The sequence below is a fragment of the Candidatus Kinetoplastibacterium crithidii (ex Angomonas deanei ATCC 30255) genome, from assembly GCF_000319225.1.
GTDB lineage: Bacteria > Pseudomonadota > Gammaproteobacteria > Burkholderiales > Burkholderiaceae_B > Kinetoplastidibacterium > Kinetoplastidibacterium crithidii_B.
Window position 1 is genome coordinate 749,730 of sequence record NC_019815.1, and the last position, 57,671, is coordinate 807,400.

The 57,671-nt window shown below is 31.8% G+C and carries 47 protein-coding genes, 8 tRNA genes and 1 other RNA gene (2 of these 56 cut by a window edge); 31 read left to right on the forward strand and 25 right to left on the reverse strand.

All coding sequences use genetic code 11. The annotated features are described in order from the left end of the window. From mgtE to CKCE_RS03565, 3 genes are all read right to left on the reverse strand, one after another. Positions 1-602: the start of a magnesium transporter gene (mgtE, locus tag CKCE_RS03555; protein ID WP_015238949.1), read on the reverse strand. The gene continues 853 nt to the left of window position 1, outside the view; 602 of the gene's 1,455 nt are visible here — the first part of the coding sequence; the start codon lies at positions 600-602; its stop codon lies off the left edge, out of view. Further along, complete coding sequence (locus CKCE_RS03560; RefSeq protein WP_015238950.1) at positions 589-1,008, reverse strand: acyl-CoA thioesterase; 420 nt, start codon at positions 1,006-1,008, stop codon at positions 589-591. Before CKCE_RS03560 ends, mgtE begins: the two co-directional genes overlap by 14 nt. Positions 1,009-1,149: 141 nt before the next feature. Continuing rightward, the gene (locus tag CKCE_RS03565) at positions 1,150-2,031 is read right to left on the reverse strand and encodes an inositol monophosphatase family protein (RefSeq protein ID WP_015238951.1); all 882 of its coding nucleotides are present in this window, start codon (positions 2,029-2,031) and stop codon (positions 1,150-1,152) included. A gap of 115 nt (positions 2,032-2,146) precedes the next feature. On the opposite strand from CKCE_RS03565, the gene CKCE_RS03570 reads away from it, so the two are divergent. Both CKCE_RS03570 and CKCE_RS03575 read left to right on the forward strand, forming a co-directional pair. Beyond that, positions 2,147-3,910: an FAD-dependent oxidoreductase gene (locus CKCE_RS03570; RefSeq protein ID WP_225968704.1), complete on the forward strand. Its 1,764-nt coding sequence runs from the start codon at positions 2,147-2,149 to the stop codon at positions 3,908-3,910. Positions 3,911-3,967: 57 nt separating this feature from the next. After that, positions 3,968-4,043: transfer RNA gene (locus tag CKCE_RS03575), tRNA-Lys, on the forward strand. A gap of 184 nt (positions 4,044-4,227) precedes the next feature. Here CKCE_RS03575 and CKCE_RS03580 read toward each other — a convergent pair. The 13 genes from CKCE_RS03580 to CKCE_RS03640 form a co-directional block, all read right to left on the reverse strand. Further along, positions 4,228-4,304: transfer RNA gene (locus CKCE_RS03580), tRNA-Asp, on the reverse strand. A gap of 15 nt (positions 4,305-4,319) precedes the next feature. Then, a tRNA-Glu gene (locus CKCE_RS03585) sits at positions 4,320-4,395 on the reverse strand. An 8-nt stretch (positions 4,396-4,403) separates the two neighbouring features. After that, positions 4,404-4,479 (reverse strand) — tRNA-Ala (locus tag CKCE_RS03590). 124 nt (positions 4,480-4,603) lie between these two features. Continuing rightward, on the reverse strand, positions 4,604-5,398 hold the full coding sequence (locus CKCE_RS03595) for a CorC family transporter (RefSeq protein ID WP_148283276.1): 795 nt from the start codon (positions 5,396-5,398) through the stop codon (positions 4,604-4,606). Positions 5,399-5,575: 177 nt separating this feature from the next. Next, positions 5,576-6,064, reverse strand: a complete 489-nt coding sequence (gene ybeY, locus CKCE_RS03600) for an rRNA maturation RNase YbeY (protein WP_015238954.1) — start codon at positions 6,062-6,064, stop codon at positions 5,576-5,578. After that, positions 6,051-7,028 carry a PhoH family protein gene (locus CKCE_RS03605; RefSeq protein ID WP_015238955.1) on the reverse strand — a complete coding sequence of 326 codons (978 nt, stop codon included), beginning with the start codon at positions 7,026-7,028 and terminating at the stop codon, positions 6,051-6,053. The genes ybeY and CKCE_RS03605 overlap by 14 nt, the downstream gene beginning before the upstream one ends. Before the next feature lie 13 nt (positions 7,029-7,041). Continuing rightward, positions 7,042-8,409: a tRNA (N6-isopentenyl adenosine(37)-C2)-methylthiotransferase MiaB gene (gene miaB / locus CKCE_RS03610; RefSeq protein ID WP_015238956.1), complete on the reverse strand. Its 1,368-nt coding sequence runs from the start codon at positions 8,407-8,409 to the stop codon at positions 7,042-7,044. Positions 8,410-8,454: 45 nt separating this feature from the next. Beyond that, positions 8,455-9,387, reverse strand: coding sequence for a protein translocase subunit SecF (gene secF / locus CKCE_RS03615; protein WP_015238957.1), 933 nt, complete (start codon positions 9,385-9,387; stop codon positions 8,455-8,457). 29 nt (positions 9,388-9,416) lie between these two features. Beyond that, positions 9,417-11,291 carry a protein translocase subunit SecD gene (gene secD, locus CKCE_RS03620; RefSeq protein ID WP_015389056.1) on the reverse strand — a complete coding sequence of 625 codons (1,875 nt, stop codon included), beginning with the start codon at positions 11,289-11,291 and terminating at the stop codon, positions 9,417-9,419. 53 nt (positions 11,292-11,344) lie between these two features. Beyond that, positions 11,345-11,689 (reverse strand): preprotein translocase subunit YajC, encoded by a 345-nt coding sequence (yajC, locus tag CKCE_RS03625; RefSeq protein WP_015389057.1) that lies wholly within the window; start codon positions 11,687-11,689, stop codon positions 11,345-11,347. A 61-nt stretch (positions 11,690-11,750) separates the two neighbouring features. Next, on the reverse strand, positions 11,751-12,887 hold the full coding sequence (tgt, locus tag CKCE_RS03630; protein ID WP_015238960.1) for a tRNA guanosine(34) transglycosylase Tgt: 1,137 nt from the start codon (positions 12,885-12,887) through the stop codon (positions 11,751-11,753). After that, complete coding sequence (gene queA / locus CKCE_RS03635) at positions 12,887-13,948, reverse strand: tRNA preQ1(34) S-adenosylmethionine ribosyltransferase-isomerase QueA (RefSeq protein ID WP_015238961.1); 1,062 nt, start codon at positions 13,946-13,948, stop codon at positions 12,887-12,889. Before queA ends, tgt begins: the two co-directional genes overlap by 1 nt. 88 nt (positions 13,949-14,036) lie before the next feature. Further along, a complete protein-coding gene (locus tag CKCE_RS03640) occupies positions 14,037-14,777 on the reverse strand; it encodes a 16S rRNA (uracil(1498)-N(3))-methyltransferase (RefSeq protein ID WP_015238962.1) in 741 nt (246 codons plus the stop codon). Between the two features lie 186 nt (positions 14,778-14,963). Here CKCE_RS03640 and tkt point away from each other — a divergent pair, with 186 nt between their 5' ends. The 3 genes from tkt to CKCE_RS03655 all read left to right on the forward strand — a co-directional run bounded on the left by tkt (position 14,964) and on the right by CKCE_RS03655 (position 19,331). Further along, positions 14,964-17,021 carry a transketolase gene (gene tkt, locus CKCE_RS03645; protein WP_015238963.1) on the forward strand — a complete coding sequence of 686 codons (2,058 nt, stop codon included), beginning with the start codon at positions 14,964-14,966 and terminating at the stop codon, positions 17,019-17,021. Between the two features lie 2 nt (positions 17,022-17,023). Next, positions 17,024-18,034 carry a type I glyceraldehyde-3-phosphate dehydrogenase gene (gap, locus tag CKCE_RS03650; RefSeq protein ID WP_015238964.1) on the forward strand — a complete coding sequence of 337 codons (1,011 nt, stop codon included), beginning with the start codon at positions 17,024-17,026 and terminating at the stop codon, positions 18,032-18,034. A gap of 100 nt (positions 18,035-18,134) precedes the next feature. Continuing rightward, positions 18,135-19,331 (forward strand): phosphoglycerate kinase, encoded by a 1,197-nt coding sequence (locus tag CKCE_RS03655; protein ID WP_015238965.1) that lies wholly within the window; start codon positions 18,135-18,137, stop codon positions 19,329-19,331. Here the strand turns inward: CKCE_RS03655 and CKCE_RS03660 are convergent. Continuing rightward, complete coding sequence (locus CKCE_RS03660; RefSeq protein WP_015238966.1) at positions 19,328-20,806, reverse strand: inorganic phosphate transporter; 1,479 nt, start codon at positions 20,804-20,806, stop codon at positions 19,328-19,330. The genes CKCE_RS03655 and CKCE_RS03660 overlap by 4 nt on opposite strands. 319 nt (positions 20,807-21,125) lie before the next feature. Between CKCE_RS03660 and fba the strand changes: the two genes are divergently transcribed. The 7 genes from fba (at position 21,126) to xerD (ending at position 26,842) form a co-directional block, all read left to right on the forward strand. Next, positions 21,126-22,178, forward strand: a complete 1,053-nt coding sequence (gene fba, locus CKCE_RS03665) for a class II fructose-bisphosphate aldolase (protein WP_015238967.1) — start codon at positions 21,126-21,128, stop codon at positions 22,176-22,178. A 36-nt stretch (positions 22,179-22,214) separates the two neighbouring features. Beyond that, positions 22,215-23,093, forward strand: coding sequence for a phosphoribosylaminoimidazolesuccinocarboxamide synthase (locus tag CKCE_RS03670; protein ID WP_015238968.1), 879 nt, complete (start codon positions 22,215-22,217; stop codon positions 23,091-23,093). 33 nt (positions 23,094-23,126) lie between these two features. Continuing rightward, the gene (gene purE / locus CKCE_RS03675; protein ID WP_015238969.1) at positions 23,127-23,624 is read left to right on the forward strand and encodes a 5-(carboxyamino)imidazole ribonucleotide mutase; all 498 of its coding nucleotides are present in this window, start codon (positions 23,127-23,129) and stop codon (positions 23,622-23,624) included. A gap of 42 nt (positions 23,625-23,666) precedes the next feature. After that, the gene (locus CKCE_RS03680; RefSeq protein ID WP_015238970.1) at positions 23,667-24,860 is read left to right on the forward strand and encodes a 5-(carboxyamino)imidazole ribonucleotide synthase; all 1,194 of its coding nucleotides are present in this window, start codon (positions 23,667-23,669) and stop codon (positions 24,858-24,860) included. A gap of 82 nt (positions 24,861-24,942) precedes the next feature. After that, positions 24,943-25,635: an L-threonylcarbamoyladenylate synthase gene (locus tag CKCE_RS03685; RefSeq protein ID WP_015238971.1), complete on the forward strand. Its 693-nt coding sequence runs from the start codon at positions 24,943-24,945 to the stop codon at positions 25,633-25,635. Next, positions 25,616-25,894 (forward strand): Sua5 family C-terminal domain-containing protein, encoded by a 279-nt coding sequence (locus CKCE_RS04040; RefSeq protein WP_015238972.1) that lies wholly within the window; start codon positions 25,616-25,618, stop codon positions 25,892-25,894. The genes CKCE_RS03685 and CKCE_RS04040 overlap by 20 nt, the downstream gene beginning before the upstream one ends. Positions 25,895-25,918: 24 nt before the next feature. Further along, positions 25,919-26,842 (forward strand): site-specific tyrosine recombinase XerD, encoded by a 924-nt coding sequence (xerD, locus tag CKCE_RS03690; protein WP_015238973.1) that lies wholly within the window; start codon positions 25,919-25,921, stop codon positions 26,840-26,842. Between the two features lie 42 nt (positions 26,843-26,884). Here xerD and CKCE_RS03695 read toward each other — a convergent pair. Next, positions 26,885-26,959, reverse strand: a tRNA-Arg gene (locus tag CKCE_RS03695). Between the two features lie 99 nt (positions 26,960-27,058). On the opposite strand from CKCE_RS03695, the gene CKCE_RS03700 reads away from it, so the two are divergent. From CKCE_RS03700 to recR, 6 genes are all read left to right on the forward strand, one after another. Next, positions 27,059-29,680, forward strand: coding sequence for a PD-(D/E)XK nuclease family protein (locus CKCE_RS03700; protein ID WP_015238974.1), 2,622 nt, complete (start codon positions 27,059-27,061; stop codon positions 29,678-29,680). A 5-nt stretch (positions 29,681-29,685) separates the two neighbouring features. Further along, entirely contained in the window at positions 29,686-33,045 is a 3,360-nt protein-coding gene (locus CKCE_RS03705) for a UvrD-helicase domain-containing protein (RefSeq protein ID WP_015238975.1), read from the forward strand. Positions 33,046-33,130: 85 nt separating this feature from the next. After that, positions 33,131-33,216, forward strand: an RNA gene (gene ffs, locus CKCE_RS03965) — signal recognition particle sRNA small type. A gap of 41 nt (positions 33,217-33,257) precedes the next feature. After that, entirely contained in the window at positions 33,258-34,931 is a 1,674-nt protein-coding gene (dnaX, locus tag CKCE_RS03710) for a DNA polymerase III subunit gamma/tau (protein ID WP_015238976.1), read from the forward strand. Positions 34,932-34,977: 46 nt separating this feature from the next. Further along, positions 34,978-35,304, forward strand: coding sequence for a YbaB/EbfC family nucleoid-associated protein (locus CKCE_RS03715; RefSeq protein ID WP_192810998.1), 327 nt, complete (start codon positions 34,978-34,980; stop codon positions 35,302-35,304). 46 nt (positions 35,305-35,350) lie between these two features. After that, entirely contained in the window at positions 35,351-35,965 is a 615-nt protein-coding gene (recR, locus tag CKCE_RS03720) for a recombination mediator RecR (protein WP_015238978.1), read from the forward strand. A gap of 8 nt (positions 35,966-35,973) precedes the next feature. Here recR and tal read toward each other — a convergent pair whose 3' ends face one another. Beyond that, the gene (tal, locus tag CKCE_RS03725) at positions 35,974-36,927 is read right to left on the reverse strand and encodes a transaldolase (protein ID WP_015238979.1); all 954 of its coding nucleotides are present in this window, start codon (positions 36,925-36,927) and stop codon (positions 35,974-35,976) included. 144 nt (positions 36,928-37,071) lie between these two features. Between tal and carA the strand changes: the two genes are divergently transcribed. The 3 genes from carA (at position 37,072) to greA (ending at position 42,106) form a co-directional block, all read left to right on the forward strand. Beyond that, on the forward strand, positions 37,072-38,223 hold the full coding sequence (carA, locus tag CKCE_RS03730; protein WP_015238980.1) for a glutamine-hydrolyzing carbamoyl-phosphate synthase small subunit: 1,152 nt from the start codon (positions 37,072-37,074) through the stop codon (positions 38,221-38,223). 10 nt (positions 38,224-38,233) lie between these two features. After that, complete coding sequence (gene carB, locus CKCE_RS03735) at positions 38,234-41,473, forward strand: carbamoyl-phosphate synthase large subunit (protein WP_015238981.1); 3,240 nt, start codon at positions 38,234-38,236, stop codon at positions 41,471-41,473. 156 nt (positions 41,474-41,629) lie between these two features. Next, entirely contained in the window at positions 41,630-42,106 is a 477-nt protein-coding gene (greA, locus tag CKCE_RS03740; RefSeq protein ID WP_015238982.1) for a transcription elongation factor GreA, read from the forward strand. Positions 42,107-42,169: 63 nt separating this feature from the next. Here the strand turns inward: greA and CKCE_RS03745 are convergent, their stop codons facing one another. After that, a complete protein-coding gene (locus CKCE_RS03745; RefSeq protein ID WP_015389059.1) occupies positions 42,170-42,472 on the reverse strand; it encodes a YhbY family RNA-binding protein in 303 nt (100 codons plus the stop codon). 22 nt (positions 42,473-42,494) lie between these two features. Here CKCE_RS03745 and CKCE_RS03750 point away from each other — a divergent pair, with 22 nt between their 5' ends. The 6 genes from CKCE_RS03750 (at position 42,495) to CKCE_RS03775 (ending at position 49,762) form a co-directional block, all read left to right on the forward strand. Then, positions 42,495-43,130: an RlmE family RNA methyltransferase gene (locus CKCE_RS03750; RefSeq protein WP_015238983.1), complete on the forward strand. Its 636-nt coding sequence runs from the start codon at positions 42,495-42,497 to the stop codon at positions 43,128-43,130. 206 nt (positions 43,131-43,336) lie between these two features. Continuing rightward, positions 43,337-45,184 carry an ATP-dependent zinc metalloprotease FtsH gene (gene ftsH / locus CKCE_RS03755; protein ID WP_148283280.1) on the forward strand — a complete coding sequence of 616 codons (1,848 nt, stop codon included), beginning with the start codon at positions 43,337-43,339 and terminating at the stop codon, positions 45,182-45,184. A 36-nt stretch (positions 45,185-45,220) separates the two neighbouring features. Then, positions 45,221-46,063 (forward strand): dihydropteroate synthase, encoded by an 843-nt coding sequence (folP, locus tag CKCE_RS03760; RefSeq protein WP_015238985.1) that lies wholly within the window; start codon positions 45,221-45,223, stop codon positions 46,061-46,063. 3 nt (positions 46,064-46,066) lie between these two features. Continuing rightward, positions 46,067-47,407 (forward strand): phosphoglucosamine mutase, encoded by a 1,341-nt coding sequence (gene glmM / locus CKCE_RS03765; RefSeq protein ID WP_015238986.1) that lies wholly within the window; start codon positions 46,067-46,069, stop codon positions 47,405-47,407. Positions 47,408-47,532: 125 nt separating this feature from the next. After that, positions 47,533-49,611, forward strand: coding sequence for a polyphosphate kinase 1 (ppk1, locus tag CKCE_RS03770; protein ID WP_015238987.1), 2,079 nt, complete (start codon positions 47,533-47,535; stop codon positions 49,609-49,611). A gap of 74 nt (positions 49,612-49,685) precedes the next feature. Next, positions 49,686-49,762, forward strand: a tRNA-Pro gene (locus CKCE_RS03775). A 6-nt stretch (positions 49,763-49,768) separates the two neighbouring features. On the opposite strand, the gene rfbC is transcribed toward CKCE_RS03775, so the two are convergent. The 3 genes from rfbC to rfbB are packed head-to-tail and all read right to left on the reverse strand — an operon-like array spanning position 49,769 to position 52,206. Continuing rightward, a complete protein-coding gene (rfbC, locus tag CKCE_RS03780) occupies positions 49,769-50,308 on the reverse strand; it encodes a dTDP-4-dehydrorhamnose 3,5-epimerase (RefSeq protein WP_015238988.1) in 540 nt (179 codons plus the stop codon). Continuing rightward, positions 50,305-51,195, reverse strand: a complete 891-nt coding sequence (rfbD, locus tag CKCE_RS03785; protein WP_015238989.1) for a dTDP-4-dehydrorhamnose reductase — start codon at positions 51,193-51,195, stop codon at positions 50,305-50,307. Before rfbD ends, rfbC begins: the two co-directional genes overlap by 4 nt. A gap of 3 nt (positions 51,196-51,198) precedes the next feature. Continuing rightward, positions 51,199-52,206, reverse strand: a complete 1,008-nt coding sequence (gene rfbB, locus CKCE_RS03790) for a dTDP-glucose 4,6-dehydratase (protein WP_015238990.1) — start codon at positions 52,204-52,206, stop codon at positions 51,199-51,201. A 135-nt stretch (positions 52,207-52,341) separates the two neighbouring features. Between rfbB and CKCE_RS03795 the strand changes: the two genes are divergently transcribed. The 3 genes from CKCE_RS03795 to dapA all read left to right on the forward strand — a co-directional run bounded on the left by CKCE_RS03795 (position 52,342) and on the right by dapA (position 53,568). After that, positions 52,342-52,418, forward strand: a tRNA-Arg gene (locus CKCE_RS03795). Positions 52,419-52,563: 145 nt separating this feature from the next. Then, a tRNA-His gene (locus tag CKCE_RS03800) sits at positions 52,564-52,639 on the forward strand. Between the two features lie 32 nt (positions 52,640-52,671). After that, on the forward strand, positions 52,672-53,568 hold the full coding sequence (gene dapA, locus CKCE_RS03805; RefSeq protein WP_041572104.1) for a 4-hydroxy-tetrahydrodipicolinate synthase: 897 nt from the start codon (positions 52,672-52,674) through the stop codon (positions 53,566-53,568). A 125-nt stretch (positions 53,569-53,693) separates the two neighbouring features. Here dapA and mutS read toward each other — a convergent pair whose 3' ends face one another. Together mutS and CKCE_RS03815 are read right to left on the reverse strand one after the other, a co-directional pair. After that, positions 53,694-56,324, reverse strand: a complete 2,631-nt coding sequence (gene mutS / locus CKCE_RS03810) for a DNA mismatch repair protein MutS (protein ID WP_015238992.1) — start codon at positions 56,322-56,324, stop codon at positions 53,694-53,696. A gap of 37 nt (positions 56,325-56,361) precedes the next feature. After that, entirely contained in the window at positions 56,362-56,922 is a 561-nt protein-coding gene (locus tag CKCE_RS03815; protein ID WP_015238993.1) for an NADPH-dependent FMN reductase, read from the reverse strand. 142 nt (positions 56,923-57,064) lie between these two features. Here CKCE_RS03815 and CKCE_RS03820 point away from each other — a divergent pair, with 142 nt between their 5' ends. Beyond that, positions 57,065-57,671, forward strand: partial view of a mechanosensitive ion channel family protein gene (locus tag CKCE_RS03820; RefSeq protein WP_225968707.1) — the 5' portion only. Its footprint extends 173 nt past the window's final position; only the first 607 of its 780 coding nucleotides appear in the window; it begins with the start codon at positions 57,065-57,067; its stop codon lies off the right edge, out of view.

Here is a 57,671-nt window from a genome sequence, read left to right on the forward strand (position 1 = left end):
TCTTGTAGTCTGCGTAAATACCGTAAAACAACTTCTAGGGTTATATCTTCTCTAACCTTTATTAATTCGAAATCCATTAAAGCGCCGACGCTTTCTTCTGGATAACCCATAGCTTCTATGAGTTGAGAACGCTCATAATCATTCAATTTTTTTTGAACTTCAGCAATAGCTTCTGGTGGTAAATCAGGAGATATATAAGCTAATTCGTCAGTGTCAAGATTACTAATAGCAGCGACAAGACTACTTATAGACATGGTTTCTATAAGTGAACTTCTGGCCCAACTTTCTACTTCTATAAGAATATTTGCAATATAATCTTTCCTTACTATAGACCAGATAAGTTGTCTTTTATCTGTCGGTAATGATTCTAATATAAAGGCGATATCTGCTGGATGTAGACTATTGATAAAACTTTCTAAATTATTGATATAATCTTTTTCTACAGATAGAATTGTTTTGTCTGATTCTACTTCTGATATGAATGAATGTTTTTTTAAATATTCTTGAACCTTTAATAATGCTTTTTGTGCATCTTCCGTGTCAAGTCGACGTAATGAGGCATCATTAGGTGTTTTGTTGCTTAAATTATTAGTTTGTGTCATTTTTATTTTCTAATGATGGCAATATGCGACTTTTGCCATTGTTATCCGTAGCTACAAATGTTAACACGGCTTCAGCTGCTTTAATTAGATTATTTTGGAATGGTCTTTTTTCTGTATAAACAGTTACTGATACTGTTATAGATGTTCTGCCTGTTTTTATGATGCGTGCAAATATATTAACGAGGTCGCCAATTTTTATTGCACTAATGAATTGCATAGAATTTATAGCAACAGTGGCTACTCTTCCTGAAGCTACTTTAGTAGCTGGTACAGAAGCAGCTAGATCTATTTGTGACATAATCCATCCTCCGAATACATCACCATTAACATTGGCATCAGCAGGCATAGGCATAATTTTTAAAATTAATTCTTTATAGTTTATATGTTCTGGTTTTAATGTTTCCATCATTTCAATATATAGTGGTTTGTTTTCTTAAAGTTATATGATAATTTACAGTTTACTAGAGTTTATATGATATATTCGTTTTTTATTTTGAGATTATAAGATATCAAAAATTAAGGTGTTTCTTTTTTATTTTATCAATTGTTATAATATGATGTTATCACATAATATATCTTGTAATTCTGCGTTGATATATTTATATAATTTAGAATTACTAGCTAGAATCCATCCGTTACTTGGCCATGGTTTTTGTTGCAATATATCTTCACATATGCCATTTGCTTCTCTTAGGATAACAGTTCCAGCAGCTGTATCCCAAGGAGAAAGATCTAGTTCTATATATCCATCATACCTACCACAAGCTACCCATGCTAGATCCAAAGAAGCAGAGCCCATTTTCCTAATGCTACTTGCTTGTTTTGTAATTTTTTGAGCTATTTTTGTGTGAATTGTTTGATGAGTATAATTATTAGAAGGTAATCCTATAGCTATTATTGATTTACTTAAATTATCTTTATTGCTACAAAATATTTTTTGTTTATTAAGGCAAGAACCAAACCCGAACAATGATGTGAATAACTCTTCACGACATGGGTCATATATCACGCCTAAAATTGGAGTTTCTTCTGATAGAATATTATTATTTATAGTAGTTCCTTTTTTAGCTACTAGGGCAATTGAAATTGCGTAATGTGGTATTCCATGAAGGAAATTAGTAGTTCCATCTAATGGATCTATACACCATGTAGCAGACGCATTATTAGATTGTCCAGACTCCTCGGCTAAAAAGCCTAAAGAATATTCAGTATTTGATTTTAATTTAGTAATTATAGCTGTTTCTGATTCATAGTCTGCTTGGGTTACTATAGCATTATCCTTCTGCGTAATAATAAGTTCTGTTTTTTTTAAAGAGTAGCTTCTTAAAATTTTTGCTCCTTCTAACGCGGCTTCAATAGCTAAGTTAAGTAGTTTGTTAAGATCAGTTTCTTTAAAAATTAAGCTTGTTTTGTTGGTATGATTATGCATATACAAGGTTTATTATTGTTAGATATTTTTTGGAAGCTTATTTTGAAATTTTTGGATATATATACTATAAAATAAATATTTATCATAATTATATATGAGATTAGCATATAGTAAAGTGAGTAACATATTGGATATTAATAAGGAGTTATTGCTTTCTTATCATGTGTTTATTGTTGGGAATAAACTTCCATGGAAATGGCAATTTAAGGATCGTTTTACAATATGCCAGACTAGTTTTAATAATGGATTAGATTTTCTAGTTACATGGGAGACTTGGAAGAATGATATAAATAGATGTTCTCATTTGCATTATGTTGTACTTGAGTCAAGTAGTTATTGTAAAACGTATTTGAGAAATATTTATTGCAATTTGCCAACCAAATTACTTAGCTATGCTGATTCCTTGTTATGTAAACTACCTAATTATTATCCTGGAATTTATAGACTAGAATTTGAACATTGTAATTTAACTTTGACTTTATTTCTTGGAGTTAAACATGTGCTTTCCAAAGAGATAGTTGCTAGATTTAATGCATACTTTTTAAGTCATCCAACTGCAGAAGAGCGAGAATATTTTAAGAAAATAGTCTTGAATTTATCTAAATTAGGTGCTAAAGAGTCTACTATATCTATCATTAAAAGAGACGATTATATATTAAATATTTTGTATGAAATTGGTTTTAAGATTTATATCGAAAATACTAGTGTGAGAGATTTATATAGAATTGTTGGGGTATGGTCGCGTATATGGTCCTCAGAATATAGTCCTTTGATACGGAATAATAAAAAAATTGTTATCATTGGAGCAGGGCTTTCAGGTGTTGGTATAGCTCATGCATTGAGTATTAGAGGTATAGAATCAAATATTATCGATATTGATATTACTGGTGATAGTCATATAGGTCATTTAGGAGCTTCTTTGAGTCCTTCTATATCAGTTGATAATAATATTTTATCTCGTTTAGTAAGATTGGGTATGGAGCAAGCTTGGTCAAGGTGGTCTAATTTAATGCCCAAAGCTTTTTTAGATCGCTGTGGTTCATTGCAGCTAGATATAAAATTTAAAAATGATAAGATATTTGATCTTATAAATAATGATTCTTTATTAAGTAATTTATACAGATATGTTGATAGGATAGAAGCAAGTAATATAGCAGGTATAGGAGTTTCTAGTGGTGGTATTTTTTGTAAAAATAGTATGGTAGTTTCTCCTAGAATTCTCATAAATAGAATATTAAAATTATCAAAAATTAATGTAATTCAACAATTTATAACAAAGTTAGATAAAAAAGAAGATAAGTGGATTATATTTGGTAAAGATGGTAAACAACTGGCTAGTGCTGATATATTAATATTAGCAAACTCATATAATTCTTTGAGTTTATTAAACAGTATTAAATCACAACATTCTCTTATAGATTTATTCAAGGCTAGGAGAGTCTTAGGAGAAGTAGCATTAATTAAAGATATTGATTTGCAAGGTGGACCCAATTGTATTTTAGAAGGGCAATGTTACATTCTGCCATCAAAGAATGGATATTGTATTGTAGGCGGGACATATTTAAGTGATTTTAGAAATGATCTCTTGGTAAAGAAATCAAGGTTAGATAATTTGTCTAACTTAGCAGATTCCTTGAATGCTACACATAATATTTATCATAAACATATATCTTATTGGCATGGAGAAAGGATGGTTTTGCCTAACAGAATTCCTATGATAGGTAATGTTGTTGATAATAACAATCTTTTTCTGGCTATTGGATATGCTTCTAGAGGTTTGTGTTGGTCTTCTCTTGGTGGCGACATAATTGCTTCTCAAATTTGTGGTGAGCCATTGTTAATAGAAAAACAAATGATGACAATTTTGAAACCAAGGTGAAATTAATATTGATATTAATTTGTTTAATATGGTAGAATAAAACTTGTCTTTGGTAATGGGGTGTTAGCTCAGCCGGTAGAGCAGTTGACTTTTAATCAATTGGTCGTGGGTTCGATTCCCGCACACCCCACCAGACATCTGTTTCAGATTTTATTTGTAGGACTCAAAACACTCTAAACTATTCTGGTTTTAAATAATAAGATTGGTTTATTCAATAATTTTCAATTGTTTGAAAATTCATCTATATATAAAAGATATCAGGATCTCAAAGGGAATTTTACTAAGATGATAGATTTAGTTTTGTCTAACTCTAGTTATGGCGGAGCGGACGGGACTCGAACCCGCGACCCCCGGCGTGACAGGCCGGTATTCTAACCAACTGAACTACCGCTCCGAATTAACAATTCTATGGCGTCCCCTAGGGGATTCGAACCCCTGTACTCACCGTGAAAGGGTGATGTCCTAGGCCTCTAGACGAAGGGGACAAATAATTTGGTGGAGATAAGCGGGATCGAACCGCTGACCTCTTGCATGCCATGCAAGCGCTCTCCCAGCTGAGCTATACCCCCTACACAAATTTTTTGTATACATATATCTAAAAATTATTTCAGTATTATGACTTAAATTTTATCTATATGCAAGCTTATAAATTAAATATGTATTTTTTATTTAATATATTTTAAATGTATTTGACTATTTTATAGTACGCTTTACTCTAAGCCATAAAGCTTTTCTTGCATTTGCTCTGATAACTTCTAATTGTAGATCTTCGTATACAGACTTGTCGCCACATTGTGGTATTTTGTTTAATTCTCCCACTAGCCATCCTCCAACGCTATCATATTCCGTATTTGGTAAATTCGTTTTTATATAATCATTAAAATGATTTATGTCAGTAGAAGCCATTACTATCCATTGGTTTGGTCCATCTGCAAATATAGAATTATTTTCAGTATTATCAAATTCATCTTCTATATTTCCAACTATTTGTTCTAGAACATCTTCCATAGTAACAAGCCCTGATATTCCGCCATGTTCATCTATGACTATGGCCATATGGTTTCTGCTTATTCTAAATTCCCTTAGAAGTATGTTAAGTTTTTTTGATTCTGGAATAAAAAATGCAGATCTAATTAACGATTTTAATGTTATCTGTGGATCAGAAATATAGCGTAATAGTTCTTTTGCTAAAACTATTCCTATAACATTATCACGTTCTCCTTCAAATATAGGAAAACGTGAATGGGTGCTTTCTAGTATCGTACTAACCATTTCAGATATTGGAGTCGAAACTTCCAGCATATGCATTTTAGAGCGAGGAACCATTATTTCGCCACTTGTTTTATTGGATAATACTAAGCTTCCATCTATTATTGATAGTACGTCATAATCTATAATTCCTTTTGTATTTGCTGCAGTTAATATTTTTTTTAGATGATCTAAGTTATTAGGTGTATGTCTAAATTTAGACATAAGTAGTTCTATCATAGACTTTATAGAAAATTTATTAATTTTATATTTTGGTTTGATATAGTCATTCACGTTTATGTTACCAAATTTTATCTCATAGGATGAAAATCGTAGAAAATTTTTTGAAATCAAAATTTTATAGTTATAATACATTGCATATACATAACATTGATATGTTGTGTATGTTCTACGAGCTTATTGTTCATAAGGATTCTTTATTTTTAGATTTTCAAGTATTGAAATTTCAATACTTTCCATTTCTAGTGCTTCTAAATGTTCTTTATGATCGAATCCTAATGCATGTAATACACCATGTATTACTATATGAGCTGCATGTTCAAATCTGTTTTTATTTTGCTCCTCAGCTTCTTTGTATATAATAGGTAGACAAAGAACTAAATCAGCAGTTAATAAATTTTCAGTTATTCCATACTCAAATGTTAAAACATTTGTTGCATAATCTTTATTTCGAAAGGATTTATTCAATAATCTACCTTCTTCTTCTTCTACTAGTCTCACTGTTATTATAATTGATTTTATTTCTTTTGATATGAAATTAGTAGTAGATTCAATCGATTTGCGAACCCATTTTCTTATTTTCCATCTAGGAATTTCACAATTTTGAGTAGCATATTGTATAGATAGAGACAGTTTAGCTGTTGGATTAAGATTAGCTTTTCTCATAAGCTTCTACTATTTTTGATACTAGAGGGTGTCGCATTATGTCTTTTTGTGTAAATCTTGTTATAGAAATTCCATCTATATCATTTAAAATTGATATGGCATGACTTAAACCACTTTTCTGTCCTTTTTGTAAATCTATTTGCGATGGGTCACCAGTAATAACTGCTTTACTATGGAAACCTATTCTTGTAAGAAACATCTTCATTTGTTCTGGAGTAGTATTTTGAGACTCATCTAGTATTATGAAAGAATTGTTTAATGTTCTTCCTCTCATGTATGCTAAAGGAGCTATTTCTATAATTTGTTTCTCTATTAGTTTTTGAACTTTTTCTGCTCCAATAAACTCATATAAGATATCATATAATGGTCTTAGATATGGATCTATTTTCTGGGTCAAATCTCCTGGTAGAAACCCTAGTCTTTCTCCTGCTTCTACTGCTGGACGTGTCAGTAATATTTTTTTTATTATGCCTAGTTCTAGATATCTAATTGCGCAAACTATTGCTAACATTGTTTTCCCAGTACCTGCAGGCCCAATACTAAAATTAATGACGTTTTTATAAATGTTTTCTAAACATTTATGTTGTTGATTACTTTTAGGTTTAAATTTGCTAAAGTTAAAAAAATCATTATAACAATTTTGTTCATTTATTTCTGGTTCGTTATTTATAGATTCATTTTCTCTAATTTCTTTTATACCTAAGAATATATCTTTTTCCATTAGCTCCTGTTTTTTTGCTTGTTCATAGAATGAATATAAAGCTTTTTTTGCCAATAAGAAATCTTGTCCCTGTATTTTGAAGATATTGCCAATTCTTGTTATGTAAGTATTTGTGTTATCAGATAATATTTTAATATTTATATCCAAAGGACCACACAGTCTTGATATAACAAAATTAGCATTTGTTTCATCAAAGATGATTTGATCACAATTTATTTGTTTTTTGCTTATATTGTTTTGCATTATTATAATTAACTTATTGAGCGTAGTTAATTTCACCTCTTAGTGTATTGCTGTTTATTTGAGTTATTTTTATATCTACCAAATCACCTATATTGCTATTATTGCATGCAAAATTAACAACTCTATTATTTTCAGTTCGTCCCATTAGTTCGTTCGCATTGTTTTTTGAGACTCCTTCTATTAGAATTCTTTGTGTAGAATGAAGCATAGATTGGGAGATATTTTTTGCTTGATCATTGATTAAACTTTGTAGTCTTTGTAATCTTTGTAATTTTATTTCATGACTATTGATGTCAGGTATATTAGCTGCTGGAGTGCCTGGTCTTGGAGAGTATATAAAAGAAAATGATGTATCAAATCCAACATCTTCTATTAATGCCAGAGTTTTTTTAAAATCATCTTCAGTCTCCCCTGGAAAGCCAACTATAAAATCTGAGGATACTTTTAATCCAGGTCTTGCTGTTCTCAAATTCCTAATAATTGATTTGTATTCAATAGAGGAATATCCTCTCTTCATCGCAGATAAAATTTTGTCACTACCAGATTGCACTGGTAAGTGTAAGAATGATACTAATTTTGGTAAATTAACATAAGCATCATATATTCTTTTAGTCATTTCTCTAGGGTGAGATGTTGTGTATCTAATCCTTTCTATACCTGGTATTTCATGTATATATTCTAAAAGCATTGCAAGGTCTGCTATTTCTTTGCTTTGTCCTATCACCCCTCTATAAGCATTAACGTTTTGTCCCAATAGAGTAATTTCTTTGATTCCATTATTTGCAAGATCTGCAATCTCTAATAACACGTCTTCAAATGGCCTTGATACTTCAGTGCCTCTAGTGTAGGGGACAACACAAAAACTACAGTATTTGCTACATCCTTCCATTATAGAGACGAAAGCTGTTGGTTTAGTTATTTTTGGCAGTGGTATAGAATCAAACTTTTCTATTTCTGGAAAGCTTATATCTATTTGTGGTTTATTATTTAGAATTCTTGAATCTATCAAAGAAGATACTTTATGTATGGTTTGTGGTCCAAACACTATATCTACATAAGGAGCTCTTTTTATTATTTCATGACCTTCTTGACTAGCTACGCACCCTCCAACTCCTATAATAAGATTTGGATTTTCTTCTTTGATCTCTTTTATTCTTCCTAAATCTGAAAACACTTTTTCTTGGGCTTTTTCTCTTATCGAGCAAGTGTTTAATATGATGATATCAGCTTTTTCAGCTTGTTTTACTATTTCAATTTGTTTTTTTGTTCCTAGTATATCAATAATTTTTTCTGAGTCATATTCATTCATTTGACAGCCAAAAGTTTTAATATACACATTATATTTATTTATGTTTTTGTTTTCTGAGTCTTTTTTATGCATTGGTTTTGATGAAGAATTTAATAATTGTATTTTGTTATATGCAGACTAATCATGTGTTTCTGCATGAAATGCTTTTTTTCCAAATTTCATTAGCAAAGCTAGTGAAGAAGAAACAAATATAGACGAATAAATACCAAACCATATTCCTATAGTGAGAGCAACAGCAAAATAATGCAAAGATGCACCTCCAAATAGTAATATTGATAAAATCATGAATTGGGTTGAACCATGTGTGATTATTGTTCTAGAAATAGTTTGAGTTATTGATTTATTAATTAAGGCTTTTGTGTTTTTTATGTTTTTAGGGCCTATGTACTTTAAATAATTTTCTCTTACTCTATCCATTACAATTACTGATTCATTAACAGAATATCCTAGTGCAGCAAGCGTTCCTGCTAATACAGAAAGGGAAAACTCCCATTGAAAAAAAGCAAAAAATCCTAGAATAATTACTACATCATGCAGATTTGCCATGACAACAGCAGCAGCTATTATCAATTCAAATCTAATGCTTAAATAAAATATGATGCCTATGACTAACATAATTACAGATAGCAACATATCTTGTAATAACTTTTCTCCTACTTGTGGTCCTATAAATTCTGTTTTATTTATATTAAATGAATTATCATATTTTTGTAGTTCACTTAGTATAGTAGATGTTGTAGTTTCTAGAGAAAAATTTTCTAAATTTGGTAATCTTATTATTATTTCTTTCGAAGACCCAAGATATTGAACTTGTATATGTTCTATATGTGGAATATTTGTTAGAGATGACTTGATTTCATCAAGTTGTAGTATTTTTTCTCCAGAGTAGGACGCTTCTATAATTGATCCACCAGTGAATTCAGTGGATAGATTAAAGCCTTTATGATATATAAAAAATAAAGACACAGTAAACGTTACTAAACTTATGATATTTAGTAAAACAGCATATCGCATAAAATGTATAGTTTTACTAATGCGGAACAGTTCCATTGTATATTACCTAAAAATCTTATTAATTGCTAATCTAAACTTCTTGGTTTCCAAATTTGGCCAATATATATTTTTTTTATGTTTTTTTTACTTCCATAGAATAGATTAATTAAAAATTTTACAAATATTACAGAAGAAAAAATTGATGATAAGATGCCAATGCAATGTACTACAGCAAATCCTCTTATAGATCCTGACCCTAATATTAATAAAGATAAACCAACAATAAAAGTGGTTAAGTTTGAATCTAAGATAGTATTCCATGCCTTTTCAAACCCATCTTCTATTGATTTTTTTGGTGAATTTGACTCATTTCGTAACTCTTCTCTTATGCGTTCGTTTATTAAAACATTAGCATCTATTGAAATCCCTATTGTTAGCGCAATGGCCGCTATACCTGGTAATGTAATTGTTGCTTGTAATATTGATAATGCGGAAATTAATAGTACTATGTTTAATGCTAATCCAATGGAAGCAAATATGCCAAAGATTTGATAGTATAATGTCATGAAAATTACTATAGCAGAAAAGCCATAAAATATAGATTTCATTCCTTTATCTATATTGCTGGATCCTAAGCTTGGCCCTATGATTTTCTCTTCTATTATGTTCATAGGAGCAGATAGCAGTCCTGAACGAAGTATCAAAGATATATCAGCTGCTTCTTGATAATTCATAGATCCAGTTATTTGTATATTTCCATTAGGAATTTCACTTCTTATTATTGGTGCTGTTATAATTTCCCCTTTTCCTTCTTCATATATTAATATCGCTAACCTTTTATTTATATTATCTCTTGTCACATCTTTGAAGATCCTCGCTCCTTTATTATCTAAAGTCAAATTGACAGATGGCTGACCAGTTTGTGGATCTCTTCCAGGTTGTGCATTATATATGTTCGCACTGTTAATAATAGGATGGGCATGTACTGCTATTCTATTATTATGTTTATCGCAAAAAAGTTCTTTGCCAATTGGAATTATTCCTTGAGATAGTGATAATTGTGTTGATTTTGAGTCATCAACTAACCTGAATTCTATTGTGGCAGTTCTTCCAAGAATTTCTTTGGCTTTCATAATATCTTGTAGGCCTGGCAATTGAACTATTATTTCATCAGATCCTTGTTGTTGAATTACAGGTTCAGATACCCCTAAAGCATTTATACGATTATTTAATGTTAGTAGGTTTTGTTGAATCGCTCGTTTTTTTATTTCTGATATTTTAGAAGGTTCAAATTTACATTCAAGTTGATTTCCTATTATATTAGTAATAATTCCATCGACAGAAGATTTTATTTTTTTGTTGAGTTCATTAATATCATGATTGTTTGCTAGAGATATACGAATACTTTTGCTGTCATTGTATATTTTTCTAACGTCTAACTTATGTTTTTTTGTTATTGCTTTGATATCCATTAATAAATTATCATAGTTAGAAGATATAGCTTTATCTATATCAACCTTAATTAAAATATGAATACCACCTCTTAAATCTAAACCAAGTACGATTGGTTTAGGTGTGAAAGGTCCTAGTTTTAGCATCCATTTCGGAATATTGGAGACTATATTAGGCGTAACAATATAGGGGTTAGATGCGTATGTATTATTTAGTAAATTTTCTATTATGCTGGTGGATATTATTTGATCATCAGGATATAACAAAAGAATATCTATAATAGACGAGTCGCCTTTTTTTACAAGTGAACATTTTTTATATGGAATATTCACTTGTTTTATTGCTGCTTCAATTTTTGCTGCTAGCAAATCATCAACTTGTATATTTTTTTTTACACTTCTAATTTGGATAGATGGAGACACACCATATAGATTTGGTATGAAATACAGAATTCCTATAAAAACTGTTAGTATTATAAGAATGTTTTTCCATCTTGGGTAGCAGTTCATATTTATTTATATAAAGTTAATAATGAAAAAGTGTCAAATTACATTTGTTGTGATTATAATGATTTTATTGTTCCTCTAGGCATTGTACCAATAACAGCATTTTTTTGAACAATTATTTCCACTGGTTGACTATTTGAACGCGAGACTTCAAGAAATATATAATTATCTTGTATTTTGCTAATTATGCCCATTATTCCTCCAGAAGTAGTAATTTCATCACCTTTAGATAATGATAAAATTAAATTCTTATGTTCTTTTTGGCGTTTTATTTGTGGTCTAATCATTAAAAAATATAAAACTACAAACATTATTATTATAGGAAACATACCCATTATCGTATTGCTTTCTGCAGAGGTAGCATTTGCAATAATAAAATTTGAAGAGTTTATAAAATTCATTTTAAATTCCTTTAAGGATTAGTATTTTCTAGGTTGTTTATATAACAGGAAGTTATTCATTTTATAGTAATTTACTAAGTCTATTATTTATAAAATTTATTCGCCATTTATCAAAAGTTCCATTATTTATTTCTTCTCTAATTTCTTGCATCATTTTTAAATAGAAGTACAAATTATGTATGGTATTTAATCTTGCTCCATTTATTTCTTTTGTAAGTTGTAAATGATGTAAATAAGAACGTGAGAAATTTTGACAAGTATAACATTGACAAGATTCATCTAACGGAGATGAGTCTTTTTTATACTTGCTATTTCTTATTTTAATATCTCCGTATCTTGTAAACAACCAACCATTACGAGCGTTTCTTGTAGGCATTACACAATCAAACATATCTATGCCATTAGCAACTCCATGCACAATATCTTCAGGTGTTCCTACACCCATTAGATATTTTGGTGTTTTTATTGGTAGTTTAATAGCAGTGTGCTCTAGTATTCTTTTCATATCATCTTTTGGTTCTCCAACAGACAGTCCTCCTATAGCATATCCATGAAATCCTATTTGTGAGAGTCTGTCGATTGACTCCTGCCTCAAATCTTCGTGCATTCCTCCTTGGACTATACCAAAAAGCATGTTTTGATTTTCTTGATTCTTAAATTCAATAGAAGACCTTTCTGCCCATCTAGCTGATAATAACATTGAGTCTAGTGTTTCTTTTTTGCTTATAACTCTTTCGCCAATTTTATAAGGAGTGCATTCATCAAATACCATGGATATATCAGATTGTAAACAGTATTGTATTTGCACTGATTTTTCAGGTGTTAAGAATAATTTTTCACCATTTATAGGGGAGGAGAAAGATACTCCACTTTCCGTAATTTTTCGGTTTTTGCTCAAACTGAATACTTGAAACCCCCCTGAATCTGTTAATATAGGTTTATCCCACTGCATAAAATTATGGAGTCCATCATGGATATTTATTATATCAATACCGGGTCTTAGCCAAAGATGGAAAGTATTAGAGAGGATTATTTGAGCTCCTATATTTTTAAGTTCATATGGTAGTATTGATTTAACGCTAGCATATGTTCCAACTGGCATAAAAATTGGAGTTTGTACTATTCCATGTTTCAATCTTAGATAACCTGTTCTTGCCATGTTATCATTTTTAATAATTTTAAATTCTGTTATGTTCATTATATTGATGGCTCTATAAACATGGCATCACCGTAACTAAAAAAACGATACTTTTCTTTAATCGCATGTTGATAAGCTTCATGAATAGTGTCTTGTCCAGTTAGTGCTGCTACTAATAAAAGCAGGGTTGATTTTGGTAAATGAAAATTTGTAATCAAATTATCAATTATGCGAAATTTATACCCTGGTCTTATGTATAATTGTGTCTCGCCATTTGTTTCTTCTAAAATAGTTCTATTAATGCAATCATAATTATTATTAATTAATGATGCTGACTCTAAAGCCCTTGCGGTAGTAGTGCCTACTGCAATTATTTTATTTCCACTAGATCTTGCCGTTTTTATTTTTTCTATTGTATTTTGTGGTACATGGTATTGTTCTGAATGCATAATATGTTTTTCAATGCTACTTGTTCTTATAGGCTGAAACGTTCCAGCACCAACGTGTAATGTTATGAATGATGTTTCTATGCCAAATTTTTCCAAATCACTTATAATGTTATTATCGAAATGGAGTCCTGCTGTTGGAGCTGCTACAGCTCCTGAAAGTTTTGCATAGACTGTCTGATATCTTAATTCATCAATTTCATCAATGTTTTTTTTAATATAAGGTGGTAGAGGTATTCTGCCATATTGATCTAATATTTTATTTATACAGTCTGAGAATTTTAACTCAAAAAAATCATTGTGACGTTTTTCAATGATGGCATATGTTCTATCAGAAATGAATATTTTTGTATTATCCCTTATTGGCTTATTAGATTTTATTTGCGCTAAAGCTCTATTATTATTTAGTATGCGTTCAATCATTATTTCTATTTTGCCGCCACTTTCTTTATGGCCAGATAATCTTGCCTTAATAACTTTGGTGTTATTAAAGATAAGAAGATCTCCTTTCTTCATTAAATTAACTATATTATAGAAGTATAAATCATGCATCTTTTTGTTATGATCAACGTATAATAATCTGCTAGAAGACCTTTCTTTAGAAGGGCTTTGTGCAATAAGGTCTTCAGGTAATATATATTCGAAGAATTTTTTCTCTAATGATAATGGTTGCATCTTAAGGTATATTAAACTAATAAAATTGACATTATTATATTCTAGCTGTTATTTGAAACAACATATTCAAAAATATGCAGTATTTTCTCTACTCATACCAATTCATCAAGCTAATAACAGCTGCTACTATTGTAATACCTGCAGTTTCTGTGCGTAATATTCTATTACCAAAATTAACGAATTTGATATCATGTATTTTTCTTGCTTGAGCACATTCTTCCTCAGTCCATCCTCCTTCAGGTCCTATCATTATAGATAATTTTTTTGTATTAATTTGTGTTTTTAAAACTTCTGTTAGATTTTGACTATGTATTGGATGACAAAATAAATGTGTTTGGTTTGATATTGATGCTAAGTATCGATCAAATGATATTGGGTTTTCTATAGCCATAAGTTGGTTGCGACCACATTGTGCACTAGCTGATCTGATTATTTTTTCCCAATGTCTTATCTTGTTTTGTAATTTTTCATTGGTTAATTGAACTATACTTCTGTTTGTTTTTAATGGAATTATTTTCTGCACTCCTAACTCAACGGCTTTTTCTATTATAAGATCCATTTTATTGTTAGTCGTTAAAGACTGTACAAGTGTAATCGACCCTTGAAGTTCTATTTCTTTAGAGTTGAATGATAATATTTTTGCATAAGCAGATTCTTTAACAAATGTTATTGTTGCATTATATTCTCCATTTTTTCCATTAAACAATATAATATCATCATTGTTTTGTAGTCTTAAGACTTGTTTAGCGTAATGTGTTATTTCCTTTGGTAATAACACATTTATATCTGGAGATAAATTACTTTCTAAGAAGAAACGAGGTCGACGCATATTTATTAATTTCTCATTAAGAATAAGATATTTTAATACAAACTTGCTAGTTTTTTAAAATATTTTGATAGATTTTGTAATAGTAATAGATATTTATTATAAGAATTTTATCTTTATCTTTTTTCTAAGTGTTAGAATTACAATTTATCAAATAATTTTTAATCAATGAAATCAAAGAGCCTTTATATGAACAAAGACATATATAAATCTAAAATTGTTTTGGCTGATGCCATTCGTGTTCTAGCAATGGATGCAGTGCAGCAAGCTAACTCTGGGCATCCTGGTGCTCCTATGGGTATGGCAGAGATGGCACAGGCAATATGGAAAGATAATTTAAAACATAATCCAAATGATCCAGGATGGATTAATAGAGATCGTTTTGTTTTGTCAAATGGTCACAGTTCTATGTTGCTTTACGCTGTTTTGCATTTAACTGGCTATGATGTTTCAATGAACGATATTAGGAATTTTCGTCAGTTGCATTCTAAAACCCCTGGGCATCCTGAAGTTGGAATTACTCCAGGTATAGAAACAACAACAGGACCTCTTGGTCAGGGGTTAGCTAATGCTGTTGGTATGGCATTAGCAGAATCTTTATTAGCAGAAGAGTTTAATAAGCCAGGTTTTGATATCATAAATCACAATACATATGCAATGGTGGGAGATGGTTGCCTTATGGAAGGCATTTCTCATGAAGTTTGTTCTCTTGCTGGCACGTTAAAATTATCTAAACTAATAGTTTTATACGATGATAATGGTATTTCTATAGATGGAAATGTAAAACATTGGTTTAATGACGATACTGCAGGACGATTCAGAGGATATGGTTGGAACGTTATTACAGATATAAATGGTCATGATGCTTCTGCTATAAATGCAGCTATAAAGTTAGCTCGCTCTCAATCTAAAAAACCAACAATAATTATTTGCAAAACTACCATTGGCAAAGGTTCGCCAAATATGGCAGGTACTCATAATGTGCATGGATCTCCTTTAGGTAAGGATGAGATATTAGCATCTAGAGAATTTCTTGGATGGCCTCATGATCCATTCGTGATTCCTCAAGAAATGTATGATGCTTGGGATGCTAGGGAATCTGGGGAGAAGGCGCAAGCAATATGGAAATCTAAATTTGATTCTTATGCAATTGAATATCCAAGTTTTGCTCATGAACTTAAACGTAGAATGAACGGTGAGTTACCATGTAATTTTGATGAGTTTGTTCAAAACTTTATAAAAACAACAGTTAAAAAAGCAGAAACCTTAGCTACAAGAAAAGCTTCTCAACTTGCAATTGCAGAGATAGCTAATACATTGCCTGAATTTTTAGGAGGTTCTGCTGATTTGACAGGTTCTAACTATACAGATTGGAAAGGAGTTGCTCCTGTTAGAGCTGCTAATGATAAAGGGATATCATTTGGAAGACATATTAATTACGGTGTTCGTGAATTCGGTATGGCTGCAATTATGAATGGTATTGCATTGCATGGAGGCTACTTGCCTTTTGGCGGAACATTTTTAACTTTCTCAGATTATTCTCGTAATGCAATTCGTATGGCTGCCTTAATGAAACAAAGGGTTATACATGTATTCACGCATGATTCTATAGGATTAGGAGAAGATGGTCCCACTCATCAGTCTATTGAACATGTGGCTAGTTTACGTCTGATTCCAAATTTATCAGTATGGAGGCCTTGTGATACTGTAGAAACTGTAGTTGCTTGGGAATATGCAATTAAGAGGCCAGTCAGTGTTGGTATGGATGTTAGAGATGGTGGTCCTACGGCATTATTGCTTTCCAGGCAAAACCTTCCTTTTGTCGAACGTGATTCTTCTACAATTAACTCTATAGAAAAGGGCGGTTATATCCTAAAAGATGTTGACAATGCACAAGCAATAATTATTGCTACAGGTTCAGAAATTGCTATAGCTTTGGATGCCCAAAATAAATTAAATGAATTAGGTATTGGGGTTAGGATAGTTTCTATGCCTAGCACCGATGTTTTTGATAAACAAGATAATAGTTGGAAAGAAAAAGTTTTGCCAGGCAATCTTCCAAAGATTGCAATAGAAGCTGGTGTAACTTCCGGATGGTATAAGTATGTTGGCTTAGATGGTTTGGTTTTAGGTATAGATCGTTATGGAGAATCAGCTCCAGCCGGAGAGTTATTTAAATTTTTTGGATTGACATCAGATAATGTTGTTTCGTCAGTGAAAAAGATTTTGTCATTGAAAGGGGTTTAGTTATGTCTATCAGAGTGGCTATTAATGGTTATGGGCGAATAGGTCGGAATATTTTAAGAGCTCATTATGAAGGTGGAAAAAAACATGATATAGAAATTGTTGCTATAAATGATATGGGCAATGTGGAGTCTAGTGCTCATTTAACAAGATTTGATACTGCCCATGGAAGATTTACAGGTACAGTTTCTGTAGAAAAAGATTGTATGATAGTTAATGGTGACAGAATTAGAATGTTTTCTAATAGGAATCCAGAAGAATTGCCTTGGAGAGATTTAGGTATTGATGTTGTTATGGAGTGCACTGGTATTTTTACATCTAAATCGAAGGCTATGGTGCATATTAATAATGGAGCTAAGAAAGTTGTGATATCTGCTCCAGGTGGTAGTGATGTAGATGCAACTATTGTTTTTGGAGTTAATGATAATTTACTGAAATCTAATCATACAATTATTTCTAATGCTTCTTGTACTACAAATTGTTTGGTGCCTTTAGTTAAACCTCTTCATGATTCTATTGGTATAGAAACAGGTCTTATGACCACAGTGCACTCATATACCAATGATCAAGTTTTAACAGATGTTTCGCATAATGATTTGCGTAGGGCAAGATCTGCAACCATGAATATGATTCCAACAAAAACTGGAGCAGCTGCTGCAGTTGGTTTGGTACTTCCTGATTTAAAAGGCAAGTTAGATGGATATTCAATAAGAGTCCCAACTATTAATGTTTCATTGGTAGATTTATCTTTTGTTGCAAAAAGGAGTACTTCTGTTGATGAGGTAAATGAAACAATTAGATTGGCCTCTGAAGGTTATCTAAAGGGTGTTTTAGAATTTAATCAAGATTTGTTAGTTTCTAGTGATTACAATCACAATCCTGCATCAAGCATTTTTGATTCTACCTTGACAAAGGTATCTGGAAGACTTGTTAAAGTATTTTCATGGTATGACAATGAATGGGGGTTCTCCAATAGAATGCTAGATACTACGATTGCGTTAATGTTTGCCAAGTAGTTCTATTTTTATTTTATGGGCATATTTAGAGTGTAGAGTCTATTATAACAACTCTTGGTATGCCCATTTATTATGTTTAGGTTATCAAGGAGATTTTTAGATGACCAAAGTAAAAACTCTAAGAGAGTTATCAAAATCAGGTTTTTTGCTAAATAAAAAGGTTTTTATTAGGGCCGATTTGAATGTGCCTTTTGATAATGAAGGTCATATCACAGAAGATACTAGGATAAGAGCTTCAGTGCCAGGAATTAGAATGGCTTTGGATGCTGGTGCTGCTGTAATGGTTACGTCTCACTTAGGTCGTCCTAAGGAGGGTATATTTACTAAACAAGATTCTTTGGTAAGGGTTGCTCAACGGTTATCAGAAATTTTAGGTATGCAAATCGAGCTAATTAAAGATTGGGTTGATGGTGTTAAGGTTGCCCCTGGTCAGGTTGTTTTGCTAGAAAACTGCCGTGTAAATGTTGGTGAAAAAAATAATGATGAGGATCTATCACGTAAAATGGCAGCCTTATGTGATGTTTATGTAAATGATGCTTTTGGAACAGCTCACAGGATTGAAGCTAGTACTTATGGTATTGCTAAATTTGCTCCTGTGGCTTGTGCTGGTCCTTTATTAGAACAAGAATTACATGCTCTTGGAAAAGTATTTGAACAACCTAAAAAGCCATTAGTTGCTATTGTAGGAGGATCAAAAGTATCTACAAAATTATCTGTTTTAAGATTCTTATCTCAAAAAGTGGATTATTTGATTGTTGGTGGTGGAATAGCTAATACTTTTATGATGGCGACAGGATTGCCTATTGGAAAATCTTTAGTGGAGCCTGGTGAGTTAGAAAATGCTAATATTATAATTAATAGTATGAGGAATAGAGGTGCTGATGTTCCAATACCAGTGGATGTAGTATGTGCCAAATCTTTTAGTTCCGAATCTTTAGGCGTTTTAAAAAAGTCAGAAGATGTATCCGAAGATGATATGATTTTAGATATAGGACCGGAAACATCTGAGATGTTTGGTTCTATTTTGGAAAGAGCTGGCACTATAGTTTGGAATGGACCAGTTGGTGTTTTTGAATTTAAGAGTTTTGCTAGTGGTACAGAATTTATATCTAAAAAAATAGCAAAAACTAATGCCTTCTCAGTCGCTGGAGGAGGAGATACTTTGGCAGCTATAGATAAATTTGGTGTTCTTAATGAAATTGATTATATTTCAACGGGTGGTGGAGCTTTCTTAGAATTTTTAGAGGGCAAGAAGTTACCTGCTGTATCTATATTAGAAGAACGAGCCAATGACTAGAGTTTTGTTGCAAATATACCAAGTAAAAATAAAATAGCAGATAAAGAAATTGCTGCTGGCAAAGTGAGAATCCATGCCAGCAGTATTTGTTTGACAGTGTTTTTTTGCAGAGTAACTTTATTAGCAACTATTGTCCCAGCTATTCCTGATGATAGTACGTGTGTGGTTGAAACTGGTAGATTTAATAAATTGGCTGCTCCTATTGCCAAAACCGCTGTAACTTGAGCAGAAGCTCCTTGAGCATAAGTCATTCCTTGAGTGCCTATCCTTTCTCCAACTGTCATTACAACTCTTTTCCATCCTATCATTGTCCCACATCCAAGAGCTGTTGCTACAGCAATGACAACCCATAATGGTGCATATTCGATTGTTGATGTTATGTCAGATCTCAGTCTTTCTAAATCTTCTGCTTCAGATGTTGGCAGTTTTTGTTCTCTCATAATATTTTTAGCTATGTCATCAAGACAAAGTAAGTTTTTTCTAGTGTCTATTCTTTGTTTAACAGATAAAAGTTCATATTTAGATAGATTTTTTAGAGTTATATCAATTTCATTTATGGTTATTTTTGTCATTTCTGGATTACAACTTAATTGTGTAGTTATATCAGTATTGATAACCTGTTTATTTATGTCTAGATATTTATTGATATAACTATAATTTCTATTGTAAAAGTCATTTAGGTGAAGAGTTGCGTTTCTTGTTCTATCTATTTGATATGATGTGCTATTTAAGTTTAAAGCATAATTTGCTGGAACTATGCCTATTAATACCAACATTACTAATCCTATTCCTTTCTGCCCATCGTTTGACCCATGTGCAAAGCTAACTCCCATAGCAGATATAACAAGTATCAAACGATTCCAGAATGGAGGGTGTTTCTTAGCTTCTAAAAGCCGTCTTTGCTTAGGAGTATAATGCATATTTGAATTTGGTCTCCAGCTTTTTAACAGAAAAAATATCCATCCTGCTAATATAAATCCTATGATTGGGGATACTATCATGGATAACCCTACATCTATAGCTTTGGCCCAATTGACCCCATCCTGTATTGGTATGCTATTTTCCCATGCATTTGCTAATCCAACACCTAGTATTGATCCAATAAGAGTATGAGAACTAGAGGCTGGTATGCCAAAAAACCATGTTCCAAGATTCCAGATTATCGCTGCAGATACCATAGAAAAAATCATTATTAGACCGCGTGTACTGTTTACGTTTAATAATAATTCTACAGGGAGTAAGTGTACTATGGTGTAGACTATTCCTACACCACCAGTCAGGACTCCTAAAAAGTTGAATATTCCTGCAAGTAGAACTGCTAGTCTAGGAGGCATGGCCTTTGTATATATTACTGTAGCAACAGCATTTGCTGTGTCATGAAATCCATTTATAAATTCATAAATGAGCACGAATGCTAGAGCCATAATAAGGCCAAAACAAACCCAAACACTTAAACCAGAGAATATATTTAGCATAGTTGGCAATATTTTAAAATTGGCATTTTAAATTTTATTTATAAATAAAGATAACAGACTATTCATTATAATACATAATACATAATATAAAGTTATGGTAATGAATATATAAATCTTACTAATCTAGGAATTTAGAGTACAAAACCATACTAAGCTTGATTAGTATGAAACAAATTATGTTTTTTTTAAAGAATTAAATAAAGTTTTTCAACTAAAATAATTTTACTCTATAAAAGTGGTAATATTAATATTAAAAATAATATTTTAAAATACATATTTCATATATGTTTGATTTGATCTTATTGGGAGTTAGCTCTTTATGTCTTTGGTATCTATGCGTCAATTGCTTGATCATGCAGCGGAAAATTGTTATGGCATTCCAGCCTTCAACGTTAACAATTTAGAACAAGTACAGGCTATTATGGAAGCTGCTCATGAAACTAATAGTCCAGTAATAATGCAAGCTTCTGCTGGGGCAAGAAAGTATGCAGGAGAATGTTTTCTGAAAAATCTTATAAAGGCAGCAGTTGAGTCTTACCCTCACATACCTGTGGTGATGCATCAAGATCATGGTCAGTCTCCTAGTATATGTGAGAGCGCTATAAGCATGGGTTTTTCTAGTGTTATGATGGATGGTTCTCTTAGGGAAGATGGTAAAACAGTTGCTGATTATGACTACAATGTTAAGGTTACAAAAAAAGTTGTAGAGATATCACATAAAAAAGGTGTTACTGTCGAGGGAGAGTTAGGATGTTTAGGATCATTAGAAACATTAGAAGGTGATAAAGAGGATGGTCATGGAGCAGATGGCAAATTAACTGTTGAACAATTATTGACAGACCCTAATCAAGCTGTTGATTTTGTAGCTAGAACTCAAATTGATGCTTTGGCTATTGCAATAGGTACTAGTCATGGTGCTTATAAATTTACAAGAAAACCTACTGGAGATATTTTATCTATTAAAAGAATAAAGGAAATACACTCAAGATTACCTAATACACATTTAGTTATGCATGGTAGTTCTAGTGTTCCACAAGATCTCTTGGCAGAAATAAGACAGTTTGGTGGTGATATAAAGGAGACATATGGTGTGCCTGTAGAGGAAATACAGGAGGCCATAAAATATGGTGTTCGAAAAGTTAATATAGATACTGATATTAGGTTAGCTATGACTGCAGCCATACGGAGATTTTTTATAGAGAATCCAAGTAAGTTTGATCCTCGTGAATATTTGAAACCTGCTCGTTTTGCCGCTAAAGAAATATGTACCAAAAGATATTTACAATTTGGATCAGCAGGTTATGCTGATAAAATAACTCCTATAAGTTTGGATAAAATGGCTAGGCGTTATATAAATAGAGATTTCAATTAATAAGTTTAGTGAGTTTTTTTATTAGAGAGGTTCATTATGAATGCATTATTGCAATCTGGTATAAAATCATTACCATTAATTTCTAGAGGTAAGGTACGTGATATTTATGCTGTTGATGATGATAAATTATTAATTGTTGTAACTGATAGAATTTCTGCTTTTGATGTTATTTTGGATGATCCTATTCCTGGTAAGGGTTTAGTATTAAATAAAATGACGGAATTTTGGCTTAATAAACTACAGCATATAGTACCTAATCACTCTACTGGAATTGCTCCTGAAACTGTAGTTTCAGTTGATGAGATAGAATTCGTTAAAGATAGGGCAGTAGTAGTAAAAAGATTGAAGCCAATAATGATTGAGGCTGTTGTTAGAGGTTATCTGATTGGTTCTGGTTGGCAAGAATATCAAAAAACAGGGTCTGTATGCGGAATTAAACTACCAGGTGCTTTAAATAAGGCAAGTAAACTTGAGGAAGTTATTTTTACTCCTGCTGCAAAAGCTGAGCAAGGCTCACACGATGAGAATGTTAGCTTTAGCTATGTTAAAAGTTTGGTTGGCAACGACTTAGCTAATAAAATTAAAGATATCAGCATTCAGTTGTACCAAGAAGCTTATGGATTTGCAATAGCTAGAGGCATCATCATTGCTGATACTAAGTTTGAATTTGGCTTGGATCAAAATGGTGTTTTGTATTTGATGGATGAAGTATTAACTCCAGATTCTTCTCGTTTTTGGCCTCTTGATAGTTATGAGGAAGGATCAAGTCCAGTTTCATTTGACAAGCAATTTGTAAGAGATTGGCTGGAGTTACAAAACTGGAATAAAACTGCCCCTGCTCCTAAGCTTCCAAAGGATGTTATTCAGAAGACTTCAGATAAATATTATGAAGCTCTTGATAGATTTACAAGTTAAATAAATTTTGGTTTTATTTTATCGAGATACTTTATGCAAAAATCAAATGTTCCTATTGTTGGATTGGTTATGGGTTCATCAAGTGATTGGGATATTATGAAACAATCAGCGAGAATCTTGGATGAGTTTAATTTGTTTTATGAGGCTAAAGTAGTTTCTGCTCATAGAATGCCTAAGGAAATGGTAGATTATGCGGTCTCTGCGTCTAGTAGAGGGTTGCAAGGAATAATTGCTGGTGCTGGTGGGGCAGCTCATTTGCCTGGAATGATTGCTTCTTTAACAGAGTTGCCTGTTTTTGGTGTCCCTATACCATCTAAGTATCTATTAGGAGAAGATTCGTTGCTATCGATTGTTCAGATGCCCAAAGGTATTCCAGTAGCTACATTTGCTATTGGAGAGGCAGGAGCTATAAATGCTTCATTACATTTGATAGCAAACTTATCTGTTCATGATGGAGCATTAAGGAATCAACTGAAAGAATATCGGCAACATCAAAATGAATTGGCATGTAGTATGAAACTCCCTTTCTAAATTGTTCAAATATTTGTAAATTATTTTTAGGAATAATGTGATATGTCTTTATTTGATTCTATTAGTTTTATTAAGCCTGGTTCATGGCTTGGTTTGTTGGGTGGTGGTCAATTGGGGAAAATGTTTTGTAATTCAGCACAACAGCTGGGTTACAAAGTAGTGGTCATTGATCCTAGCAATGATAATCCTGCATCTGCTGTGGCTGATTTACATTTACAGTCATCTTATGATGATGAAGATGTCCTTAATCATTTTTCATCTATATGTAAATCTGTGACTGTAGAGTTCGAAAATATACCAGTTCATAGTTTGAGTTTTTTAGCGAAAAAAAAAGTTAGAGTTTGCCCATCATACGAATCAATTGCTATTGCTCAAAATCGTATACTAGAGAAGGAGTTTATAAGTTCCTTAGGTATTGATTTAGCTCCATATGCAGTTTTATATGATTATGAAGATTGCATTAATATAAGTGAGAATTTATTTCCAGGCATTTTGAAAGTTGCTCAATTGGGATATGACGGAAAAGGTCAAATTAGAGTTAAAGATAAGGGGCAGTTAATAAAAGCTTTTGATGATTTAGGTAAAGTTCCATCAGTTTTTGAGAAGATGTTACCTTTAGACCAAGAGTTATCTATTGTTGTTGCTAGAGGTTTTAATGGCAAAACTCAGGAGTTCCCTCCATCTATTAATTTTCATAGCTCAGGTATTCTCTCTAGTTCTATAATTACTAGTTCTAATCATGAAATATACAGTAATATTGATATTTCTAGAGTTAGCTTTATTGCAAAAAAAATTATTGATTCATTAAAATATACTGGAGTGCTGTGTATTGAGTTTTTTATTGTTGGCAATAGAATTATAGTTAATGAAATAGCTCCTAGACCTCATAATAGTGGACATTATTCTATAGAAGCTTGTATTACCAGTCAATTTGAACAGCAAGTTAGAGCAATGGTTGGGTTGCCATTGGGAGATACGTCATTAATGTCTTCTGCTATTATGATTAATTTATTGGGAGACGTGTGGTTTGATAAGTCAAGTGGATTGCAAAGAGAGCCAAATTGGGTGCAGGCGTTAGATATCTTAGGAGCTAAGTTGCATTTATATGGTAAAAATGAGGCAAGAATAGGTCGCAAGATGGGTCATATTACATTGTTGGGTAATGATGTATATGAGTTGAATAAAAGAGCTTATGATCTATGTTCGATAATAGGAATAGATTATGAAAGTGTTTAGTCAAAAAGTTGGTAGAATGGACGGATAAAAATTGGACATTATAGATAAAGCTTTACAATATCTTCTAGCCAGTAAGGTCATTGTGTTTCCAACAGAGACTGTATATGGACTTGGAGCTGATGCTGAAAACATAGAAGCTGTTAGAAAGGTTTACTCGATTAAGGGTCGTCCATTGAGTCATCCTGTGATCCTTCATTTACCTAAAGTAGATGATCTTGCTTATTGGGCTTCTGATATTCCTGATGAGGCATATAAATTGGCTGATATTTTTTGGCCAGGACCTTTAACTTTAGTTTTAAAAAAATCTTCTAATGTTCCAGACATAGTGACTGGAGGGCAGAATACAGTTGGAATAAGGTGTCCATCGCATCCAGTTGCGCAAGAAATTCTTATTGCTTTTGCAAAAAGCAAAAACCATAAAAAAGGAGCTTTAGCTGCTCCTTCTGCTAATATGTTTGGCAAGATATCTCCTACTTGCTCGAGTCATGTATACAATGAATTTAATAAAGAATATTTGAAAGAGATTTTTGTTGTAGATGGTGGGGTTTCAAATATAGGAATTGAATCTACAATTATAGATTTATCAGGTATAAGAGAAGGAAAAAAAGCATCAGTATTGAGGCCAGGGCATATAACAGAAATGAATATTGCGAAAATTATTGAATTAGAATCAAAAGATTTGTCTAGCAATTCAATTGTTGTTTCTGGTTCTCTAAAATCACATTATGCTACTATTACCCCTCTAACTGTTATTGATGATACTTTTTTTTTCTAAAAACTTGTCGGTTTTTGCACAAAAAGTTGATAGATTAGCTGTACTATATTATGGAGATAAACCGATTAATGTCGAAGAAAATATAGATTTGTATTATATGTCTTCTGATCCAATAATTTATGCTAGACATTTATACGCTATGTTGAGGAAAATCGATTCTAAAAAATATTCTAGAATATTTGTTAAAGATTTACCTTTTTTAGCTGAATGGGATGCTATCAGAGATAGATTATATAAAGCGGCTGCAGGTTTTAATTAATATTTATTACTAAATTTTATTAGTATGAACAATCAAATAAGTGAGATAGATGTTTCTGCTCGTTTTATATCTAAGTTTTTAAATTCAATCTGGTTGGAGGAAGGTTTATCTGATAATACAATTATCTCATATAGAAATGACTTGAATTCATTTGCTGCATGGATGGGAAAAATTTTTGCTAAGAATATTATTGATGATGTCAACGTTGAAAGAATTGAAGAATGGTTTGCTAATAACGATGGTTCAATGATAAAGTCATCTACATCTAATAGACGGTTAGCTGCTTTAAAGCGTTTTTATTCATGGGCTATGAGAGAAGGCTTGCTTTTATGCAATCCTTGTCTAAATATAAAAATGGCTAAATCATATAGGAATATTCCGAGCACTCTATCAGAAGAAGAAGTAGAAAAGTTGATAACATCTCCTGATGTAAGCAATGCTCGAGGTCTAAGGGATAGAGCTATGTTAGAAATGCTATACTCAACAGGCCTAAGAGTATCAGAGTTAGTTAGTTTAAAGTTAAGAGATATTAACCTAGATGATGGTGTTGTACATGTGGTTCTTGGTAAAGGCAGTAAAGATAGATTGGTCCCTTTAGGAGAAGAGTGTATTTTCTGGATATGTAAATATTTGGAGGATTCACGTAGTCGTATTATAAAGTATAAAAACAGTGAAGTTTTATTCGTTACAAATCAATTGACATCGATGTCTAGGCAAGCATTTTGGCAATTAGTTAAAAAATATGCTTTGTTAGCGCAAATTAATATTCCTATTTCTCCCCATGTTTTACGTCATGCCTTTGCTACTCACCTACTAAATCATGGGGCTGATCTAAGGGTAGTACAATTGTTATTAGGTCATTCTGATATTTCAAGCACGCAGATTTACACACATGTAGCAAATGAAAGGCTTAAGACTTTACATTTAAAACACCATCCTCGCGGCTAAATAGAAGTATTTTCTATTTAGAACTAAATATGTTATACCACCTGGCCTCGCCGAGTGGAATTGAACCACTAACTGACCCTTAGGAGGGGTCTGTTATATCCATTTAACTACGGCGAGAATGTTTTCTTATTAAAAATAGAAATATGATTTTCAGTCATTTTCTAGATGAGATTTTTTGTTTGATTCTTAATTATATTTATTCTTATTTTCATTATTATGCAGAACTCAATTTTTGAAAAAATTAATATCCAAGATATTTGTAGTACTCCAGCAAATGAAATATTGATTTTGACTTCTAGTAAGCGTCAGGCTAGTCGTTTGAAGAATGATATTATAGAACAAGTAAAAAAAACGCAAAAAACACAAGAACTACCAGAGATTTTGCCATTAAATTCCTGGGTTGTAAAGGTTTTTGATAATATATCTTCTTTCTTTAATCATAAAAATGACATTGTTTATGTTCTAAACCAAATAAGTGAACAAATGTTGTGGGATAAAGTAATTAAGATGGAAGAGTCTGAGAATTATTTATTAAATTTTCATCAAGCTTCTATTTTAGCTATGGAGGCAAAGCAATTAATTCATGAGCTATGTTTAGATATTTCTAGTAATCATTCAAATGAAGAGTATAAAAGATTTATTCACTGGAAAAACTGTTATTACAATGAATTAAAAAAGATAAATGCAGTAGATTTTGATTATATATATGAATACATCATAAATTTCATTGATCGAAAAGACATTATATTTCCTAAATATGTAGTTTTATTTGGATTTATAGAAATATCTCCAAGATTATCAAGATTGTTGAAAAAAATATTATATTTCGGTTCATCTGTAAAATTATTTACCCATTCTGTAGTTCGCAGTAACGAGAGTTATATTTGTGCATGTGATAGTGTTCAGGATGAATGGAGACAGTCCGCAATTTGGATTTCAAAAGAACTTATGAAGAATCCTAATGGTAAGTATGCAATTGTTACTCCACATCTGGATAAACAAGCGCCTATGGCTAAACGTATATTAGAAAATTATTTCAGTGTCAATGAGCCATTGTTAGAGTTTAATATTTCATCAGCTAGGTCTTGTATTGATTGGCCTATTACTAATGTCGCTATATCTTGGTTGGATTTTTTTGCTAATGTTGCTTTTTATAAAAATTGTGAAGTGGCTCTTTTTAGTTCAGTTTTATTAAGAGGATGTTGTATTGATGATGTTAATTTATTTGATTTATATACTTCTGTAGAGCTTGAAATAAGAAGTAAATATTATTTAAATATCACATTGGATAATATTTTAAGAGAATTACAAAATACTAGATTAGGAAAATGCCTATCTATTGTCTTTTCTAGATGGATTAACCAATGTTTGAGGATAGAATCTTGGGTTAGAGTAATAAGATTTTCACTTGATTCTATTCATTTTCCAGGTGAAAAAAAAATAGATAGTGAGACATATCAAACTATAGAAAATCTTGATGCTCTATTTGATAATTTTGTATTACTAGATCCTTTATTCGGGCATTTAAATTCTATAGAGGTAATAAAATTATTTAAAACGTTTGCTAGAAGAAGTTGTTTTCAAATAAAAGATAATTCTTCTTCTGTTTTTGAAGTGCTTGATATACAAGATGCTGTTAATGTTAAATGGGATGCTTTGTGGGTTATAGGAATGGACCAGGAAAAATTTCCTTCATCCCCAAGCCCTAATCCTTTTCTGCCTTTGTCTGTGTTAAGAGCAAATAATGTTCCTAGGTCAACTCCAGAGAGAGAATATATTTGGGCACAAAAAATCTATAATGGGCTTATTGCATCAGCTAATATGATTATATTTAGTTATTCAAAAACAATAGATGAGCAAATAACAGCACCTTCATTTCTGATAAGTAAAGATTCTAAAGAGAGAGTTTGCATAAGTTATAAAGATACTTTTTATAAAGTTCCTATAGATATTATTAATGACTCAAAAGGTCCTATTACTGATTCTAATGAGATCAATGTTATTAGTGGAATTGGTCTTCTCGAGGCCCAATCAAGATGTCCTTTATGGGCATTCGCAAAATATAGATTAGGGGCATCTCGTTTGCCGTCTTATGATATAAATGATAGGTATAGCCTTAAAAGAGGAATTTTAATTCATGATTCTTTAGCAGAATTTTGGAAAACAGTTAAAGATCATTCAGTTCTTTTAGAAACTCCTACGCACATTTTAGACAATCTATTACTAGACTGCATTCATAATGTTTCACGAAAAAATATGTTTGTTTATGGGAATACTTTACTAAATCTCGAAATTGAACGAACCTTTACAATTATAAAAAATTTTCTATTTCTAGAAAAAGATAGATTGCAGTTTAAAATTATGTTTTTAGAACAAGATATTAATTGGCAATATAAAAACATATCTTTAAATTTAAGACCAGATAGAATTGATTTTTTATCAGAAGGTAAGATATTAATCATAGATTATAAGACAGGCAACTCACTTTTTTATCCAGAGAAAGATTGGGCTCGAATAAGGCCTATAAATTTGCAACTTCCTATATATTCATTAGCTTGTCTTAATACATTATGCTTAGATACGCAAGGATTAGCAGTTTTTTTTATAAATGCTAAAGAATTATCGGTTAAAGGTCTATCTATTGAAGATATTGGGTTGCCAAATATTACTTTGCTTAGTGATGTTTTGTGGAATGACATGATTAATAAATTATATAAAAAAATTACTTTTATTCTAGATGAATATATAAATGGAGTTGCTGATAATAAATATTTTTCTGAGGAAGATCTAAGATTTTGTGATGTCATGCCTTTTTTGCGTTTAAATCTCAATGAATAGTATATATGTCTGAAAATATAAAAGATTTTAAGATCAGGGAAGAAGCCTTAAATATTCACGAGTCTTTCATTGTACAAGCTCCTGCCGGTTCAGGTAAAACAGAGCTTTTAACAAATCGTTTTTTAGCATTATTGTCAAATGTTCTTGTTCCAGAGGAAATTGTAGCTATTACGTTTACACGTAAAGCAGCTAATGAAATGAGGCGTCGTATTATAGAAAGATTACAAATCGCTAAAGATACGGAAATTTATAATGATGAGCCTTTTAGCTTAAAATTATCTAGAGAAGTCTTAAAAAGAGACTCTTTATTTGGGTGGAATATTTTGCAGCATCCAGCCAGATTAATGATAAAAACATTTGATTCTTTCTGTGCTCAAATTGTTTCAAATTTGCCTTGGCTATCAAGAATGGGAGGATTACCAGTTATCTCTAGCGATATGCAGTTCCATTATGATTCTGCTGCTAAATCAACAATAGCCTTAATCGATAAATTTGATTATGTAAAAAGTTTATTATTAAACCTAGATTTAGATATAAATTTTGCAACAAGACTCATATCAGACATGCTTAAAAAACGAGACCAGTGGTTGCCAATTTTGAGATATGGCCTTGATAAAGAATTGATAGAATCAAATTTAAAATTGACAATAGAGAATGACATATCAAGGTTGTTGAAAGAATTACCTGAAAATTGGCAAAGTTCTATACAGGAGCCTATAAGAATAGCAGCAAAAAATCTGTATAAAATTAATCCTAATAATGTTTTGGAGCCATTGCTAGATTGGGATTATCTTATTAGTAATAAAATTAGTGATTTACGCAAATGGAAGGCTATTGCATCATTATTTTTAACAGCAAAAAAAACATTACGTAGTACTAAATCTTTTAATAAGAGTCTTGGTTTTGATTCAGGCTCTTCTTCCAAGGAAATTTTAATAAATTGGTTAAATTCAATGGGTTCAAATTCTTCTTGGGTTTCTCATCTCGCAATGATTAGTTACGCTCCAGATCCTTTTTTGACTGATAAACAATGGAGAGATTTGACTGTTCAATTAAAAACTTTATCTTTGTCTGTAGCAAATCTTATATTGCGTTTTAATAATGTATCCGAAGTAGATTTTATAGAAATAACACAAAGAGCATCAATAGCTTTAGGTAGTGATGATTATCCGAATGATCTTTTATTAAAACTAGATAACAAAATTAATCATATACTGATAGATGAGTTTCAAGACACTAGTAGGGCTCATTTCGATATTATAAAAAAATTGATTTCTGGTTGGCAAAATGATGATGGAAGGACATTATTCTTGGTAGGTGATCCGATGCAATCAATATACAGTTTTAGAAAAGCGGAGGTTGGTCTTTTTTTACAGGTTATAGAAAATGGTATTGGTTGTTTGAAACCAAAGCATTTAAAACTTGTAAATAACTTTCGTTCCCATCCTATAATTGTTAATTGGATTAATGGAGTTTTTAAAGAAATTTTTCCTAATAAAAACGATGAGGATTTAGGAGCTGTGTCTTATACTGATTCTGTCACCTCTCTTCATGATGCGCCAGATTCTTTGATTAAATTTCATTGTGTTCAAGGTACGGAAAATCGAGAGGCTAGGTTAGCTCAGACAGCAATAAACATTATTCAAGAAACGATTAATAACTATGGTATTAATCATACTATTGCGGTTTTAGTACGATCTCGTAATAACATTAACTATCTAACTTCTTTAATGAGTCAGAATAACATTAGATTTAGGTCTGTTGATATCGTACCTTTAGCTAATAAGCCAGTTGTATCTGATTTACTACAGCTTATAAGGGCTCTAAAACATCCAGGTGATAGACTTGCTTGGTTATCAATATTGAGATCTCCTTTTTTTGGTTTGACCTTAGATAATATGCATAAATTGTTTGGTAATGATCATAAGACACCGGTTCCTTTCCTATTAAATAATTTTTTTGGATCTGGTAATTCAGAATTTGATTTGTTTGATGAAAATCAAATGTCAGTTTTTCTTAAGCTTGGTTTAACTAACTTAGATTGTATGCGATTGTTTAGGTTGAAAGATTTGCTATCTTCTTATAGTTGCTTTAATAATATGTCACCAGCATTGTTTATACAGTCTTTGTGGAATAATTTAGGCGGCTCTAGTGTTTATAGCGACAAGGATGCATCCGGTGATGCAGAGCTGATTTTCGATTTGATTGATGAGTCATTTCCTTATGGTGAAATAGATATAGAGCAGCTGGAGCGCAAAGTTAATAATTTGTATGCTTCATCTAATGTTGCTTCTAAAGATGCAGTTGTTGATATTATGACTATCCACAAAGCAAAAGGTTTGGAGTTTGATTCAGTTTTATTATATGGTTTGCATCAATCTATGAAAAGTGATCAAGAGCCATTAATAAGATTCGAATCAAATTCAAGTGGTGTATTATTCTCTCCAGCAAAACCAAAAATAGATCTTGAACTTGATAAAATGTCTAGTTATTTGAAATACCGTAATAAGGTGAAGACTTCATATGAGTTAGATCGATTGCTTTATGTTGCAGCTACTAGATCAAAAAAAAATTTGCATTTAATCTCTAGCGTTGTAGTAGATGACGATGGAAAAATTATGCCTCCTGTTTCAGATAGTTTATTAAGTAGGTTATGTAATAAAATGGATATTCAGAATATCATTATGAACAATGATATTCTAGATGAAAACCAAAATGCTCTTGCTTCAAAAAAATTAGGAAATAAATTATTACATAGAGTTTCTACAGAAGGTATTTCTATATTAGATAAAAATAGGAAAAATTTGTTTTTGAAATATAACGATGCATATCATAAGGAGTGGAGCCGTCAACACGATTACCAATCCATTTTAGGAACAGTCATGCATTTTTGGTTGAATCGCATTGGAATTGATAGTGTGAATTTATGGAATATTAATAAATTAAAATCTCACAGAGAACTTATATACAGACAGCTAATAAAAAATGGAATTCCGTATTCTAAGGCTGATGAATATACATGTATAATATTTAGGGCTTTAGAGAATACTCTGACAGATGATAGAGGTATATGGTTATTATCACATCATAATAACTCACATAGAGAATGGTCTTTGGTGGATAGTAAAGGAATAATTTCAGTCTTAGATCTTGCAATAGATCTAGGAGATAAATGGTTAATTGTTGATTACAAATTATCAGATATAAAAGAAAATGAGACATATAATAGTTTTATTAATAGGATAAAACAAGCTTATATAGCTCAGTTAACAAGGTATCGTGATGCATTAAATAAGTTTGACGGTAGAAAATCTTATGCAGCTATATATTGCCCGTTACCTAGGATATGGATTGAATGTTGTTAAATCTTGTTACTTTTTCTTACTGTTTTTATAGTTAATGATTTTTTTTGTTGATAGCTTTATTATGTTAAAATTCAGATGGGCGGTATTATCTTTGCATGATGATGTAGTGAACTTGGTCAGATTGGGAACAAAGCAGCCATAACTATAGATATTTCAGTGCAAAAGATTTTACCGCCTTATTCTCTTAATTTAATTAGGTGTTAGTGTATTTAATGAGTTATTTAGTTTTAGCTAGGAAATGGCGACCTAAGTCTTTTGATGAGGTCGTAGGGCAAGATCATGTTGTAAAAGCTTTGGTAAACTCACTGAATTCTCAGCGTTTGCATCATGCTTGGTTATTTTCAGGAATAAGAGGGGTAGGGAAAACTTCTCTGGCTAGAATATTGGCAAAATCATTAAATTGTGAGAGAGGAATCACATCAAAGCCATGTGGTACATGCTCTTCTTGCAGAGGAATTGACTCAGGGGGATCATTAGACTATTTAGAGCTAGATGCAGCCTCTAATAGAGGTGTAGAGGAAATGTCTAATCTCCTTTCTCAAGCTAATTATACTCCTGTCATCGGTAGATTTAAAGTATTTCTAGTTGACGAAGTACACATGCTTACTAACCATGCCTTTAATTCTATATTGAAAACATTAGAAGAACCGCCAGATCATGTGAAGTTTATTTTTGCCACAACTGATCTTCATAAGATCCCAATAACAGTACTTTCTCGTTGTTTGTGTTTTAACTTGAGGAAGATGTCAGATAATTATCTAATAAAACAATTGTCTGTAATATTGTCGAACGAAAGAATATCTTTTGATGAATCATCACTAGTGATGATTGCGAGATTGGCTAAAGGTTCCATGCGAGATGCATTGTCTTTGACTGATCAAGCTATATCTTATGGGGATGGAGTAATAAGCATAGTTGCTTTAAGAGAAATGTTTGGCATGGTTGATTCAGCAAAGGTTATCCATCTTTTGCAATCTATTTTACTTAATGACGTGAAGTCATTAATAGATATAGCTGACAATGTAATTGATAGTGGCTTTTCATATGAAACTTTTTTATCAGATTTAGCAATTTTATTGTCTAGAGTTGCTATTATACAACATTTTTCAGATTCTGAAATTAATGATATAGATTTAATTTCTTTTAAAGACAATATTTCTCCAGATTTGACTCAGCTATTATATGCGGTGGTAACTCATAGTTCTCAAGAGCTGGCACAATCACCAGATCAATATAGTGGTTTTTTGATGATTTGTTTCAGATTGTTATCTTTAGCATCACAATTTAGTAATAATAATTTTATTAATGAATCACTACCTAAGTTGAATAATAGTGAGATTTATAATAGCACTAAACAAGAATTATCTATTTCATCTAATAAAAATATTTTTGTTAATGAGCAGAAAAATGATTTAGTCTTGTTGAAGAAGGCTGCTGAGATTAATATTGTTGAAGATAAAGATTCCAAAAAATTAGACAAAAAAAATATAGATTTTGACTTGGTATCGTTTTCTAACAATGATTGGTTAGAGCTTGTTCCTAAGTTATCTCTGCATGGTTTTGTTCTTGAGTTAGCTAGACAAAGTGAATTTGTAAAAGTATTTGAAAATAATTTTACAATTAGAGTTTCTATTCCTACATTGGCTAGTCATGAAAACAAATTACGTTTGCAAACAGTTCTCAGTGAATATTTTGATATGACTATCAAATTAGATATATTGGTTGGCGCTACTGGGGATAAAACAGCGCATGCTCGTTCTCAGGCACAACAGCTCTATAAAAAAAAACAGCTAGAACAAATTGTTGATGATGATCCTTTTGTAAAAGAAGTGGTTGCAACTTTGGATGGTGACGTTCTTATTGATTCTATTTCTGAGTTAGATTAACGTTTTTGTAATGGCAATATTAATATGTCAATTTTAAGGTCCGTATATTATGAAAAATCAAATTGCAGGATTGATGCGTCAGGCGCAGCAAGTACAAGAAAATATGAAAAAAGTCCAAGATTCTTTAGCAGATATAGAAGTTGAAGGGTCTTCTGGTGGAGGCTTAGTAAGCATTAACATGACTTGTAAATATGATGTTAAGAAAATTAAAATAGATCCAAGTTTATTATCTGAAGATAAAGATATGTTGGAAGATTTGTTGGCAGCTGCTTTTAACGATGCTGTACGTAAAGCAGAGCAATTATCACAAGAAAAAGTATCTGCTATTACAGCTGGTTTTCCAATGCCAGGTGGCATGAAATTTCCATTTTAGAGTAAAATTTATTCATTTAAAAATCGTGCCAATTTACGGAATATTTATGGAAGAGCAGCAAATAAGTGAACCTGAGCCTTTAATTAATCTAATTAAGGCTTTAAAACGCCTTCCTGGAATAGGTATAAGGTCAGCTAGGAGAATAGCTTACCATTTGATGCAATATGACTTGCAAGGTGCAAATTCACTAAGTATTGCTTTGTCAGAAGCTACTGGTAGTTTGCAACATTGTATTAGTTGTAATAGTTTTTCTGAAACAGACTTATGCGTTACATGTTCCAGTTCTTTCAGAGATAAGAGTTTGTTATGTATAGTCGAAACTCCATCTGATTTAATTAATTTAGAAGCAAGTCATGGTTATAAGGGTTTGTATTATGTATTAATGGGCAGAATATCGCCATTGGATGGCATTGGTCCAAAAGAATTAAATTTTCATAAAATTTCTGAAAGAATAAACAAAGGTGGTATAGAAGAGGTGATCATTGCCACTGGATTTACTGCTGAAGGTGAAACGACAGCTCAGTTTTTAATTGATATGTTGGTGCCTTTTGGCATAAAGACTAGTCGTTTGGCAAGAGGAGTTCCTGCAGGTAGCGAATTGGAATATATCGATGCAGGAACTATAGCTTGGGCTTTGATGGACCGTAAGTCTAATTTATAAAAATTTTCTTATCGCAAAGTTTTTTCAATTATTTTTTCAAGAGAAAGAACATCTTTGATAAATATTCTGATTCCTTCTGATAGTTTTTCAGTGGCCATTTGATCTTCATTTAGCATTGATCTAAATTCAATTTCAGAAATGTGTTTAGTATGAAGTGGTTTGATAAGACTATTGGATGTTAGCTTAGGAATAGTGCTTCCTGGGGTATTTTCTAACTTTGTAATAAGTTCTGGACTTATGGTTAAAAGGTCACAACCAGACAAGGCCAAAATTTGATGGATATTTCTAAAGCTTGCTCCCATTATTTCTGTACCTATTTCTAGAGATTTATAGTAGTTATAAATTGTTACAACTGATTTTACTCCAGGATCATTTTGGCCATGATTTTTTTCTTCGTCCCAATTAGATCCAGCATGGTTTTTATACCAGTCATAAATTCTACCAACGAAAGGAGATATCAATGTTACTTTTGATTGTGCACATGCTATTGCTTGTGTTAAAGAGAAGAGTAGTGTTAGATTGCAATGTATGCCTTCTAATTCAAGGATTTCTGCTGCTTTAATACCTTCCCATGTTGCGGCAATTTTTATTAGAATTCTTTCTCTTTTAATGCCAGATTTTTCATACAGATTAATCAAATAACGAGCTTTTTCTATAGTTGCTTTTGTATTAAAAGATAGTCTGGCGTCTACTTCTGTAGATACTCTGCCAGGTATTATTTTTAGTATTTCTTTTCCAAAAGACACCGTTATATTATCAGCTATTTCGGATAAAGACATGTGTTTACAGTGTTTAATTGTATCTGTTAACACATGATTGTACTCTTCTTTTTGTATTGCTTTTAATATTAAGGAAGGGTTTGTTGTCGCGTCAATTGGTTTCAATGTTTTCATTGCTTCAAAGTTTCCTGTGTCAGCAACAACTACAGTGTATTTTCTTAGTGATTCTAGTTGATTATGCATGATAATAAATTTCAAAAAGTAGTTTTTAAATTAAAATTAGAATAATATATAAAGTGATGTTAAAAAAATGTTGTTTTTATAAATATTAAGTGAATGTACAACAGTAATAGCTGATTGTCGATACTAAAAATACTAGGGTTTATCGTGTTTTCTCAACTTTTTAAATATAGAAGTAAGTTTTCACCAGCAGTATTGGCTTTATCTTGCGGTGATGTTTTTAAAGGTATATCTATAGGAGCCCCTGGATATGCAGTTGCAGAAGTTGTTTTTAATACGTCTATGACTGGTTATCAAGAGATTCTTACAGATCCTAGCTATACAGGACAAATAGTCACTTTGACTTATCCTCACATAGGAAATACTGGAGTCAATAATGAAGATGTGGAATCAAGTCAAATACATGTTTCAGGTTTGATAATACGTAGTTGTCTCAGTAGGGTTTCTAATTTTCGATCTAATCAGTCTTTGCCTGATTATTTGAAAAACAATGGAATTGTTGCTATTTCAGATATTGATACTAGAAAACTAACTCGTATTTTACGAGATAGAGGTTCTCAGGGTTCATGTATTCTTGTTGGGGATGATGTTGATAAGGCTATTAATTTAGCTAAAAGTTTTTCTGGTATGGCAGGCCAAGACTTGGCTAAAACTGTTTCTAGAAAAACAAAAGAGTCATGGAATGAAAGTGTTTGGCAGTTAGGAGAAGGTTTTTCTAATGTTAATCAATCAAAATTTCGAATTGTTGCTTATGATTTTGGAGTTAAAAGCAATATATTGAGACTTTTGGTAGATCGCGGCTGTGATGTCACTATTGTTCCTGCACAAACTAGTGCATCAGATGTCATGAATTTGAATCCAGATGGAATATTTTTGTCAAATGGTCCAGGTGATCCAGAGCCATGTGATTATGCAATAGAGTCAATCAAAGTATTCCTAGACAAAAAGATACCTTTGTTTGGTATTTGTTTAGGTCATCAATTGATGGCATTGGCTTTAGGAGCAAAGACTATCAAGATGAAGACAGGTCATCATGGAGCGAATCATCCTGTTCAGGATATGCAGTCAAAGAAGGTTTTTATTACTAGTCAAAATCATGGTTTTGCTGTTGATGCTAATACATTACCAAAAAATGCTAGAGTAACTCATGTTTCATTATTTGACGGATCTTTGCAGGGTTTTGAATTACTAGATCGTCCTGCATTTTGTTTCCAAGGTCATCCTGAGGCTAGTCCCGGACCTGTAGATATTGCTATTTTATTTGATAAATTTATTACTCTAATGTCCTCAAGAAAATAAAGGTTGTAAAATGCCAAAGCGTAAAGACCTAAAAAGCATTCTTATTATTGGAGCTGGTCCTATAGTTATAGGCCAAGCTTGTGAGTTTGATTATTCTGGAGCGCAAGCTTGTAAAGCGCTTAAAGCGGAAGGGTTTCGTACTATTCTAGTTAATAGTAACCCAGCCACTATCATGACAGATCCAGAGACTGCTGATGTAACTTATATAGAACCTATAAATTTTCAAGCTTTAGAGAAAATTATAGAAAAAGAAAGACCTGATGCGTTATTACCTACTATGGGTGGTCAGACAGCATTGAATTGTGCTTTAGATTTAGCACATCATGGTATTTTAGATAAATATAATGTTGAGTTAATTGGGGCAAATGCTGCTGCAATTGAAAAAGCTGAAGATCGTCAAAAATTTAAGCAAGCCATGACAAATATAGGGTTAGAATCTGCTAAATCAGGTATGGCTCATAGTATGGAAGAGGCTTGGGATGTTCAACGTAATATTGCCTCATCAGGTATTTCTGCTTTTCCTGTTGTAATACGTCCTAGTTTTACAATGGGAGGTTCAGGAGGCGGTATTGCTTATAATGCAGAAGAATTTGAAGATATTTGTCTTAGAGGCTTAGAAGCCTCACCTACGAATGAACTTTTAATAGAAGAATCTTTGCTTGGTTGGAAAGAATTTGAAATGGAAGTAATTCGTGATAAGGTTGATAATTGCATAATAATATGTTCCATAGAAAATTTAGATCCAATGGGTGTCCATACTGGTGATTCTATTACAGTTGCTCCTGCGCAAACATTGACAGACAAAGAATACCAAATTATGAGGAGTGCTTCTATTGCTGTTTTGCGTGAAATAGGAGTGGATACAGGTGGATCTAACGTTCAATTCGCTGTAAATCCTAAGAATGGACGCATGGTTGTTATAGAAATGAATCCTCGAGTTTCAAGATCCTCTGCTTTGGCTTCGAAGGCTACTGGTTTTCCAATAGCTAAAGTAGCAGCCTTGTTAGCTGTTGGGTATACTCTTGATGAGTTGAAAAATGATATAACTGGTGGTTTAACTCCAGCTTCGTTCGAACCTTCTATTGATTATGTTGTAACAAAGGTTCCAAGATTTGCTTTTGAAAAATTCCCAACAGCTAATTCCAGATTGACAACACAGATGAAGTCAGTTGGTGAGGTTATGGCTATTGGTAGAACTTTTCAAGAATCATTCCAAAAAGCTCTTAGAGGTTTAGAGGTTGGTGTAGATGGACTAAATCAGAAAACAGTCGATTGTGAAACATTGCAAGTAGAACTTGGAGAACCTGGTCCTGAAAGAATATGGTATGTTGCTGATGCTTTTGCTCAAAAATGGACAGTAGATGAAGTACATAACATCACGAAGATAGACCCATGGTTTTTAGATCAAATAAAAGAAATAGTAGATATAGAGCTGTCATTAGAAAATTATAATTTGGCTGATTTAGATTATAAAACTTTATTTGAACTAAAAAGGAGAGGTTTTTCTGATTCTCGCATAGGTTACTTATTAGATTCGTCTGAATATGAAATAAGAAAATTACGTTATGAATTAGGAATTATTCCTGTTTACAAAAGAGTTGATACATGTGCTTCTGAATTTTCTACAAATACTGCTTACATGTATTCTACATATGAGGATGAATGTGAGTCTAAACCTTCAGCTGATAAACAAAAAGTTATCATTTTAGGCGGTGGTCCTAATAGAATAGGTCAGGGTATTGAATTTGATTATTGTTGCGTACATGCTTCTCTTGCTTTACGAGAAGATGGTTATGAAACAATAATGATCAATTGTAACCCTGAAACTGTTTCTACTGATTATGATATTTCTGACAGGTTATATTTCGAGCCTTTAACATTAGAAAATGTGCTAGAAATTGTTAATAAAGAAAATCCTATTGGTGTAATAGTTCATTATGGTGGACAAACTCCATTGAAATTAGCGAAAGCTTTAGAAGCTAATGGCGTTCCAATTATTGGTACAAGTCCAGAGTCTATCGACATAGCAGAAGATAGGGAAAGATTTCAAAAATTGTTGAATAAAATCAACTTAAGGCAACCTCCAAATCGTACAGCTAGAACTGAATCTGAGGCTCTAACTTTAGCTGTGGAAATAGGTTATCCGTTAGTTGTTCGTCCTAGTTATGTTTTGGGAGGAAGAGCTATGGAAATTGTTCATGAGCAAAATGATCTTGAAAGATATATGAGAGATGCAGTAAAAGTCAGTAATGACTCTCCAGTATTATTAGATAGGTTTTTAAATCATGCTACTGAAGTAGATGTAGATTGTTTAGCAGATGGGTCTAATTTTTTTATAGCTGGCGTAATGGAGCATATAGAACAAGCAGGTGTTCATTCTGGGGACTCTGCATGTAGTTTGCCTCCTTATTCTCTTTCAGAGGAGATTATTTCTGAAATAAAATCTCAAACTGGATTAATAGCTAAATCCTTAAATGTTAAAGGATTGATGAATATTCAGTTTGCAGTACAAGATGGCGATGTATATGTCTTAGAAGTAAATCCTAGAGCATCTCGTACAGTTCCATATGTATCAAAGTCTACTGGATTACAATTAGCTAAGGTGGCTGCTAGAATCAAAGTTGGTAAGAGTTTATTGGAACAGAATGTATTAAATGAAATTAGTCCTGATTATTTTTCTGTAAAGGAAGCTGTTTTTCCATTTGTTAAGTTTCCAGGAGTGGATACAATTCTTGGTCCTGAGATGAAGTCAACAGGTGAAGTTATGGGTGTTGGCAAAACATTTGGTGAGGCTTATGTAAAAGCTCAATTAGGTGCTGGAGTAAAATTGCCTAATTCTGGCACTGCCTTTATCAGCGTTAGAGATCAGGATAAGAATATAGTTGTTGAGATTGCTAAAGGTTTATATGAACTTGGTTTTCAACTCGTTGCTTCCAAAGGTACAGCTCAAAAAATAATTGATGCAGGTCTTCCTGTTAAAATCGTAAATAAGGTTAATGAGGGTCGTCCTCATATTGTAGATATGATTAGAAATGGTGAGATCTCCTTGGTTATTAATACAGTAGAAGAAAGGAGAAATGCTATTGTTGATTCTAGAATGATTCGTGTTCAGTCTTTAGCTAATCGAGTTACCTGTTTTACAACGGTCTCTGGGGCTCGTGCTGCTGTTCAGGGTATGCATTATCTAAGAGGTTCTTCAGGAATGCAGGTTTATTCTTTACAAGAATTACATGCTTCTTTACGAAAATAACTATATTGGTTTATAAAAGTCTATTGTAAACAATTTATTGCAATAATATTTAAAATTGTAGATAATAGCAGGTTGAAACCCCGATTCTTATATGAGTCGGGGTTTTGTATTTATGATTTATGTTCATAAGTTAATAACTTTATAGGAAAACATATTATGTCTACGATTCCTCTTACAGTTAAAGGAGCAGAATCTTTGCGTAAAGAATTACATCAATTGAAGACAGAGGAAAGACCATTAGTAATTAACGCAATAGCTGAAGCACGTTCACATGGAGATCTTTCAGAAAATGCAGAATATGATGCAGCTCGTGAGCGTCAAGGTTTTATTGAAAGCCGTATTTCCAATTTAGAATCAATTCTTTCGAATGCTCAAATCATTGATCCTACAAGCATTGCATCAGAAGGGAGGGTGGTTTTCGGAGCTACTGTTTGCATCGAAGATATAGCTTCTCGTCAAAGACATTCCTATCAAATAGTTGGAGATGCTGAAGCTGATATTAAATTAAATTTGATATCTATTTCCAGCCCGATGGCTAGAGCAATGATAGGTAAAGAAGAAGGAGACATAATAGACGTAAAAGCTCCATCTGGAAATTATGAGTATGAGATTATAGAAATCAATTATGTCTAGATTTAAATCTATTTTGAGGCAAAAGGATAATTCCAGTTTTTAGAAAAATTCTTTTGCCATGTTTTATAGGTAGGATTGTTCTGTTAAGTTATCTTCTCTTTCTTTGTAAATAACACAAGTCTTTCCTATCTGTTGAATTAGTTGGCATTTAATATCTTTGCATATGGTTTCTATAATTTGTAGCCGATCTGATTTTTCTTTTCCATGGATTTTTAATTTTATAAGTTCGTGCGCTTTGATTGTAAAGTTAATTTCTTTCAGGACTTCTTGCGTAATTCCTTTATATCCTACTGTTACTGTAGGCTTTAATTTATGTGCAAGATTATTTAGTTTGGTGCGTTTGTTGTGAATGGAATTTTTATTCATATATGTTTGAGGTCTTATAATAATGTCAAAATATAAATCATCTAAGAAATGGGTAAAAGAACATATTGCAGATCCTTATGTAAAGCTTGCACAAAAGTTTGATTATAGAGCACGTTCAGCCTTCAAGCTAATTGAGATAATAGAGACACTCAAAATAAATTTTGCAAGCAATAAAATAGTAGTAGATCTAGGTTCTTCTCCAGGTAGTTGGTCTCAGGTAATGCGCAACAAGATGATTCTACCAAATGGTAACATAAATGGAAGGATTATTGCATTAGATATATTATCGATGGAACCAATTTCTGGTGTTGATTTTATACAAGGAGATTTTAGAGATGTAGAAATACAAGAAATATTAAAAAATACTTTGTATAATCAACTAGTAGATATTGTAATTTCTGATATGGCCCCCAATTTAACAGGTATTGCTAGTGCAGATAGTGCAAGAGTTCAAGATGTTTGTGAGTTGGCTATGAGTTTCTCTGTAGATAATTTAAAAAGCAATGGTGTTATGATAGTCAAAGCTTTTCATGGCGCTGGTTTTTCGCAAATTGTACACTTATACAAGAAATTTTTTAAAAAAGTTGTCGAGTTTAAGCCTAAAGCTTCTCGTGACAGGTCATCAGAGACTTTTTTAATAGCACAAAATCTCAAGTAAGCATATTGATGGTTTTAAAAAAATATTAATTTTTGATTAAAACAATTATTCCTATATGTTTTGAATGATATAATTATAACTAGTATAATATATCTCTATATGTTTGTTTCTTATTCTATTTTTAGAATCAGAATTTTTATTTTATGTTGACTCCCTCCAAAGGGTCTAATGTAGCTAATTTTGTAATTGTAAGCAGGAGTTCTACTTTGAATAGTTCTTTTTCAAAAGTTACAGTATGGATAGGAATAGCCCTAGTGCTTTTTACTGTATTTAAACATTTTGACGGACGTAGTAGGTTTCAAGAGAACTATACCTATACTCATTTTATGGATGATGTTCGTTCAGGACATATTAAAAAAGTCGAAGTACAAGGTGATGTTTTGCGTGTATTGTCCGACAATGGGCGAATCTATTCTGTAGTATCTCCTGGAGATTTATGGATGGTTTCTGACTTATTGAAAAACAATGTACAGGTTATTGCTAAGCCTAGAGAAGAGCCTTCATTTTTAGTAAGCGTTTTTGTTTCATGGTTTCCTATGCTTTTATTGATAGGTATATGGGTATTCTTTATGAGACAAATGCAAGGTGGAGGTAAAGGTGGAGCTTTTAGTTTTGGTAAGTCTAGAGCGAAAATGTTAGATGATTCTAATAATAATACTACATTTGCTGATGTAGCTGGATGTGATGAAGCAAAGGAAGAAGTTCAGGAATTAGTCGACTTTTTGAAAGAGCCAACTAAATTCCAAGTTTTAGGTGGTCGTATACCTAAAGGTGTGCTGATGGTTGGTTCTCCTGGAACTGGAAAAACATTATTAGCTAGAGCGATAGCAGGGGAAGCCAAAGTTCCTTTTTTTAGCATTTCTGGATCTGACTTTGTCGAAATGTTTGTTGGCGTTGGTGCTTCTCGTGTAAGAGATATGTTTGAAAACGCAAAAAAACATGCTCCATGTATAATTTTTATTGATGAAATAGATGCAGTTGGTAGACAGCGAGGTGCAGGTGTAGGTGGTGGTAATGATGAAAGAGAGCAAACTCTTAATCAAATGCTGGTTGAAATGGATGGATTTGAAACAGGTCAAGGTGTTGTGGTTGTGGCGGCAACTAATAGACCTGATGTTTTAGATCCAGCGTTACTTAGACCAGGTCGTTTTGATAGGCAAGTAGTTGTTCCTTTGCCTGATATTAGAGGCAGAGAACAAATATTAAATGTTCATATGAAACAAGTTCCTTTATCTGAAGATGTTGATTCTTCTATTATAGCTCGTGGAACCCCAGGTTTTTCTGGTGCTGATTTAGCTAATTTAGTTAATGAGGCAGCTTTATTTGCAGCTAGAAGAAATGCAAAAAAAGTAGAAATGTTGGATTTTGAAAAAGCTAAAGATAAAATCATAATGGGTTCAGAAAGAAGGTCTATTGTCATGCCAGAAGAGGAACGTCGCAATACTGCTTATCATGAATCTGGTCATGCTGTTGTAGCAAAATTTTTACCAAAAACAGATCCTGTTCATAAAGTCACAATCATTCCTAGAGGTTTAGCTTTAGGAGTAACTATGCAATTGCCAGAACATGATCGTTATAGCATGGATAAAAATCGGTTATTGAATATGATTTCAGTGTTATTTGGTGGTCGTATTGCTGAGGAGATATTTATGAATCAAATGACTACAGGAGCCTCTAATGATTTTGAGAGAGCTACTTCCATTGCTAGGGATATTGTTACTAGATATGGAATGTCTAAAGAATTAGGCCCAATGATATATGCTGATAATGAGAATGAGGTCTTTTTAGGTCGTAGTGTGACTAAGACAGTACATGTTTCAGAAGCTACCATGCAAAAAGTTGATAATGAAATTAGAAAAATTATAGATGAACAGTACAATATTGCAAGAAATATTATAGAGTCCAATCATGACGTTGTTGAAAATATGGCTTTAGCCTTATTGGATATAGAAACAATTAATGCAGATCAGATTGATGCAATTGTTTCTAGAAAGATAACCAAGGATGATAATGGCAAGATTGTATTTATTGATTCTAGTAAATATAGTTCTTGATATTTGTATTTAACCCATAGTTTTTGGTTTATTCTTATGAGTTTTGGTAGTAAAAAAATTAGGTGTGGGCGTTTTGTGATTGATTATTCAAATCCTGTTGTTATGGGCATCTTAAATGTTACTCCTGATTCTTTTTCAGATGCTGGGAAATATTACTCATACAAGAATGCTATATCTCATGCTGAAAAGATGATTAATGAAGGGGTGGATATAATAGATATAGGAGCCGAGTCCACAAGACCTGGTTCTTTGCCGGTTCCGAAAGATGAAGAATTGAAGCGTTTGTTACCTGTAATTAGATGCTTGTTGAAATATGATATTCCTTTATCTATAGACACTTATAAACCGGAAGTAATGCAAGTTGTTCTTGATGAAGGTGTTGATTTAATAAATGACGTATATGGTTTTTGTTCATCAAAGGCTATAGATGTAGTCTCTTCTTATAATTGTGCTCTTTGTGTAATGCATATGAAAGGGGATCCTTTTAATATGCAAGATAATATTCTCGATGTTGATATCGTTAGTAATGTTTATAATTTTTTTAGTAGAATTATTAATGAATTTATTAGTAAAAAAATAAGTTTGGATAGAGTAATATTAGATCCAGGCATAGGGTTTGGGAAGACTTTTTATCAAAATCTTACTCTGATAAAAAAACTAGAGGCCTTTCGTTATAATAGCTTGCCTATTTTGGTGGGTTTGTCGAGAAAATCATTTATCGGTAGTATTATAGGGCATGATCCATCAGATCGTTTATTTGGTAGTATATCTGCTATGTTAGCATCTATTTCTCATGGTGCTAATTTTGTAAGAGTCCATGATGTTGCTGCGACTAGAGAATCTATAAAAGTCTGGCAGGCTATAAATCAGAGTTCTTGATTTATGTATAAAAATAAATATTTTGGTACAGATGGTATTAGAGGTCTAGTAGGTGGTTCATTGATAAATATTGAATTTGCCTTTAGACTAGGCTTTGCAGCCGGCCTCGTTTTTGCTGATAGGTATAACAATTGTAATAAAGCGGTTATTATTACTAGAGATACTAGATCTTCTAGTAGCATGTTAGAATCTGCGATACAAACTGGTTTTTTAGCTTCAGGTGTAGATGTTTTTATAGCTGATTCATATCCTATGCCTACTTCTTCTGCATCTTTTCTTGTAAAGTCTTTAAATGTTTTAGCTGGAGTTGTTGTTAGTGCTTCTCATAATCCATATCATTATAATGGGTTTAAATTTTTTTCCCATGATGGGTTTAAACTTTCTGAAGAAGTAGAAATAGAAATAGAACGCAGAATAGACGAATGCAAACTAGATATTAGTTATGCTAATAAATTTGGCCAGTCGAGGCTTCTAAAAACTTCTGTAAACCAATACATCAGATTTTGCCAAGATAGTTTTCCTGATAATCTGAGTCTTAGAGGATTGAGGATTGTTGTTGATGCAGCAAATGGTTCTGCTTATAAGATAGCACCAACTGTATTTAAAAATCTTGGTGCAGAAGTCTATTCAATAGGAGTTGATCCTGATGGTTTTAATATAAATGATGGAGTAGGCTCTTTATCTACAGAACTTTTATCAGATACAGTAGTAAAAAATAAGGCAGATTTAGGAATAGCTTTAGATGGTGATTCAGACAGGGTAAAGATATTGGACTCAAAAGGAACTGAATTTGCTGGAGATGAACTGTTGTATGTAATAATCAAAGATCGTTTGCTTTTTAATAGAGTAGAAGGTGTGGTTGGAACTTGTATGACCAACTATGGTTTTGAATTGCAGATGAGGAAATTAGGAATTGGTTTTGATAGAGCAAATGTTGGTGATCGTAGTGTTACTGAGCAGTTGAATAAGAGAGGATGGTTATATGGTGGAGAGAATTCTGGCCATATAGTTTGTTTAGATTATCATACTACTGGAGATGGGATAATAGCAGCATTGCAAGTGTTGGCTGCTATAGTAAGATCACAGGAAAATCTATCAAGTATATTATCTGATTTGCATATGTATTCACAAAAAATTATTAATATTCCGTGGGATACTACACTTAGTTGGGAAGACAATAATTCTTTGAAATCTATTTTTGAAGTTGTTAAGAAAGAATTAGATGGAAGAGGTAGAATTCTTATAAGAAAATCTGGAACAGAACCAGTTTTGCGTGTCATGGTAGAGGCTGAACAAATGGTTTTGGTGGAAGAAAGTATTTCCAAAATCATATCCTGCATTTAATGCTATTCTAAGATATATTTTATTATTAATGATTTTAAATGTCATTGTTTGAAGCTTGTCAAACAAGCTATACTCATATTAAAGTTAATTGATTTTTCATGCAATGATGGTTTTGTAAAAAATATATGCTAAATTCTTTCTCTAAAGATTCTTTATTTTTAAATAGAGATCTATCTTTCTTAAAATTTAATTCACGTGTTCTTAATCTTGCAGAAAGTTCAAGTTATCCTCTTTTAGAACGTCTGAAATATGTTTGTATAGTCAGTCTAAATTTGGATGAGTTTTTTGAAATAAGGATAGCTTCATTAAAGGAACAGCAACGATTACACCCAGATTTGGATAGTACTTATGGAGTAACACTATTTGAAGAGTTTTTTAAAATACAGCAGGAAATTCACTTTATAGTCGATAAACAATACGATATTCTTCAAAATTATATTGTACCTGAATTATTGTCAAATGATGTTTCTATACCGTATATTTTTGATTGGAATGAAAATCAAAAAAATTGGGCGAAAGAAGTTTTTATTAACGAAGTAATGCCATTATTAACTCCAATAGGTTTAGATCCTGCTCATCCTTTTCCTATGGTTTATAATAAAAGTCTTAATTTTATAGTTTCATTATCAGGAATAGATGCATTTGGTAGGCAAGCTTCTATAGCTATAGTGCAAATGCCGAAAGCATTACCAAGATTAATAAAAATGCCTATAACTATATCTAATCATAAATATAGTTATGTTATGTTGACATCTTTATTGAAGGCATTTATAGGAGAGTTATTTCCGGGGTTGGTAATCAATGGTTGTTACCAATGGCGTGTTACAAGAAATAGTAATTTATTTGTCGATGAAGAAGAAGTGACTAATTTAAGATTGGCCTTACAAGGGGAGTTATCTCAAAGACATTTTGGGGCGGCAGTAAGACTTGAGATAGATGAGTCAACTCCTGATTTATTAAAGTCTTTCTTGCAAAAAGAATTTTCTTTATCTTCATACGACCTGTATACAGTAAAAGGTCCTGTTAACATTTCTAGACTTATTCAAATTTGTAGCATTAAAGAACTGCAGCATTTAGCATTTAAAACATATATCCCATCTATACCAACTCCATTTCGCTTAGCAAAAGACAAGCCTAATGTATTATTTAATTTTTTGAAAAAACAAGATGTTTTGCTTCATCATCCATATCAATCTTTCCAGCCAGTTATTGATTTTTTAACAGCAGCCTCGTTAGACCCTGAAGTCGTTGCTATTAAACAAACTATCTATCGTACAGGTGAAGATTCAGAGTTGATGAAAATTTTATTATTAGCTGCTCGTATGGGTAAAGAAGTAACAGTTGTGGTGGAATTAATGGCTAGATTTGATGAGCAAACAAATATTAATTGGGCAGCTAAATTAGAAGAAGTCGGAGCTCATGTGGTTTATGGTGTTGTTTCTTATAAAACACATGCTAAAATGGCTTTGATTTTACGTAGAGAAAAAGGTCTATTGAATAGGTATGCTCACTTAAGCACAGGTAATTATCATCCTCACACTTCGAATTCATATACAGACTTTGGTGTTATTACATCTGATCCTAGATTATGCGAAGATGTTGATAAGGTTTTTTTTCAACTAACAGGACTCGGATCACGTTTGCCCATGAATTATCTTTTATGTTCTCCTTTTACGCTACATGATGGAATTATTGCGATGATAAGAAAGGAATCTGAAATAGCAAATAAAGGTAGACCAGCAAAAATAATGGCTAAAATGAATTCCTTATTGGAACCAGAGATAATAAAAGAGCTTTATAAAGCTAGTGATGCTGGTGTTCAAATAGATTTGATTGTTAGAGGGGTTTGTGCCTTAAGGGCTGGTATTCCAGGCTTGTCTGAGAATATAAGAGTTCGTTCTATCTTAGGAAGATTTTTAGAGCATTCAAGAGTTTTTTATTTTTATTCAGATGGGGAAGAAAAATTATTTTTATCATCTGCTGATTGGATGGAAAGGAATTTTTTCAGAAGAGTAGAAGTTGCTTTTCCAATTGTGAATGTTAGCATAAAGAAAAGGATTATCGAAGAAGCTTTTTCTTATGGATTAAAAGAGAGTGAGTTTGCTTGGGAGCAATATGATGGTGAGTATTTTAAAGTCTTAAATAATCAAAATGAATTAAGCTTTAGTTCTCAAAATTATCTTATGGATGTTTTTAGGTCATGATGCCATTTTTTTATAAAATATTTGACATTTTTATTAAATATTGTAATAATTGGTCACTAGTTAGAATATATTTTCGGGGCGTAGCGCAGCCTGGTAGCGCATCTGCTTTGGGAGCAGAGGGTCGTGAGTTCGAATCCCACCGCCCCGACCATGTTTTTTAATTTATGAAATCCTTAAATTTTTGGCCTTTTCTGTCTTTTTCTGAAACAATAGGATGATCTTTGATTGGCCAGTTAATTTTTAGCGTCTCATCATTCCATACAATACATCTTTCCAGATTTGGTTGATAGAATTGAGTTGTTTTGTATAATACTATAGCTTTTTTAGATAAAACTAAAAACCCATGAGCAAATCCTTCTGGTATCCATAGTTGTTCTCTATTTGATGATTTCAATATAATGCTTTCCCATTTTCCAAATGTTGAAGACCCATATCTCAAATCTACGACAACATCAAAAATTTTGCCATATAGTACTTGAATAAGTTTAGCTTGTGGTTTTATTGTTTGAAAGTGTAATCCTCGTAAGACATTATGTTTTGATATTGAGCAATTATCTTGAACAAAAGGATAGTCTTTCATTACAAGTTTTTGAAACTTTAAGGAATTAAAACTTTCAAAAAAAGATCCTCTTGTATCTCTGAAAATTTTTGGTTTTATAATTAATAAATTTTGTATGGTTAATGGTTTAGTAATCATATTTTTTCACTGGATGAAACTATTTCCTCAATAGTTTCATCCAGACAAGTATTAAATACAGGTAAGTTGCTGGATAATTTATTAATTTTTTTATTTCCTAATAAACAAGAGTATTTTGGTCTAATGGCTCCATTATAAAATTCGCTTTTTATTGATATTATTTTATTACATTTTATGTTAAATGATTTTTTTCTTATTTTTTTTAAGAAAAGAGAGGCTAAATCATACCTAGTAATAATATTATTAATGCTTACATTGTAAATGTCTACTCCATTTTTTTTATATAACTTCATTATTGCATTTACAGTTATTTCTGCTATTGCTTTTGCAGATAATGGTGATCCATATTGATCGTCTACTACATTTATAGTTTCTTTGATCTTAGATAACTCTAAAATTTTTTTTAGGAAATTTCTACTTTTTGCTGAAAAAATCCAACTTGTTCTAAATATTAATGAATTACAAGAACTATTAAGGATATATAAATCAGCTGCTAGCTTTGAATGTCCATATATATTTAAAGGGTTGGTATAATCAGACTCTTTATATCTTTTACTGTTTTTACCGTCAAAAACGTAGTCGCTAGAAAAATGAACTAGCAAGGATTTCGTATCTTTTATGTATCGAACTATGCTTTTTATAGACTCATAGTTTATTTTGTATGTTAATTCTATATTATGTTCTGCTTTTTCTACATCTGTATATGCCACTGCATTTATCACTATATCTGGATATATTGTTAGAAGTTTATAATAAATAGCTTCTGTATATATGAAATCTATATCATTTCTATCCCAGCAAATTAATTCTATATTATCTATTTTTATAAATTTTGTATATAATTCTGCTCCGAGTTGTCCTTTGCTGCCAATAAGTATAATTTTCATATATTATTTAAATAGTTTTAATTTTTTTAAGTACCAATTTACAGTTTTATGCAGTCCAGATGTTATTTCTTCTATAGGTTTCCATTTCATTATTGTTTGAATTTTTGTTGAGTCAATAGAGTATCTTGTATCATGTCCTGGACGATCATTTATAAATTTAATATTTATTTTATAAGTCTCGTAATTTTTCTTAGGATAAGTTTTATCTAGGATTTCGCATAACAGGATAGCAAGTTCTAGGTTGTTTATTTCATTATTAGCTCCAATGTTATAGCTTTCTCCTGGTATGCCATATTTGATTATTTTGATTAGTGCATTGCAATGGTCTGTTACATATAGCCAGTCTCTGATTTGTTGGCCATCACCATATATCGGTATAATAGTATTATGTAGCGCAGATGTAATTATTTTTGGTATAAACTTTTCTGTATGTTGGTGTGGCCCATAATTATTTGTGCTAATAGTTATTATTACTGGGAATCCATATGTTTGAAAAAAAGATTGTGCTATATGATTAGCTGATGCTTTACTGGCTGAATATGGATTGTTTGTTTTGTATGGGCTGTTTTCTGCAAAAGGTTTTTCATTTTTTTTTAATGATCCATAAATCTCATCTGTAGATATTTGTATAAATTTAAATTTTTCTTTCTTATCTTGGTTAATGTTTGCCCAATAGTATTTACAAGTTTCGATGAAGTTAAGAAAATCCATTATATTATTTTGAGCGAATATTTTTGGATTTGAAATTGATGTATCTACATGTGTTTCTGCTGCAAAATTTATGATTAAATCTGGCTGATACTTGTGTAGTATGTTTTTTACAAGATTAACATTGCCAATATTGCCTTTGATAAATTTATAGTTTTTAATTTCTATAGGAATATTTTTTATATTTGATGAATAACTTAACTTATCTAGATTTATTATTTTTCGATTTTCGGAAGTATTATTCCAGATTTTTATAAAATTAGATCCTATAAATCCGGCTCCTCCTGTAATTAATATAGTCATATGTTGATAAATTTATATATTTTTAAAAGTAAATTAAATAATTTATTCCTGCAACACTATCTTTTAGATTTTTATTTTGTTAGAATTCTAATGTTTTGTCAGATTTAATATTTATGTATAGGCATTAAAAGATTGGCGGTAGTAGCTCAGTAGGATAGAGCACGAGCCTTCTAAGCCCGGGGTCGGGGGTTCGAATCCCTCCTACCGCGCCATATTTTATTATAATTATAAATTAGTTGTAGGAATAGACTTTTTGTAATTTTTTAGCCAGTATTTTTAATTCTGATAAGTGGTATTTTTGCTATCTATTGTTTTATTCAAGTTGGAATATGCTAATATTTTATTCTTGATGCAGAGGTGGTCGTAGCTCAGTTGGTAGAGTCCCGGATTGTGATTCCGGTTGTCGTGGGTTCGAGCCCCATCGACCACCCCAATTTGTATTAGAAAATTTCGGAGCCTTTGATGATGGCAAGCCATGTAAATCCTATTTTTAGTGGTAGTATTGTAGCTTTAGTTACTCCTATGTTGCCTGATGGCACCTGCGATTTTGATTCGTACCGTTCTTTGATTGACTGGCATATATCTGAAGGTACTGATGCTATGGTTGTGGTAGGCACAACTGGAGAGTCTCCTTCTGTGTCTTTTGATGAACATGCTGAATTAATTAAAGTTGCTGTAGAGCATTCTAATGGTCGTATACCGGTGATTGCTGGAGTCGGTGCTAATTCTACAAGCGAAGCTATTTATTTAACAGAGCATGCCAAAAGAGTTGGTGCTCATGCAGGTTTATCGGTTGTTCCTTATTACAATAAGCCTTCTCAAGAAGGAATATATAAGCATTTTAAAATGATTGCAGAGTCTGTCGATTTGCCTATTATTTTATATAATGTGCCAGGAAGAACTGTAGCTGATATTAGCAATGAGACTGTTGTTAGACTATCTGAAATACCAGGTATTATTGGATTAAAAGATGCAACTGGTGATATAGCTAGAGGAGTACTCTTGTTAAGAGAAGTTCCTAATAGTTTTCAAGTTTTTAGTGGAGATGATCCTACTGCAGCGGCATTTATTATGTTGGGAGCTGCTGGAAATATTTCGGTTACAGCTAATATTGCACCTAGACTTGTGCATGATTTATGTGAGGCTGCGAAAATTGGAGATGTTCCTATGGTGCGCCAACTTAATATGAAATTATCTTTGCTGAATAAAGCTTTGTTTGTTGAGGCTAATCCTATACCTGTTAAGTGGGCTTTGAGTGAGTTAGGTCTTACACCTTTAGGGTATCGTTTGCCTTTGGTTTCTTTGAGTGAGACTAATCATGCTTTTGTTAGAAAGGCAATGAAGGTAGCTGGTATTCTTTAGTAAGAAAACATCTTATTAAATCAGTAGTAGTTATTAAAAAAACTTATGATATTGATAATCATAAGTTTTTTTTGTCTTTTTCTTATATTGATAATTAATATACATGCAATATATTAAATGTTATGTTACTGGTTATTAATAATTATTTTCTGTATGCTTTTTAGTTTGTTTAAGCTTTCTAATGGCGTTGTTTCATCTACGTTTATATTTAAAATAACTTTTTTGAGTTTTTCATATTGTTCTAGCTCATAGTTATGAGCATTTGAAATTGGTTGTATGTCATTTTCAATAGTTGGTTCTTTTATTGAATTAAGTTTTTCTATAGATTTTTGTATTACTTCTATTGGTAATCCTGCTTTTTTTGCAACTTGGATCCCATAGCTTTGATTTGCTGGTCCATTTTTTAGTTCATGCAAGAATATTAGATCATCTTCTGTTTCTATAGCACTCATATGTACATTAGTTGCTTGTTTATGAATATGAGGTATTTTAGTTAATTCAAAGTAATGAGTTGCAAAAATAGTTAAAGATTTATTATAGTTTAATAGATAGTCAGCTATACCCCATGCTAGTGATATACCTTCATTTGTAGAAGTGCCTCTACCTATTTCATCTATTAGTACCAAGCTATTTTTATTGCTAGACGAAAGTATTATTGATGCTTCTGTCATTTCTACCATGAAAGTAGATTTTCCTCCTGATATATCATCTGAAGCCCCAATTCTTGTAAATATTCTATCAATTGTTCCTATTTTTGCTTCATATGCAGGTACAAAACTTCCTACTTTTGCGAGAAGTGATATTAAGGCAATTTGCCTCATATATGTAGATTTCCCACCCATATTGGGTCCTGTTATTATGAGCATTTTTTGTTCATTACTAAGAAAACAATCATTCGGAACAAATGTTTCTATATGAGCTTCTACTATTGGATGTCTTCCTGATTTTATTATTATTTCATTTTCATTGCTTATAGTAGGGCATGTCCATTCATATACAAAGGCATGTTCTGCTAGAGCAGACAATACATCAAATTCGGCAATTGCTTTAGCACATTCTATTAGATTTGTTATATAGTTGTTTAATTTTTGTATTATTTGCTCATATAAATATTTTTCTCTAGATAAAGCTTTTTCTTTGGCAGATAATATTTTGTCTTCCCATGTTTTTAGTTCTGGAATAGTAAATCTTTCTACATTTTTTAGAGTTTGTATTCTTTTGTAATGTGATGGAGCTTTTTCAATTTGACCTTTAGTTATTTCTATGTAAAAACCATGTATTCTGCTAAATGATAATCTTAAATTGGTAATGCCTGTCTTAATTTTTTCCTTTGTTTCTAGTTCTTGCAGATATGTGTTTTCATTTTTAGAAATAGATCTTAATGTATCTAACTCATGATCAAAACCATCCGCTATTACATTTCCTTCTTTTATTGAGTATGCTGGCTCAGGATTTATTGACTCATTTATTAAGTCGTATATTGATGTATCTATTAGTAACTTTTCTTTGATATTTGTTATCTTTTCTGATTTTTTAATTATAATTAATAGTGAATTAATTTGTGGTATGATTTTTATAGTGTTTTTTACATAGATTAATTCTTTAGGACGAATTGATTTTAGTGCTATTCTTGATGTTATTCTTTCTAAATCAGGTATTTCTTTCAATAGATTTCTAATGGTTTGTATAATATTATTATTTTCTAATTTATCTTTTTTGTTTATTGATAGTAAACTATTTATAGCATCTTGCCTTAGTTTAATTTCTTTGTCATTAGTCAATGGGTTATGTAACCATTTTTTTAGCAGTCTGCTACCCATAGAAGTATTACATCTATCTAAATGTGAAAAAAGTGTAGGTGATTTTTCTCCATAGATAGTTTGAGTTATTTCTAAATTTCTTCTTGTGAATGGGTCTAGAAAAACAAATTGTTTTGAATGCTCTACCTGTATTGTCCGGATATGTGATAAGGCATAAATAGATTGTGCTTTATAAGCATATCTTAGGATGGCTCCTGCAGCTCCTATATATGACGAATTTGTGGATATGCCAAAACTATCAAGTGATAATATTTCAAAATGAGTTAATAAATGTTTTAAGGCATTTTCATAATCAAAGTGCCATTTAGGAACTTTAGTATATGTAGCACTGAAATCTTGTGTGCTAGTTAAATTATATTCTTCAGGTATAATTATTTCAGTTGGCGATAACCTATGTAATTCTGATTTTAGTTCTTGTAATGATTGACATTCCATTACCTTAAAATCACCATTTGCTAGATTTAAATAAGAAATCCCTATTTTTTGTTTATTATATTGATATGGATCGATAGCGACCATTGCACTATCTGATTTTGATGACAGTAGAGATTCTTCTGTTATAGTTCCAGGAGTTATAATTCTAACTATTTTCCTCTCAACTAGATTTGTTTTAGAATTGCTGAAATCAGTAATTTGTTCGCAAATAGCTACAGATTCTCCTTGCTCTATAAGTTTTTTTAGGTATTGCTCTAGTGAGTTTGCCGGTATTCCAGCCATAGGTATAGGTATGCCGTTTATAAATCCTCTTTTTGTTAGATTAATATTTAATAAAAGAGATCCCTTTTCAGCATCTTCATAAAACATTTCATAAAAATCTCCCATTCTGAAGAAAAGCAACATACTTCCTGCTTCTTTTTTTAAGGAAATATATTGTTGCATTAGTGGGCTTAATCCTTCTACTATGGTCGGCATTTTAATGCAAGAATGTTTTTTCATATAATGTTTTTGTGGGTGCTATTTTTTTAAAATTTGCTTATATAGTTTTTTTTAACCAAGCTGTATATTGATTAACCCATGATTTTATAAAATTCAAAGTATATTCTTCATTAATTATGGATAATTCTGGGTCAAAAATATTATCATGGCAATGCAGCATTAATTCTGGTATAGGCATTGTAATAACGCCTAATGATGATAGTATTTGTCTTAGGTGGTATTGCGCAGAACATGTTCCAGATTTGCTAATAGATCCACCAATAATAGCTGCTTTCTTATTTTTCCATGAGTTTTGACCGTATGGTCTAGATATCCAATCTATTGCGTTTTTTAGAGCTGCTGGTATAGATTTATTATGTTCAGGTGTTATAAAAAGCACTGAATCTGTATTCATTATCTCATTTTTTAGTTCTGCTATTTTTTCTGGAAAATTTTTTTCATGGTCTTCATTGTATAAAGGCAAATCAGATATTTTTATATATTTAAATATTAGATCTTTACATGAAATTTGTTCTGCAGTTTTAGCTATTTTAAAATTTATAGAGTCTTTTTTTAAACTTCCTATAAAGACCGCTACTGTTATTTTTTGTGTGGTCATAATTAGTTATTTCATTTGTTTTTAATAGTAATTTATTTGTATAATTTGTAATTTTAGCATGGCTATAGATATTTCTGATAATAAATGAGAAATAGGTGGTATGTTTTATTATTTTGGTAAGAATAATTTTCAGGGGTTTTGTATGCTTATAATCAAAGATTTTATGTTTAATTTGTTATTTTCTGCTGTCATTTTAGTTTTCGGTTGGTGGTTTTCTTCAGTTATAGGTCGTTGGTTTCAAAGGGCAGTGAATTTATCAGCTCATATAGATGCTACTGTTGTTCCAATGTTAAAATCTTTGATTGTCTGGAGCATTAGAATATTTACATCAATTGCTGTTCTTTCTAGATTTGGAGTTCAAACCGCTAGCATAATAGCTGTCTTGGGAGCTGCAGGTTTGGCTATAGGTCTTGCGTTGCAAGGAACATTGCAAAATATAGCAGCAGGCATTATGTTACTATTGCTTAGACCTATCAGAGTTGGTGAGTATATATCTTTAAAAACCTCTGAAGAGGGAGTTATTCAAGAAGTAGGTCTGTTTTTAACTAAAATTATTCAACCAGATGGCATCCATTTATCTTTGCCAAATAGCATGGTTTGGAATTCAACAATAACCAATTTTAGTCGTAATACTACACGAAGAGTAGATATACCAGTATTTTTAAGATATGAGGATGATATAGAGTTGGCTATTCAACTAATTATGGATGTTGTTTTATCGAATAAATATTTATTAAAGGATCCAGAGC

Coding starts and splice junctions, on each gene's coding strand:
- queA (WP_015238961.1), bottom strand. CDS start 13,948: ATGCAACCATTATCATTAGAGAAAAAATTCTTCGAATATATATTACCT.
- tkt (WP_015238963.1), top strand. CDS start 14,964: ATGAACAAAGACATATATAAATCTAAAATTGTTTTGGCTGATGCCATT.
- rfbC (WP_015238988.1), bottom strand. CDS start 50,308: ATGATTACTAAACCATTAACCATACAAAATTTATTAATTATAAAACCA.
- CKCE_RS03680 (WP_015238970.1), top strand. CDS start 23,667: ATGTCTTTATTTGATTCTATTAGTTTTATTAAGCCTGGTTCATGGCTT.
- mutS (WP_015238992.1), bottom strand. CDS start 56,324: ATGAAAAAACATTCTTGCATTAAAATGCCGACCATAGTAGAAGGATTA.
- purE (WP_015238969.1), top strand. CDS start 23,127: ATGCAAAAATCAAATGTTCCTATTGTTGGATTGGTTATGGGTTCATCA.
- CKCE_RS03560 (WP_015238950.1), bottom strand. CDS start 1,008: ATGGAAACATTAAAACCAGAACATATAAACTATAAAGAATTAATTTTA.
- folP (WP_015238985.1), top strand. CDS start 45,221: ATGAGTTTTGGTAGTAAAAAAATTAGGTGTGGGCGTTTTGTGATTGAT.
- gap (WP_015238964.1), top strand. CDS start 17,024: ATGTCTATCAGAGTGGCTATTAATGGTTATGGGCGAATAGGTCGGAAT.
- CKCE_RS03705 (WP_015238975.1), top strand. CDS start 29,686: ATGTCTGAAAATATAAAAGATTTTAAGATCAGGGAAGAAGCCTTAAAT.
- tal (WP_015238979.1), bottom strand. CDS start 36,927: ATGCATAATCAACTAGAATCACTAAGAAAATACACTGTAGTTGTTGCT.
- CKCE_RS04040 (WP_015238972.1), top strand. CDS start 25,616: ATGATACTTTTTTTTTCTAAAAACTTGTCGGTTTTTGCACAAAAAGTT.
- CKCE_RS03745 (WP_015389059.1), bottom strand. CDS start 42,472: ATGAATAAAAATTCCATTCACAACAAACGCACCAAACTAAATAATCTT.
- recR (WP_015238978.1), top strand. CDS start 35,351: ATGGAAGAGCAGCAAATAAGTGAACCTGAGCCTTTAATTAATCTAATT.
- fba (WP_015238967.1), top strand. CDS start 21,126: ATGTCTTTGGTATCTATGCGTCAATTGCTTGATCATGCAGCGGAAAAT.
- CKCE_RS03750 (WP_015238983.1), top strand. CDS start 42,495: ATGTCAAAATATAAATCATCTAAGAAATGGGTAAAAGAACATATTGCA.
- dnaX (WP_015238976.1), top strand. CDS start 33,258: ATGAGTTATTTAGTTTTAGCTAGGAAATGGCGACCTAAGTCTTTTGAT.
- ybeY (WP_015238954.1), bottom strand. CDS start 6,064: ATGAGAAAAGCTAATCTTAATCCAACAGCTAAACTGTCTCTATCTATA.
- glmM (WP_015238986.1), top strand. CDS start 46,067: ATGTATAAAAATAAATATTTTGGTACAGATGGTATTAGAGGTCTAGTA.
- CKCE_RS03605 (WP_015238955.1), bottom strand. CDS start 7,028: ATGCAAAACAATATAAGCAAAAAACAAATAAATTGTGATCAAATCATC.
- CKCE_RS03660 (WP_015238966.1), bottom strand. CDS start 20,806: ATGCTAAATATATTCTCTGGTTTAAGTGTTTGGGTTTGTTTTGGCCTT.
- CKCE_RS03655 (WP_015238965.1), top strand. CDS start 18,135: ATGACCAAAGTAAAAACTCTAAGAGAGTTATCAAAATCAGGTTTTTTG.
- carB (WP_015238981.1), top strand. CDS start 38,234: ATGCCAAAGCGTAAAGACCTAAAAAGCATTCTTATTATTGGAGCTGGT.
- CKCE_RS03670 (WP_015238968.1), top strand. CDS start 22,215: ATGAATGCATTATTGCAATCTGGTATAAAATCATTACCATTAATTTCT.
- yajC (WP_015389057.1), bottom strand. CDS start 11,689: ATGAATTTTATAAACTCTTCAAATTTTATTATTGCAAATGCTACCTCT.
- CKCE_RS03565 (WP_015238951.1), bottom strand. CDS start 2,031: ATGCATAATCATACCAACAAAACAAGCTTAATTTTTAAAGAAACTGAT.
- CKCE_RS03640 (WP_015238962.1), bottom strand. CDS start 14,777: ATGCGTCGACCTCGTTTCTTCTTAGAAAGTAATTTATCTCCAGATATA.
- tgt (WP_015238960.1), bottom strand. CDS start 12,887: ATGAACATAACAGAATTTAAAATTATTAAAAATGATAACATGGCAAGA.
- CKCE_RS03595 (WP_148283276.1), bottom strand. CDS start 5,398: ATGATAGAACTACTTATGTCTAAATTTAGACATACACCTAATAACTTA.
- CKCE_RS03700 (WP_015238974.1), top strand. CDS start 27,059: ATGCAGAACTCAATTTTTGAAAAAATTAATATCCAAGATATTTGTAGT.
- dapA (WP_041572104.1), top strand. CDS start 52,672: ATGGCAAGCCATGTAAATCCTATTTTTAGTGGTAGTATTGTAGCTTTA.
- secD (WP_015389056.1), bottom strand. CDS start 11,291: ATGAACTGCTACCCAAGATGGAAAAACATTCTTATAATACTAACAGTT.
- CKCE_RS03815 (WP_015238993.1), bottom strand. CDS start 56,922: ATGACCACACAAAAAATAACAGTAGCGGTCTTTATAGGAAGTTTAAAA.
- xerD (WP_015238973.1), top strand. CDS start 25,919: ATGAACAATCAAATAAGTGAGATAGATGTTTCTGCTCGTTTTATATCT.
- secF (WP_015238957.1), bottom strand. CDS start 9,387: ATGGAACTGTTCCGCATTAGTAAAACTATACATTTTATGCGATATGCT.
- rfbB (WP_015238990.1), bottom strand. CDS start 52,206: ATGACTATATTAATTACAGGAGGAGCCGGATTTATAGGATCTAATTTT.
- rfbD (WP_015238989.1), bottom strand. CDS start 51,195: ATGAAAATTATACTTATTGGCAGCAAAGGACAACTCGGAGCAGAATTA.
- greA (WP_015238982.1), top strand. CDS start 41,630: ATGTCTACGATTCCTCTTACAGTTAAAGGAGCAGAATCTTTGCGTAAA.
- miaB (WP_015238956.1), bottom strand. CDS start 8,409: ATGCATAAAAAAGACTCAGAAAACAAAAACATAAATAAATATAATGTG.
- ppk1 (WP_015238987.1), top strand. CDS start 47,533: ATGCTAAATTCTTTCTCTAAAGATTCTTTATTTTTAAATAGAGATCTA.